The sequence below is a fragment of the Soonwooa sp. genome (assembly GCF_030151385.1).
Lineage (GTDB): Bacteria > Bacteroidota > Bacteroidia > Flavobacteriales > Weeksellaceae > Soonwooa.
Map to the genome: position 1 here is coordinate 1 of NZ_JASLDS010000071.1, position 57,671 is coordinate 57,671.

At 35.7% G+C, this 57,671-nt stretch carries 55 protein-coding genes (1 of these 55 running past the window's edge); 38 read left to right on the forward strand and 17 right to left on the reverse strand.

Features of this window, described 5'->3' with window-relative positions:
- Positions 1–133 precede the first annotated feature (133 nt).
- Positions 134–847, forward strand: coding sequence for a biotin--[acetyl-CoA-carboxylase] ligase (locus Q1V95_RS13275; protein WP_300674882.1), 714 nt, complete (start codon positions 134–136; stop codon positions 845–847).
- Here Q1V95_RS13275 and Q1V95_RS13280 read toward each other — a convergent pair.
- Genes Q1V95_RS13280 through Q1V95_RS13295 form a run of 4 tightly spaced genes read right to left on the reverse strand, consistent with a single transcriptional unit; the run spans position 841 to position 4,178 of the window.
- The gene (locus Q1V95_RS13280) at positions 841–1,935 is read right to left on the reverse strand and encodes an LptF/LptG family permease (RefSeq protein WP_300674884.1); all 1,095 of its coding nucleotides are present in this window, start codon (positions 1,933–1,935) and stop codon (positions 841–843) included. The two genes, Q1V95_RS13275 and Q1V95_RS13280, sit on opposite strands and share 7 nt — an antisense overlap.
- A gap of 15 nt (positions 1,936–1,950) precedes the next feature.
- Positions 1,951–3,084, reverse strand: a complete 1,134-nt coding sequence (tgt, locus tag Q1V95_RS13285; protein ID WP_300674886.1) for a tRNA guanosine(34) transglycosylase Tgt — start codon at positions 3,082–3,084, stop codon at positions 1,951–1,953.
- A gap of 10 nt (positions 3,085–3,094) precedes the next feature.
- Positions 3,095–3,457: a DUF4296 domain-containing protein gene (locus tag Q1V95_RS13290; protein ID WP_300674887.1), complete on the reverse strand. Its 363-nt coding sequence runs from the start codon at positions 3,455–3,457 to the stop codon at positions 3,095–3,097.
- A 4-nt stretch (positions 3,458–3,461) separates the two neighbouring features.
- Positions 3,462–4,178: a polyprenol monophosphomannose synthase gene (locus tag Q1V95_RS13295; protein WP_300674889.1), complete on the reverse strand. Its 717-nt coding sequence runs from the start codon at positions 4,176–4,178 to the stop codon at positions 3,462–3,464.
- A 117-nt stretch (positions 4,179–4,295) separates the two neighbouring features.
- Between Q1V95_RS13295 and Q1V95_RS13300 the strand changes: the two genes are divergently transcribed.
- The 8 genes from Q1V95_RS13300 (at position 4,296) to Q1V95_RS13335 (ending at position 11,345) form a co-directional block, all read left to right on the forward strand.
- Complete coding sequence (locus tag Q1V95_RS13300) at positions 4,296–4,937, forward strand: DUF4271 domain-containing protein (protein WP_300674891.1); 642 nt, start codon at positions 4,296–4,298, stop codon at positions 4,935–4,937.
- Positions 4,938–4,961: 24 nt separating this feature from the next.
- Positions 4,962–5,702 (forward strand): uroporphyrinogen-III synthase, encoded by a 741-nt coding sequence (locus Q1V95_RS13305; RefSeq protein ID WP_300674893.1) that lies wholly within the window; start codon positions 4,962–4,964, stop codon positions 5,700–5,702.
- Positions 5,703–5,786: 84 nt separating this feature from the next.
- The gene (locus Q1V95_RS13310) at positions 5,787–7,820 is read left to right on the forward strand and encodes a S9 family peptidase (protein WP_300674895.1); all 2,034 of its coding nucleotides are present in this window, start codon (positions 5,787–5,789) and stop codon (positions 7,818–7,820) included.
- Positions 7,821–7,840: 20 nt separating this feature from the next.
- Positions 7,841–8,005 carry a hypothetical protein gene (locus Q1V95_RS13315; RefSeq protein WP_300674897.1) on the forward strand — a complete coding sequence of 55 codons (165 nt, stop codon included), beginning with the start codon at positions 7,841–7,843 and terminating at the stop codon, positions 8,003–8,005.
- 50 nt (positions 8,006–8,055) lie between these two features.
- A complete protein-coding gene (locus Q1V95_RS13320) occupies positions 8,056–8,400 on the forward strand; it encodes a hypothetical protein (RefSeq protein WP_079667709.1) in 345 nt (114 codons plus the stop codon).
- Positions 8,401–8,552: 152 nt separating this feature from the next.
- A complete protein-coding gene (locus tag Q1V95_RS13325) occupies positions 8,553–10,091 on the forward strand; it encodes a HAMP domain-containing sensor histidine kinase (protein WP_300674900.1) in 1,539 nt (512 codons plus the stop codon).
- A 64-nt stretch (positions 10,092–10,155) separates the two neighbouring features.
- Positions 10,156–10,842, forward strand: coding sequence for a response regulator transcription factor (locus Q1V95_RS13330; protein ID WP_079667711.1), 687 nt, complete (start codon positions 10,156–10,158; stop codon positions 10,840–10,842).
- Positions 10,843–10,871: 29 nt separating this feature from the next.
- Positions 10,872–11,345, forward strand: a complete 474-nt coding sequence (locus Q1V95_RS13335; protein ID WP_300674905.1) for a hypothetical protein — start codon at positions 10,872–10,874, stop codon at positions 11,343–11,345.
- Positions 11,346–11,394: 49 nt separating this feature from the next.
- Here Q1V95_RS13335 and Q1V95_RS13340 read toward each other — a convergent pair whose 3' ends face one another.
- Positions 11,395–12,186, reverse strand: a complete 792-nt coding sequence (locus Q1V95_RS13340) for a murein L,D-transpeptidase catalytic domain family protein (protein WP_300674907.1) — start codon at positions 12,184–12,186, stop codon at positions 11,395–11,397.
- A 323-nt stretch (positions 12,187–12,509) separates the two neighbouring features.
- Between Q1V95_RS13340 and Q1V95_RS13345 the strand changes: the two genes are divergently transcribed.
- From Q1V95_RS13345 to Q1V95_RS13355, 3 genes are all read left to right on the forward strand, one after another.
- Positions 12,510–12,890: a hypothetical protein gene (locus Q1V95_RS13345; protein ID WP_300674908.1), complete on the forward strand. Its 381-nt coding sequence runs from the start codon at positions 12,510–12,512 to the stop codon at positions 12,888–12,890.
- Between the two features lie 67 nt (positions 12,891–12,957).
- On the forward strand, positions 12,958–13,350 hold the full coding sequence (locus Q1V95_RS13350; protein WP_300674910.1) for a heavy metal-associated domain-containing protein: 393 nt from the start codon (positions 12,958–12,960) through the stop codon (positions 13,348–13,350).
- A gap of 17 nt (positions 13,351–13,367) precedes the next feature.
- A complete protein-coding gene (locus Q1V95_RS13355) occupies positions 13,368–15,776 on the forward strand; it encodes a TonB-dependent receptor (RefSeq protein WP_300674911.1) in 2,409 nt (802 codons plus the stop codon).
- 80 nt (positions 15,777–15,856) lie between these two features.
- Here Q1V95_RS13355 and msrB read toward each other — a convergent pair whose 3' ends face one another.
- Both msrB and Q1V95_RS13365 read right to left on the reverse strand, forming a co-directional pair.
- A complete protein-coding gene (msrB, locus tag Q1V95_RS13360) occupies positions 15,857–16,369 on the reverse strand; it encodes a peptide-methionine (R)-S-oxide reductase MsrB (RefSeq protein WP_300674913.1) in 513 nt (170 codons plus the stop codon).
- A 9-nt stretch (positions 16,370–16,378) separates the two neighbouring features.
- Positions 16,379–17,737, reverse strand: coding sequence for an acyl-CoA dehydrogenase family protein (locus Q1V95_RS13365; protein WP_300674915.1), 1,359 nt, complete (start codon positions 17,735–17,737; stop codon positions 16,379–16,381).
- A 218-nt stretch (positions 17,738–17,955) separates the two neighbouring features.
- Between Q1V95_RS13365 and Q1V95_RS13370 the strand changes: the two genes are divergently transcribed.
- From Q1V95_RS13370 to Q1V95_RS13410, 9 genes are all read left to right on the forward strand, one after another.
- Positions 17,956–18,858 (forward strand): DUF4349 domain-containing protein, encoded by a 903-nt coding sequence (locus tag Q1V95_RS13370; protein WP_300674917.1) that lies wholly within the window; start codon positions 17,956–17,958, stop codon positions 18,856–18,858.
- 109 nt (positions 18,859–18,967) lie between these two features.
- A complete protein-coding gene (gene pgi, locus Q1V95_RS13375) occupies positions 18,968–20,617 on the forward strand; it encodes a glucose-6-phosphate isomerase (protein WP_300674919.1) in 1,650 nt (549 codons plus the stop codon).
- Positions 20,611–21,441, forward strand: coding sequence for a class I SAM-dependent methyltransferase (locus Q1V95_RS13380; RefSeq protein WP_300674921.1), 831 nt, complete (start codon positions 20,611–20,613; stop codon positions 21,439–21,441). The genes pgi and Q1V95_RS13380 overlap by 7 nt, the downstream gene beginning before the upstream one ends.
- Before the next feature lie 35 nt (positions 21,442–21,476).
- On the forward strand, positions 21,477–22,361 hold the full coding sequence (locus tag Q1V95_RS13385) for a bifunctional 5,10-methylenetetrahydrofolate dehydrogenase/5,10-methenyltetrahydrofolate cyclohydrolase (protein ID WP_300674923.1): 885 nt from the start codon (positions 21,477–21,479) through the stop codon (positions 22,359–22,361).
- The gene (locus Q1V95_RS13390) at positions 22,354–22,986 is read left to right on the forward strand and encodes a 7-carboxy-7-deazaguanine synthase QueE (protein ID WP_300674925.1); all 633 of its coding nucleotides are present in this window, start codon (positions 22,354–22,356) and stop codon (positions 22,984–22,986) included. Before Q1V95_RS13385 ends, Q1V95_RS13390 begins: the two co-directional genes overlap by 8 nt.
- Positions 22,987–23,061: 75 nt before the next feature.
- On the forward strand, positions 23,062–24,390 hold the full coding sequence (locus Q1V95_RS13395; protein WP_300674927.1) for an exopolysaccharide biosynthesis polyprenyl glycosylphosphotransferase: 1,329 nt from the start codon (positions 23,062–23,064) through the stop codon (positions 24,388–24,390).
- A gap of 28 nt (positions 24,391–24,418) precedes the next feature.
- Entirely contained in the window at positions 24,419–25,171 is a 753-nt protein-coding gene (locus Q1V95_RS13400) for an ABC transporter permease (RefSeq protein WP_300674929.1), read from the forward strand.
- Positions 25,171–25,950, forward strand: coding sequence for an ATP-binding cassette domain-containing protein (locus Q1V95_RS13405; protein WP_300674931.1), 780 nt, complete (start codon positions 25,171–25,173; stop codon positions 25,948–25,950). Before Q1V95_RS13400 ends, Q1V95_RS13405 begins: the two co-directional genes overlap by 1 nt.
- 12 nt (positions 25,951–25,962) lie before the next feature.
- Positions 25,963–26,601, forward strand: a complete 639-nt coding sequence (locus Q1V95_RS13410; RefSeq protein ID WP_300674933.1) for an outer membrane beta-barrel protein — start codon at positions 25,963–25,965, stop codon at positions 26,599–26,601.
- Positions 26,602–26,633: 32 nt separating this feature from the next.
- Here Q1V95_RS13410 and Q1V95_RS13415 read toward each other — a convergent pair whose 3' ends face one another.
- Positions 26,634–26,963, reverse strand: coding sequence for a hypothetical protein (locus tag Q1V95_RS13415; RefSeq protein WP_300674935.1), 330 nt, complete (start codon positions 26,961–26,963; stop codon positions 26,634–26,636).
- 550 nt (positions 26,964–27,513) lie between these two features.
- On the opposite strand from Q1V95_RS13415, the gene Q1V95_RS13420 reads away from it, so the two are divergent.
- The 7 genes from Q1V95_RS13420 to Q1V95_RS13450 all read left to right on the forward strand — a co-directional run bounded on the left by Q1V95_RS13420 (position 27,514) and on the right by Q1V95_RS13450 (position 36,655).
- On the forward strand, positions 27,514–28,107 hold the full coding sequence (locus Q1V95_RS13420; protein ID WP_300674937.1) for a hypothetical protein: 594 nt from the start codon (positions 27,514–27,516) through the stop codon (positions 28,105–28,107).
- Between the two features lie 102 nt (positions 28,108–28,209).
- Positions 28,210–28,884, forward strand: a complete 675-nt coding sequence (locus tag Q1V95_RS13425; RefSeq protein ID WP_300674939.1) for an NUDIX domain-containing protein — start codon at positions 28,210–28,212, stop codon at positions 28,882–28,884.
- Between the two features lie 105 nt (positions 28,885–28,989).
- On the forward strand, positions 28,990–30,966 hold the full coding sequence (locus Q1V95_RS13430) for a TonB-dependent receptor (RefSeq protein WP_300674941.1): 1,977 nt from the start codon (positions 28,990–28,992) through the stop codon (positions 30,964–30,966).
- Positions 30,967–30,968: 2 nt separating this feature from the next.
- Positions 30,969–31,955 (forward strand): AAA family ATPase, encoded by a 987-nt coding sequence (locus tag Q1V95_RS13435; RefSeq protein ID WP_300674943.1) that lies wholly within the window; start codon positions 30,969–30,971, stop codon positions 31,953–31,955.
- Positions 31,956–32,030: 75 nt separating this feature from the next.
- The gene (locus Q1V95_RS13440; RefSeq protein WP_300674945.1) at positions 32,031–33,746 is read left to right on the forward strand and encodes a hypothetical protein; all 1,716 of its coding nucleotides are present in this window, start codon (positions 32,031–32,033) and stop codon (positions 33,744–33,746) included.
- A 245-nt stretch (positions 33,747–33,991) separates the two neighbouring features.
- On the forward strand, positions 33,992–35,851 hold the full coding sequence (locus Q1V95_RS13445) for a M1 family metallopeptidase (RefSeq protein ID WP_300674947.1): 1,860 nt from the start codon (positions 33,992–33,994) through the stop codon (positions 35,849–35,851).
- A gap of 45 nt (positions 35,852–35,896) precedes the next feature.
- Positions 35,897–36,655, forward strand: a complete 759-nt coding sequence (locus Q1V95_RS13450; RefSeq protein WP_300674948.1) for a type III pantothenate kinase — start codon at positions 35,897–35,899, stop codon at positions 36,653–36,655.
- A 31-nt stretch (positions 36,656–36,686) separates the two neighbouring features.
- Here Q1V95_RS13450 and Q1V95_RS13455 read toward each other — a convergent pair whose 3' ends face one another.
- From Q1V95_RS13455 to Q1V95_RS13465, 3 genes are read right to left on the reverse strand one after another with little or no spacing between them, the layout of a single operon-like run.
- Complete coding sequence (locus Q1V95_RS13455) at positions 36,687–39,326, reverse strand: DEAD/DEAH box helicase family protein (protein ID WP_300674950.1); 2,640 nt, start codon at positions 39,324–39,326, stop codon at positions 36,687–36,689.
- Positions 39,323–39,754 (reverse strand): nucleoside deaminase, encoded by a 432-nt coding sequence (locus Q1V95_RS13460; RefSeq protein WP_300674952.1) that lies wholly within the window; start codon positions 39,752–39,754, stop codon positions 39,323–39,325. The genes Q1V95_RS13455 and Q1V95_RS13460 overlap by 4 nt, the downstream gene beginning before the upstream one ends.
- Positions 39,755–39,790: 36 nt before the next feature.
- Positions 39,791–40,402 (reverse strand): hypothetical protein, encoded by a 612-nt coding sequence (locus Q1V95_RS13465; protein WP_300674954.1) that lies wholly within the window; start codon positions 40,400–40,402, stop codon positions 39,791–39,793.
- 113 nt (positions 40,403–40,515) lie between these two features.
- Between Q1V95_RS13465 and Q1V95_RS13470 the strand changes: the two genes are divergently transcribed.
- Positions 40,516–41,325: a hypothetical protein gene (locus Q1V95_RS13470; RefSeq protein WP_300674956.1), complete on the forward strand. Its 810-nt coding sequence runs from the start codon at positions 40,516–40,518 to the stop codon at positions 41,323–41,325.
- A 48-nt stretch (positions 41,326–41,373) separates the two neighbouring features.
- Here Q1V95_RS13470 and lepA read toward each other — a convergent pair whose 3' ends face one another.
- On the reverse strand, positions 41,374–43,170 hold the full coding sequence (gene lepA / locus Q1V95_RS13475; protein ID WP_300674984.1) for a translation elongation factor 4: 1,797 nt from the start codon (positions 43,168–43,170) through the stop codon (positions 41,374–41,376).
- 572 nt (positions 43,171–43,742) lie between these two features.
- Between lepA and Q1V95_RS13480 the strand changes: the two genes are divergently transcribed.
- A complete protein-coding gene (locus Q1V95_RS13480) occupies positions 43,743–44,339 on the forward strand; it encodes a superoxide dismutase (protein WP_300674986.1) in 597 nt (198 codons plus the stop codon).
- A gap of 433 nt (positions 44,340–44,772) precedes the next feature.
- Here Q1V95_RS13480 and Q1V95_RS13485 read toward each other — a convergent pair whose 3' ends face one another.
- Positions 44,773–45,972: an endonuclease gene (locus Q1V95_RS13485; protein WP_300674987.1), complete on the reverse strand. Its 1,200-nt coding sequence runs from the start codon at positions 45,970–45,972 to the stop codon at positions 44,773–44,775.
- 228 nt (positions 45,973–46,200) lie between these two features.
- On the opposite strand from Q1V95_RS13485, the gene Q1V95_RS13490 reads away from it, so the two are divergent.
- Both Q1V95_RS13490 and Q1V95_RS13495 read left to right on the forward strand, forming a co-directional pair.
- Positions 46,201–49,065, forward strand: coding sequence for a carboxypeptidase-like regulatory domain-containing protein (locus tag Q1V95_RS13490; RefSeq protein ID WP_300674989.1), 2,865 nt, complete (start codon positions 46,201–46,203; stop codon positions 49,063–49,065).
- Between the two features lie 18 nt (positions 49,066–49,083).
- Positions 49,084–50,487 (forward strand): DUF5689 domain-containing protein, encoded by a 1,404-nt coding sequence (locus Q1V95_RS13495; RefSeq protein WP_300674991.1) that lies wholly within the window; start codon positions 49,084–49,086, stop codon positions 50,485–50,487.
- A gap of 68 nt (positions 50,488–50,555) precedes the next feature.
- On the opposite strand, the gene Q1V95_RS13500 is transcribed toward Q1V95_RS13495, so the two are convergent.
- From Q1V95_RS13500 to Q1V95_RS13515, 4 genes are read right to left on the reverse strand one after another with little or no spacing between them, the layout of a single operon-like run.
- Positions 50,556–51,161 carry a DUF4126 domain-containing protein gene (locus tag Q1V95_RS13500; RefSeq protein ID WP_300674993.1) on the reverse strand — a complete coding sequence of 202 codons (606 nt, stop codon included), beginning with the start codon at positions 51,159–51,161 and terminating at the stop codon, positions 50,556–50,558.
- Positions 51,162–51,213: 52 nt separating this feature from the next.
- Complete coding sequence (gene rnpA / locus Q1V95_RS13505) at positions 51,214–51,576, reverse strand: ribonuclease P protein component (RefSeq protein WP_300674995.1); 363 nt, start codon at positions 51,574–51,576, stop codon at positions 51,214–51,216.
- Positions 51,577–51,579: 3 nt separating this feature from the next.
- The gene (locus Q1V95_RS13510; protein WP_300674997.1) at positions 51,580–52,305 is read right to left on the reverse strand and encodes a tRNA threonylcarbamoyladenosine dehydratase; all 726 of its coding nucleotides are present in this window, start codon (positions 52,303–52,305) and stop codon (positions 51,580–51,582) included.
- Positions 52,298–52,924 carry a TatD family hydrolase gene (locus Q1V95_RS13515; RefSeq protein ID WP_300674999.1) on the reverse strand — a complete coding sequence of 209 codons (627 nt, stop codon included), beginning with the start codon at positions 52,922–52,924 and terminating at the stop codon, positions 52,298–52,300. The genes Q1V95_RS13510 and Q1V95_RS13515 overlap by 8 nt, the downstream gene beginning before the upstream one ends.
- Before the next feature lie 151 nt (positions 52,925–53,075).
- Here Q1V95_RS13515 and Q1V95_RS13520 point away from each other — a divergent pair, with 151 nt between their 5' ends.
- The 6 genes from Q1V95_RS13520 to recN all read left to right on the forward strand — a co-directional run.
- Positions 53,076–53,711 carry a TetR family transcriptional regulator gene (locus tag Q1V95_RS13520; RefSeq protein WP_300675001.1) on the forward strand — a complete coding sequence of 212 codons (636 nt, stop codon included), beginning with the start codon at positions 53,076–53,078 and terminating at the stop codon, positions 53,709–53,711.
- Between the two features lie 154 nt (positions 53,712–53,865).
- On the forward strand, positions 53,866–54,855 hold the full coding sequence (gene bamD / locus Q1V95_RS13525; protein WP_300675003.1) for an outer membrane protein assembly factor BamD: 990 nt from the start codon (positions 53,866–53,868) through the stop codon (positions 54,853–54,855).
- Positions 54,856–54,889: 34 nt separating this feature from the next.
- A complete protein-coding gene (locus Q1V95_RS13530; protein WP_300675005.1) occupies positions 54,890–55,213 on the forward strand; it encodes a DNA-directed RNA polymerase subunit omega in 324 nt (107 codons plus the stop codon).
- A 91-nt stretch (positions 55,214–55,304) separates the two neighbouring features.
- Positions 55,305–56,507: a bifunctional phosphopantothenoylcysteine decarboxylase/phosphopantothenate--cysteine ligase CoaBC gene (gene coaBC, locus Q1V95_RS13535; RefSeq protein WP_300675007.1), complete on the forward strand. Its 1,203-nt coding sequence runs from the start codon at positions 55,305–55,307 to the stop codon at positions 56,505–56,507.
- Positions 56,508–56,591: 84 nt separating this feature from the next.
- Positions 56,592–57,494: a DUF4835 family protein gene (locus Q1V95_RS13540; protein WP_300675009.1), complete on the forward strand. Its 903-nt coding sequence runs from the start codon at positions 56,592–56,594 to the stop codon at positions 57,492–57,494.
- A 24-nt stretch (positions 57,495–57,518) separates the two neighbouring features.
- Positions 57,519–57,671: the 5' end (the start) of a DNA repair protein RecN gene (recN, locus tag Q1V95_RS13545; RefSeq protein WP_300675011.1), read on the forward strand. The gene runs 1,500 nt beyond the window's last position; the window shows 153 of its 1,653 coding nt (coding positions 1–153); the start codon lies at positions 57,519–57,521; its stop codon lies beyond the right edge, outside the window.

Consider the following 57,671-nt stretch of genomic DNA (forward strand, 5'->3'; position numbering starts at 1 on the left):
TCTATTATTTTCTCTACTAATAGTTGTTTTTCTGTATTTTTACTCATTCAAAAATTATATATCTGCAAATTTATTGATTTTAATCTATTTAAGCTTTGTCTTCTTAGCTTTGGATGTCTTAAAGTTTTCTTAAATGACCGAACTAATATACAAATCTGAAGTCACTTCTACCAACGAAGAGATTCTTGACTTACTAATTAATACGCCAGAAGACTTGGCATTGTACAGTTTTAACCAGACCCAAGGCCGTGGTCAATACGGAAATGTGTGGAACATCCAAGTAGACAAAAATCTTGCCTACACTTTTGCTATCAAAACAAAGAACATAGATCTTGACGATGTCAGCTTCAATTATCGTACCGCATTAATTGTACGCGATTTTGTAGCCAAAATGACCCAAAGCGAGGTTATGATAAAATGGCCAAATGATTTAATTCTGAATCAAAAAAAATTCTGTGGCATTCTGATCGAAAAGAAAAAAGTCGAGCACGAAAGTTATTTCATTGTTGGGATTGGTCTTAATATTCTGCAAGAAAACTATGATGTATTGCCTAAGGCAGGCTCTATCCTAAGCACAACTGGACAAAGATTTGATTTAAAAAAATTCACTGAAGAATTCCATCAATTCTTTAAAAATGAAATTTTAAAACCAATTTCAGACAAAGATATTTTGGATAGCTTTAACAATCATTTATTTAGAAAAAATGAAATTTCTGTTTTTGTCAAAAATGACACAAGACAAAATGGCATAATAAAATACGCTGATGCAGATGCTTATCTTTGGATTGATTTTGAAAAAGATGGTCTACAACGCGTTTTTCACAAACAAGTCGAATTGCTTTATTGATTGGCGCGTTTCCAATAAAGGTAAAATGCAATCGGTCCAAAAATTAAATTCGGGAGCCACATTGCCAATAATGGTGACATACTTTTGTTCTCCGAAACAACACTCAACGCTTGAAACGAAAATACAAATACGAAAGCAAGTCCAATACCGATTGCTAAGTTAATCCCAAGTCCACCACGTTTCTTTTGTGATGATAAGGACAAAGCCAAAAACGTCAAAATAATAATCGATACAGGCATCGACGTTCTTTGATGAAGCTCATTATAGAACGTATTGACGTTGTTATTTCCTTTTATTTTTTCGCGCTCGATTAATTTTATCAAGTCGGGTGTGATTTTGTTCTGCCCTACCAATCTATCAGGAAAAAGCTCTTCTGGCGGCAATCCAAAACTTTGTTTTTTCTGATCACCATTGGCAATTTTTTCAGTGTCATCTTTTTGCGCCCAACGCTCCATGTAACTTGTTAGCAAAAAGGATTTTGACTTTTCTTCCCAAGTAACATCATTGGAAATCAATTGATAAACCAACTTCTTATTCTTATCAAATTTTTGATATAAAAACCCGAAACCTTTCTTCTGTTCGCGGTTATAATTGTTGATAAAAATATACTCGAACGGATTAAGATTTGTCGCAATCGTCACATTTCCGAGCAACTCATCTTTGTTAACTTGGTTGTAAGTATATGGTTCTAATTTATTCTTTTTGATATTCGCCCACGGCAAAATAAAATGATTGGTCGCCAACGCAAAACCCGCAATAATCAAAGATGCGATTAAATAAGGTTTTGCAAATCTATGAAAACTAGCGCCACTACTAATAATGGCGACAATTTCGGTATTATTTGCCAATCGCGACGTAAAGAAAATCACCGATATAAAAACCAGAATCGACATAAAGGTAACGATGAGATTCAGGATCCAGTAAGGGTAAAAATTCACCAAAAAGTAAGTTACCGAAAAACCATTGTTTTCAATACGCGGCGTTTTACTTTGTACATCGATAACCAATACAATAATCGATAAGAGCGCCAACATAAAAAAGAGGGTGCCCAAATATTTTTTGATAATGTATCGGTCAATAATTTTCATAAAGTCTACGAAAAATTAAAGTCTTTGTTTCAATTGTGGAATAATAGCATCTTTCCATTCGTAAAAATCACCAGCGATAATATGCTCACGAGCAACTTTTACCAAATCTAGATAAAATGCCAAGTTATGAACTGATGCAATTTGTTTTGCCAAATATTCTTTAGCAACAAACAAGTGTCGAACATAAGCTTTACTGTATTCTCTATCAACAAAACTTGTCCCAAACTCGTCCAAAGCCGAAAAATCATTTTTCCACTTTTCGTTTTTCATATTGATAACACCTTGCCAAGTGAACAACATCGCATTACGAGCATTTCTTGTAGGCATTACACAATCCATCATATCAACACCAAGTCCAATGCTTTCCAAGATATTCCAAGGCGTACCAACGCCCATCAAATAACGCGGTTTGTCTTTTGGAAGAATATCAGTCACCTCATTGGTAATTCTGTACATTTCTTCCTCTGGTTCGCCAACAGAAAGTCCGCCAATGGCGTTACCTTCGGCACCTGCTTCCGAAATAACTTCCGCAGAAATTTTTCTTAAATCCGAGTAGGTCGAACCTTGCACAATCGGAAACAATCTTTGCTTATGTCCGTAGAGTTCTTCATTTTCTTTAGTCCAATCCACACATCTTTTTAACCAACGATGCGTCAGCTCCATAGACAATTTCGCTTGATTATACTCACAAGGATAAGGCGTACACTCGTCAAAAGCCATAAAAATATCAGCGCCAATCTGACGTTGAATTTCCATCGATTTTTCAGGAGAGATAAAGTGATAACTACCATCAATATGCGACTTGAATTTAACACCTTCCTCTGTCATTTTGCGACTTTTAGAAAGTGAAAAAACCTGATAACCGCCACTATCCGTCAAGATTGGACGTTCCCAATTCATAAATTTGTGAAGACCACCAGCCTGTTGCATAATATCCATCCCCGGACGCAACATCAAGTGGTAGGTATTTCCTAAAATAATTTGAGCATTGATATCATCTCTCAACTCACGTTGATGCACCGTTTTAACACTTGCAACAGTACCAACGGGCATAAAAATTGGCGTTTGGATATCGCCATGATCAGTATGTAAAACTCCAGCTCTAGCTTTGCTTTGGGAGTTCTTTTCTATTTCAAAAAACTTCGACATTATATTTCTTCTAGTTCTCTTTAGATTGAGGCAACTCGCCTTGTTCTTTCTTCTTAATAAATTCCTCTAGTTTTGGCTCTTTCTTTTTTAAAGCCTCTTGTGCTTTATCAATAATAGATTCCAGTTTTTCGTTGGCAACATAATAAGTATAGCTTTCGGTAAAATCTTTTGAGGAAATTTTATATTTTCTTAAAATAAATTTGGTAGAAGCTTCACGATTTTCGGTCATACTAATAATATAACTCTGGTCATTAACAGCAAAGTCAGCCAATATTTCTGCCATTTGGTCTGCAGGCACCAAGTTTTTAGGCTTCTCCACAACCTCGGAACAAGCCATCAAAACAAATAGTATCAAAAACGACCATCGCTTCATAAGTCTATAACTTACCAAAAATACTTTTTAGTTTTAAATCCAAAACACCAAAAACAGCTTCTTTGATGATGCCACCATTCATTTTACTTTCGCCTTCTGTTCTGTCTGTAAAAATAATTGGAACTTCTTTTATTTTGTATCCTTTTTTAAAAGCACGGAATTTCATTTCAACCTGAAATCCATAACCTTTAAGTTTCACATTGTCCAGTCCAATACCTTCCAAAACTTTTCTTGAAAAGCACACAAAACCAGCAGTTGTATCATGCACAGGAATTCCTAAAACAAAACGAACATATTTAGAAGCAAAATAAGAAAGCAACACACGAGACATTGGCCAGTTAACCACATTAACACCTTTGCTATATCGCGAGCCAATCGTCATATCTGCATCTAAGCAAGCTTCGTAAAGTTTTGGCAAATCGTTAGGATTGTGAGAAAAGTCGGCATCCATTTCGAAAATGTAGTCGTAATCATTATTTAACGCCCAACGAAAACCATGGATATAGGCTTTTCCTAAACCATCTTTAATTTTTCTAATCGTCAAATGTAATTTTTTGGGATATTGTTGTTGTAAAGATTTAACAATTTCCGCAGTGCCATCTGGCGAAGAATCGTCAACCACCAAGACCTCATAATCGCCCTCCAATGCCATAACAGCAGCGATAATTCGTGCTATATTCTCCTTCTCGTTATAAGTTGGTATAATGACCAGTTTCTTCATTAAAAAAAATCAATGTGCAAAGATAGTATTTTCGAAGCATACAATAATCTCACCAATCAAAATTCAAGAATCATTATTTGGCTTTAATTATTTCCGTATTTTTGCAAAAATTTTGGAGTGGTAAGACTATACGAACAACATGACTGGGTGATATTCTGCATCTTGGCTTGTATTTTTATCTTCATTTTTAGTTTTATTTTTCTTCACCGCGATGCTAGTATCAAAGAATTTTTACAACTAAAAATAGATGAAAGTAGCAATGTGGTGTTGTCTTGGTTTTTGACATCCGTTGCATTTTGTGTAATGGCAACGGTGACTTTCTCTCAATTTGTCCCTGTTGTACCCAAAGCCATTGCAGACCTTCAAATTGGAGGTTATACACTCAACAAATTCGGTTTTGTATTTATAAGTATTGTTTTATTTTTTGTTGTTAAAACAATTCTCACCTACTTTTTCTTCACAAGCTTGGGTTACAATAAACTTTTAATTAATCTTTATATACTGGCAAACAAGTACTATTTTTTGACTAGTATTTTGTTAATTATTGCGTCATTTGCTTTTTTCTATTTTCCAATAGACGAGCTGAAATACCTCTACATTGCAATGATTTCGCTTTTATGTTTATTTATTTTAAAAATATTTCTTTATTGGTTTAACAAACCCCAAACAATGCCAAACGAATGGTATTATAAAATTTTGTATATTTGCACCCTCCAAATAGCACCCTTATTCGTGCTTTGGAAATTTCTTTTTAGCTAATTAATAAAAGACACTCAAAAACACATGAAAATTAAGTCTATATTGGTTTCGCAACCAGCTCCCAAAGAGTCTTCTCCATATTTGGAACTTGCGAAAAAAGAGAAAATAAAAATCGATTTTCGACCTTTCATCCACATCGAAGGCGTGGACGCCAAAGATCTTAGAACCCAAAAAATTGACCTTTCTCAATACACTGGAGTAATTTTTACAAGCAAAAACGCCATTGACAATTACTTCCGTCTAGCTCAAGAAATGCGTTTTACAGTGCCTGATACGATGCGTTACATTTGCCAGTCCGAAGCGATTGCCAACTTTATGCAAAAACACATTGTATACAGAAAGCGTAAAATTAGTTTTGGTGAAAAAACTTTCTCAGATCTTACACCACTTCTTAAAAAGCACAACACCGAGAAATATCTATTACCATCATCTGATGTACTTAATGATGACATCCCAAGAACTTTGGACAATGCTAGTGTAGATTGGACGCGTGCTATTATGTACCGCACAGTTTGTAGCGACTTAACAGACATCGACATTAACGAGTATGACATGTTGGTATTCTTCAGTCCACAAGGGATTAAGTCTTTGAAGCAAAATTTCCCTAACTACGAGCAAGGTGACAAAAAAATTGCAGTATTCGGGCCATCAACACAAGCTGCAGCAGAAGAACAAGGCTTAAGAGTTGACGTTATGGCACCAACAAAAGAATCGCCATCTATGACAATGGCAATTGAAAAATACGTTAGAAGTTTGAACAAATAAAATCAAACGCATCTATAAATTTACAACCACTTGACCTATTGGGAAGGTGGTTTTTTTATTAATTTAGAACTTTAGTTTTTCTATATGAAAGCGCCTTTAGCAAAGAAAATTGACCATATCATCGAAAAGCACAAAGATGTGCGAAACGACCCATATTACTGGATGAATCAACGAGAAAATCCAGAAGTTATCGAATATCTGGAAGCAGAAAATCAGTTTGCCGATTTTGTGATGAAAGACACCGAAGCTTTGCAATCGGAATTGTTCGAGGAAATGAAAGCGCGTTACAAAAAAGATGACGCATCACTTCCCTATTTTTTCAATGGATATTGGTATATCGTTCGTTATGAAGATGGAAAAGACTATCCTATTTTCACTAGAAAAAAAGAAACACTAGAAGCAAAAGAAGAAATTCTATTGGACGCTAACGAGCTAGCAGAAGGTCAAAGCTATTTCGAAATCGGAAGTTTAACGGTAAGTCCTGATAATAAAATTTTAGCTTTTTCTTGCGATAAAGTTGGAAGAAGAATTTACGAAATCAGTTTTAAAAATTTAGAAACTAAAGAATTCTATTCGGATAAAATTGAAAACAACACAGGAAAAATTGTTTGGGCAAACGATAACGAACATATTTTCTATATTACTAAAGACGAAAGTCTGCGTGCTGACAAAGTCTATCGTCATCAATTAGGCAACTTAGAAGATGTTTTGGTTTATCATGAAGAAGATGACACGTTTGATGTTGGCTTGTTCAAAACAAAATCTTTAGACTTTATCTTTATTGCAACATCCAGCACTAACGAAGATGAGCAACGCTTTATCCCTGCAGATAATGTTAATGCTGAATGGACGATTATCCAACCGAGAACCGAGGACCTCGAATATTCGGTTGAGCATTATGGCGATTTGTTCTATATTATTACAAACGCTGATGATGCCACGAATTTTAAAATCGTAACAACGCCTGTTACGCAACCAAGCAAAGAAAACTGGGAGGACTACATTCCGCATCGTGAGGAAGTTTTGCTGGAAGGTTTTGAAATCTTTAAAAACTATTTCGTTATTGAGGAAAGAACCGAAGGACTTTTACAAATCAAAATCATCAATAATAATACTGGAAATGCGCATTATTTAGAATTTTCAGACCCGACTTATACGGCTTACATTAGCATTAATTTAGAGTTTGACACCAAAGTTTTGCGTTACGGATACACCTCGTTAACCAAACCAAATTCTACTTTTGAATATGACATGGAAACCGAAACCTCAACATTGCTGAAACAACAAGAAGTTTTGGGAGGAAAATTTGATGCTGACAATTATATTTCTGAAAGAATTTGGGCAACAGCTCGTGATGGCAAAAAAATTCCTATTTCTTTAGTTTATCACAAAAACACGGAGAAAAAATCAGATACACCGTTATTACTTTATGGTTATGGAAGTTATGGTGTGACCATTGACGCTAGTTTTTCAAATGTTAGATTATCACTTTTGGATAGAGGTTTTATTTATGCAATCGCGCACATCCGTGGTGGCGAATATCTTGGTCGCGAATGGTACGAAGACGGAAAAATGCTTCAAAAGAAAAATACTTTTACCGACTTTATCGATGCTGGAAAATATTTAACCGAAATCAATTATACTTCTCCGCAACATCTTTATGCAATGGGTGGAAGTGCTGGCGGACTTTTGATGGGCGCTGTTATAAATATGGAACCAAAACTTTTCGCTGGTGTTGTCGCACAAGTTCCATTTGTGGATGTTGTGACAACGATGCTGGATGATAGTATTCCTTTAACAACGGGAGAATACGACGAATGGGGAAATCCAAATGAGGAAGAATATTATCAGTACATGAAATCTTATTCGCCATATGATAATATTGCGGCGCAAGATTATCCAAATACGCTAATCACGACAGGATTCCACGATTCGCAAGTGCAATATTGGGAACCTGCAAAATGGACCGCAAAACTTAGAGATTTAAAAACCGATGATAATATATTAATCTTCAAAACCGATATGACATCTGGTCATGGCGGCGCAAGTGGAAGATTCGAAAGCTTAAAAGAAATCGCTTTGGAATATGCTTTCCTTTTAAAGATTGAAGGATTATAGTTTTAAAATAAAATAGTTCTATGATACTGCTCTTAGTTTTTGCTATAATTACGATTTGCTATTATTTTCTTCAGCTTGATAAAGTCAGAAGACATAATACGAAAGAGGCATTAAAAAATAAAAAGAAAGAAAAACTGGAACAATTATTAAAACAAGCCAGAGAAGAACACAATTCTAAAGTCTAAAAAAGGCTGAGTAAGTATCTTCTAATTAAAAATTGACAACTTGACTGAATATGAATGAAGCAGAAATCTGGAAAAAGATAGAATCATTTTTCGAAAATAATTTTGACACAGAAAAAAATCCACCAATCGAAAGCATGCTTTTCTTAATTGGCGTGCAAGAGCTAGGAAGTGGACAACAAAAATATACCAAGGACGACAAAGTCAACCTCATCCACATTGCGGTTTGTAGACTTTTGGAACCTTTTGGCTATTACAAATTTTCGCATTATGTCGATGGTTGGCCGCAATACGACGAAACGGACAATCTCCCCGAACTAAAACCAAACGAGCAAAGTATCTTGATGCGAAAAGCAATTGTACAGTACTTTCTGGATGAAGAAATCCCGCTGGACTAGCCTGAATTTCAATTCATTCTAAGCGACAAGCTTAACGATTCACGAAAAAATGTTAAAAAAATAAGATTTAAGAAACAAAATATATTTTTTTAGCACAATATTTGTTATATGCATATAGAATCGTTTAATTTTAACTTTTCAAAAACAATTCAATGAACAACAAATTCATTCCGATTATCTCTGTTTTTATGACGATATCACTAATTGTGTTCGTCTCTTTGCAGTTATATTGGATTAAAGAATTATATGGTGCGCTAGAGCAAGATTTTTCTAACAAGGTATATTCTGCCTTAGAAACTTCCTCAGAAAAAGTGCAAGAGCTTGAAGTCGACAAATATTACAACAAAGATTTTTCTAACCTAAAATCCGAAATTGTAAGTAGCAACCAGCCAACCCAAACTTATATTCAACAGACGAAAGATTCTGCCAACAGAACATCTATTTTGTTCCAAAAAAGCATTATCGAAAAACAACAAATCCCGATTTCTAAACAAGGTGATTCCCTTAATATCACCAAGTTGTACAAGGACGAAGGTTTGTATAAAATTAGAAAACAGTCACCAGAATTGATGACGTCACAAATCAGTAAAGATTTGGATAACAGCACGATGCAACTAAAAGCTTTTGCAAAACTTAATGGAAGCAATCTTCCAATTGAAAAACGTGTTGATAATAAAATCATTGATTCAGTTGTAACAAGAGAATTAAAACTAAAAGGAATTGACACCAAATTTGGTTTTGGCGTGATTGATAAAACGAACAACTTAACGTCAATCAGCAATAACACTTATTTGGACCAAAAAGATAAAACAAACTACACCTATCCACTTTTTACGGATAACAAAGACCACACGTTATATACTTTGGCTTTGGTTTTTCCAAGAAAAGATTACTCGTTGGCACGTCATAACTTGCCGATGTTGGTTGGGACTTTTGTGTCGTTGTTAACGATTTTGGGGATTTACATTATTTCCATCAATTACATGATGCGTCAGAAGAAAATCGCCGATGTCAAAACAGACTTTATTAATAATATGTCGCACGAATTCAAAACGCCTTTGGCAACGATTTCTGTGGCAACCGATTCTTTATCAAATGACAAAATAGCGACTGATCCTGATAAGGTCAAATACTATTCTAGCTTGATAAAACAAGAGAATCTGAGAATGAAAAAGCAAGTCGAAAATGTTCTTAATATGTCAAAGTTAGAACGTAACGAAATGCAACTTTTCTTGAAAGAAACAAATGTTAGAGAGTTGATTAAAAAGATTACCGAATCGTTTAAATTGATTGTGGAAGAGCGAAAAGGAATTTTGACAACCAACTTTACTGCAGAGAAATATAATTTTAAAATTGATGAATTCCATATTTCGAATGCTTTGGTTAACTTATTAGATAACGCCAACAAGTATTCGCCAGACACTCCAGAAATTAATATAACAACCAAAAATGAAGGCAATTGGTATGTTATCGAAATCTCGGACAAAGGCATGGGAATGGATTCTGAAAACAAAGCGAAGATTTTTGAGAAATTTTTCCGTGAAGAGACCGGCAACATCCATAATGTTAAAGGTCAAGGACTTGGACTTTCTTATGTTAAAAAAATTATAGAAATCCACCACGGACAAATACAAGTTGAATCCCAAAAAGGAAAAGGTAGCACATTTATTGTTAAGCTGCCTATGAGTTAGAAACAAATCAAAATATAAAATAATTTAGGAAGCAATTCCGATTAACCTTTAAAATAATAAGGCTATGAGCAACAGAATATTATTAGTAGAAGACGATCAAAGTTTTGGAGCAGTGCTAAAAGATTATCTTAGCATCAACAACTTTGAGGTGACTTTGGCGACAGACGGCGAAATGGGTCTTAAAGAATTCACAGAGAAAGAATTCGACATTTGCATCTTCGACGTAATGATGCCTAAAAAAGACGGTTTTAGCCTTGCCGAAGACGTTAAAAAAATTGATAAAAACACACCAATTATTTTCTTAACCGCTCGTAACATGCGAGAAGATATCCTAAAAGGTTATCAAATTGGTGCTGATGATTATATCACAAAACCGTTTGATACGGAGCTTCTTCTTTATAAGATTAAAGCTATTCTACAAAGAAGTGCGGTTCTAGAAAACGAAGATCAAGAGCAGTTCAAGATTAGTGATATTTTCTTTGACTCTATGCTAAGACAATTGCGTGTTGGTGAAAAAGAATACAAGCTTTCTCCAAAAGAGAACGAACTTCTTAAGTTGCTTTGTCTACACCGTAACGACTTTATGCCGAGAGATCTTGCACTTAGAAAAATCTGGAAAAAAGAAAATTACTTCACTGCAAGAAGTATGGATGTATATATTGCTAAACTTAGAAAACTTCTTAAGGATGACGAAGGTTTAGAAATCATCAATGTTCATGGTGAAGGTTTCCGACTTTTAGTAAAGAATTAATTCTTTGTATATTTGAGAAAATAGAAGTTATGAAATCTCAAATTTTAAGTCTTGCACTACTTGGTCTTGTTGTAATCTCTTGCTCGAAAAATGACAAAATCACGTCAAGCCTCGATGACAATCCTACAGCAAGCAATCAAGCTGCAAAAACAGATAGTACAAACAATGAAGCAGCAACTGTAGCTGAAGTAAAGACGGAAGTCGCTGGACAACCTCAAGTTGTCGAGGTGGCACAAGCAAAAGCTGTAATTCCATCAGGTCAAGGTCTTAATCCAGAACATGGTATGCCAGGTCACCGTTGCGATATTCCTGTTGGACAGCCACTGAATTCTACTCCTGTGCAAGCGCCTCAAGCGCCAACTTTAGGAATGAATCCAGCACCAACCGTGCAACAGGTTACACCTGCAAGTCCACAAGCGATTGGTCCCAAACCAGCAGTCAATCCACCACATGGAGAACCACATCACGATTGTGCGATTCCAGCCGGTGAACCACTTACATAAAAAAGAAGCCATCAAAATTTGATGGCTTCTTTCTTTCAATTATTTAATCTTATTGCTTTGCAAGAACCTCGTTTGATAATATTGGTTCTGCATCCTTCAACCACTCCGAATGGGATAGATAATTCTGGTCTGGATAATAAATAAAAAGACAAGTTTTATCTTTAATACTGTTAATAATCGGCTCCGCCAAAGCACGTGGCACGGCAGGACATCCCCAACTTCTTCCTAATCTTTTTTCGGATCTTATAAAGTCATCACTTACATAATCGGCACCATGCACAACGATTGCACGTTTCATTGCAGCATCATTATAACCTTTATCCATTCCGATTAATCGAAGCGAATAACCATTATCGCCATTGTAAGTTGCTTCCGTCACATAAAATCCCAAACTCGATTGATGCGAGTTTTCTTGATTAGAAAAATTTGTAGCGAATTCCTCGCCTGTTCCTTTTCCATGTGCTACCAAAGAATTGAATAGCACGGTTTTTGATTCTACATCAATAACCCAAAGTCTCTTTTTGTTAGACGAAAGGCTAAAGTCGCAGATACTTAACAGTTTTGCATCTTCATTAAGAGCGCCTGATTTTTTTAAATTTTGAAATCCTAAATAAGCTTTATTAAAAACTTCAAAATTTAAAACATCATTACCTTCAAAAGAAATCGAATTGTAAATCGATTCTGCTGTTGTTGTTTTCGCTTCTTCTTTGTTAGCATCGACGCTTACTAGATTTTTGTTAATTTCTTTAGTTGTTGTCGAAGTTGGTACTTTTTTTGAACTAGGATAAAAAGATGTTCCTAATATAAAAATTGAACAAAGAAAAATTGGAAGTCTCCTCATATATATACTTTACATTTGCGCGGCAAAATTACAATTATAAGAGTATCAATTAATTATATGTTACGAAGTTTAACTAAACTTTAATATTTTTTAACTAAGATCTCTTTTTGTAAATTTTATTCTGAATTGCTTTTAACACTAAGAAAAACTTTAGATTCAAGGTAATCAAATTAAATTTTCCAACCACGCACTGATTGCTCAATCAAAATCTTAGTTTTTTTCTTAAACAATTAAAAATAAGCCTTGTTAAAATTCGGATAAACAAGAAACGAAATTCTATCAATAATATTTTTACTAAATTTGTCCCGCAATTAGAATTCTTAATGTTTAGAAAGTTATTATTTTTCGTTAGTCTATTCTGTTTGGGAAGTATGGTTTTTCCAATGCAGGTTATCGAGCTTTCTATTACCGAAGACGCATGTTGTGAAATGAGCAGCACTGCTGACGACTGTTGTACATCACATTCTGATGATGACAGCGGTTGCCATTCAGAAAACAATTCTGACACTTCCAAAAATTCTTGCCAAGACCATTGCCCGCAATGTCATACTTGTCATGGTTGCTATATGCCTTTGTTTGTGAGTGATTTTGATGCAAAAGATAATCTTTTAGCACAAATCAATTCTAAAAAGGCTTTCGAATACAATTCGATTTTCATCAATAATAATTTCTTTAATATCTGGCAACCGCCCAAAATAGCTTAATTGTTTTAAAATACTTGAGAACAGGTTTTTCAGGTCAAAAATTTTATCAATTAATTCTATTTTAAAAATGAAATCTATTATTAAATCAGGGATTCTATTCCTATCAATATTTTTATTTTCAAACTTTTCGGCACAATCCAAAACCGAGACTTATCGTGTAGAGGGCAATTGCGCCATGTGTAAAGACAACATCGAAACAGCAGCCAAGGCTGACAAAAATGTCGAATCTGCAACTTGGGACAGAAAAACCAAGATGTTAACAGTTAGCTACAATACAGAGAAACCTAATGTAAATGCGGTTCTTAAAAATGTTGCTGAAGCAGGTTACGACAACCAAGTTTATCGCGCTGCGGACAAAGCATATTCCGACCTACACGGATGTTGTCAATACAAGCGTCCTGACAATTCTGCAAAGATGTCTCATGAGTGCGATGCTAGCAAAGTTTGTGAATTAAAATAATCCGAGAAAATCTTCAAATGAAATTTTTAAATAAAAGTGTTCTCACTTTTGTTATGCTACTTTGTTCCATAACAATTTGGGCACAAGAAACACTTAAAACCGAATCTTTTTATGTGAGAGGTAACTGTATCTCTTGCAAAATGCGTATCGAAAGTGCAGCCAAAGAAGCTGGAAGCACAAACGCAAATTGGAAAGCTGATGAGCAAAAAGTCTATTTAACTTTTGATGCTAATAAAACTTCAGCTGACAAAATCCTTAAACATATTGCCGAAGTTGGACACGACAACGAAAAATATACTTCCGAAAACAAAACCTATAACAAACTTCCAAAATGTTGTTTGTATGACCGTAACTTCAAATGGGGCGAGAAAAATCCTTTAGTCCACATGGACGACGAGGAAGAAGAAATGCCAACGGAAACAACGAATGCAAATGTTAAAGACGAACACGCTGGTCACAATCACGCGAAAGAGTCAAACGAAATTGCAGGTGTAACCGTTACTAAAGCCAAAGAAGCAACGGCGCTTAGCAAAAAAGAAGTGGGTTTAACATTTAATATAAGTTCTAAAGAATTGTTAAAAGCCGCTTGTTGTAACCTTTCCGAAAGTTTTGAAACCAATGCAACAGTTGACGTTTCGTTTAGTAATGCTGTTACTGGAACCAAACAACTCAAAATGTTAGGTCTTGACCAAAAATACACAAGTCTGACCAAAGAGCTTTTACCAGAAATTCGTGGTTTGGCGTCTGCGTATGGACTTAATTTTATTCCAGGAAAATGGATTGGAGGCATCCAACTAACAAAAGGCGGAAGCACGGTTGTTAACGGTTACGAAAGTATCACAGGACAAATCAACACCGAACTTCTAAAATCTCACGACGAAAAACCAGCAACAGAAATCAATCTTTTTGCTGATTTCGAGGGAAGAACAGAAGCCAACATCACGCACACTTCTGCACTTTCAGAACATTGGAATCAAAGTATTTTGCTTCATGGTAATGCAACATTAGGAAATACTGACATGAACAAAGATGGTTTTCTGGATCGTCCAAAAGGGACTCAACTTAATGTTTCGTACTTGTTAAATTACAATGATCTTGATCATTCTGGTTTGGGCTCGCACTTTGGCGTTAACTTCTTGCAGGATCAAAGAACAGCTGGACAAATTGGCTATAACAAAAGACTTTCTCAAAAAGAGCAAGAACTTTACGGCGTTGGGATTGACATTTCGAGATTTCAGGTTTGGAATAAAACGGGTTATGTTTTTAAAGGAAAACCTTACCAAAGTTTGGGTTGGATGAATCAGTTTACTTATCATCAACAAGATAGTTTTTTCGGATTTAGAAATTATTTTGGAAAACAATCTACTTTTTACTCCAATTTAATTTTTGAAAGTATTATCGGAAACACCAATCACAAGTACAAAGTTGGTGCAAGTTTCTTATTGGATAATTACAACGAAGACTATTTAACCCAAAATATTGAACGTCAAGAAACGGTACCTGGACTTTTCGCGGAATATACTTTGACAGGGACCAAATATACTTTGGTTGCTGGTGCAAGAGTGGATTTTCATAATTTGGCAGGAACGCAATTCACGCCAAGACTTAATTTTAAGTATGACATCACGCCAAAGACTATTTTGCGTTTGTCAGGAGGTCGCGGATTCCGTACTGCAAATATCTTTGCAGAAAACCAACAATATTTCGCTTCGAATCGTCAAATCGAAATTATTGACAATGGTGGAAAAATCTATGGTCTAAAACCAGAAATCGCTTGGAACTATGGCATTAGCTTACAACAAGAATTTAAGTTATTTAACAGAAAAACTAGCCTTGTTGCTGATATTTTCCGAACAGATTTCCAAGATCAAGTTGTAGTTGACCTTGATCAATCGGCGCACAAAATTTTATTCTATAATCTTGATGGAAAATCTTTTGCAACAAGTTTCCAAACACAGTGGGACATTAATGCAGCGAAAAATCTAGACTTCCGTTTGGCTTACAAATATTACGATGTGGCAACAGACTACATCAGCGGATTAAAGAAAGTGCCTTTCATGGCGAAACACAGAGCTTTCTTTAACGCAGCCTACGCCACCAACAAATCCGAAAAAGGAGGTTTCTGGAATTTTGATGCGACACTTAATTGGATTGGCGAGCAACGACTTCCGAATATGGATGACAACAGCGCTGCAACACACTTAGGAAATTACTCGAAGCCTTATACAACGCTTAATGCACAAGTTTCTAAAAACTTTACGGATAAGATTAGATTGTATGTGGGTGGCGAGAATTTAACAAATTACAAACAACATCATGCAATTCTTGATGCGAAAAACCCTTTCGGCAACAACTTTGACGGCGGAATGGTCTATGCTCCAATTATGGGAATCAATATGTATGTTGGTGTCGATTTTAAGTTTTAATATTTTTAAATACAAAAACTTCTTAAACAAGAAAGGCTGTTTCAATATGAAGCAGCCTTTTGTTTTTTATGGATTAAATTTTAATCTTTTTCAAAATCCAAACTTATGGAATTCATGCAATAACGCGTTCCTGTTGGTGGTGGCCCATCGTTGAAAACATGCCCAAGATGCGAATCGCAACGCTTGCACAAAACTTCGATGCGCTCCATTCCGTGAGAAGAATCTCTTTTATAAATGACACCTTCTTTATCAGCTTCAAAAAAACTTGGCCATCCACAAGAACTTGCAAACTTCGAAGTCGAACGGAAAAGGTGATTTCCGCAAACCGCACAATAATAGTCGCCAATAGCGTCGAAATCATTATACTTCCCTGTGAAAGGTCTCTCGGTTGCAGCTTCTCGCGCTACAGCATATAAATCGGGCGAAAGAATTTTCTTCCATTCGTCATTGCTGACATTTAATTTAGTTCTATCCGTTCTCGAAAAGTAAGGATTATCTTGATGTTCCATTTTTTTGGTAGTTTTAATAGGTTGTTGCGTTTGACTACAATTAATCAAACTTATAAAAATTAGAAATGAAAAAATAAATTTCATTGTACAAATTTAGACAAAAGCACTGAAGCCTGTAATAGCGCGACCAACAATTAACGAGTTAATTTCTTTAGTGCCTTCATAAGAATAAATTGCCTCGGCATCTGCAACAAAGCGCGCCACATTATGCTCCAACAAGATTCCATTGCCGCCCATAACTTCACGAGAGCGACTTACGATATCACGCATTCTCATAGTGCAAAAAACCTTTGCTAAAGAAGCGTGTTCGTCTTTTAAAATTCCCTCATCTTGCATTTCGGAAAGTCGGAAAACCATCGTTTGCATCGCCGTTAGATTGGATAACATTTCCACCAAATGTCCTTGTATCATTTGGAAACTTGCAATTGGTTTTCCAAATTGCTTTCTTTCTCGCGTATATTCGAGGGCATTTTCGTAGGCGCCACGCGACAATCCCACAGCCATCCATGCAACTCCTGCTCTTGTCATTTGCAAAACTTTGGCGGTATCTTTAAAAGAATTGGCATTTTCTAATTTATTTTCGTCTGGAATAAAACAATCCGTCAAGGTTATCAAACCATTTTGAACAATACGAAGTGCCATTTTTCCGCGAATCTTTTCAACCACAAAACCAGCATTATCTTTTTCGACGATAAAACCTTTAACCTCATCACTATCAACATCGCGAGCCCAAATAATTATTACATCCGCAAAGGTTGCATTACCAATCCATTTTTTCTGTCCATTAATAATCCAACCACCTTCAACTTTTTTACAAGTCGTTGTCAATCCTCCAGCAGCACCAGAACCAACTTCGGGTTCCGTCAAACCGAAAGCGCCAATCTTTTCAAATTTTTGCATTGCAGGAAGCCATTTTTCTTTTTGAGCTTCCGAGCCACACATGTAGATGGAACCCATTGACAATCCCGATTGCACACCAAAGAATGTTGCAATGGACGCATCAACACGAGCCATTTCCATAGCGAGAATTCCCTCCATTAAAAATGGTAAATTCGGGCAACCATAACCATCGTAAGTCACGCCACAAATATTGAGCTCTCTAAATTTCTCAATTAACTGAAACGGAAACTCATCATGAAGCCAATAATCATTGACAATTGGTTTCACTTCTTGCTCCATAAAAGCACGAACTTTTAATTGAATCGCTCGATGTTCTGGTAGTAAAGTGTGATTGATGTCATAAAAGTCGCCATCAATTTCTGGAAGAACTTTTTCCTTTTTGTTAGGGTCCATCATCTTCATCATTGCGCCTAGTTGTTTTTCACTTAAATGAGAAACATTATTTACCAATTTTGGAAGGTCAACTTTAGCAGAGATTTCAGAAATTTTTTCGATATCCAAATGACGAAGAAGTTCTATTATATTTTTGATTTTTGAAAATGTAGAAGACATAAGCTGTGATTTTGAAAACCAAAGAACAAATTTTGTTCCTAAAATTTAACAATATTATGTTTTTTATCAATACAATTAAATTGCAAACATTTTACAAAACACAGATTTTCAATTATTTAAAATTGTAAACTAAGCTTTACAACTAAAAAACAAAAAGCTTACAAGAAGAAGATTTCAGTTTGGGTTTAGCTTTATCACAATTCTAAAATCCCAATATTATGAAATCAGTTATTAAAACCTCTATCGCAGCAGCATTTATTAGTTTAAGCTTTATCTCATGTAAAAAACACGAAACCGCAGAAGCTTCCACAATGGAAATGTCTAAAGCAGAAATGGCAACCACGGATAGCGCTTCTGTTGCAGCATCTCAACAAGTTGAAGGTAAGAAATTCATCAAAACGGCTAACATTGATATGGAAGTCAAAAACGTCTATGATGCTTCTGTTGCCATAGAAAAGTCTTTGGTGAAGTTGGGTGGTTTTGTTACGAAAAGTCAAATGCGCGCACAAACAGTTTCAGAACGAACATTTAACACTTCTGATACAGACGCGATTTTAGTTCGAAAATATCAAAATGAAAATAGCATGCAAGTTCGTGTTCCGACCGAATTTTTAGGTGATTTTCTAAATGATATTAACCAAAACAAATTGTTTCTAAATGCAAGAATTATCAATGCCGATGATGTTACCGCAAATATTGCTTTAGCAAAACTAGACGCACAGCGTCAACAAAAGAAAGAAGAAAATATCAATCAACTGAAAGCCACCAAAGACAAAGTTGAACTTGCTGATGACAATTATCGTGAAGCGAACGACCAAAAAGTTGCCAACATCAATATCGCAGACCAACTGAAATATAGTACTGTTGACATTTATCTAAAAGAACCAAATGTTAGTGTCGCGCAAATCCCAATCGCCAACACGCAAAACTATGATAATCAATTCAAAAGCAATTTCGGATTTGAGTTAAAAAATGCTTTGGTAGAAGGATTTTATATGATTCAACAGATTGTGGTTTTCTTGGTTTCTATTTGGCCAATTTTACTAATAATTGCAGGTTTAATATATTTAAACAAAAAGAAATTCTTCTTGAATCGTTTTTCAAAAGAGCATAAATCATAATGAAAGTTCCGTCTACCAAGGCGGAATTTTTTATTTAGAAAAGCATAAAAATCTACAAGCTCATCCGACGAATTTTCAGTAAATTTGTAGATTAAAAACATTTGTGATTATGCTTCCAAAAATTAATCCGTCTCATACCAAAGCTTGGGAAGACCTCGAAAGTCATTTCGCGAACAACGATTTTGAGTTGAGAACCCTTTTCAAATACAATCCACAACGCTTCCAAGAATTCTCTATTGAAACGGAAGATTTGCTTTTCGATTACTCCAAAAACCTTATCGATTCGCGCACTTTGGATTTATTGTTAAAACTGGCAGAAGAGACGCAACTAAAGGAAGCAATTGGACAAATGTTTTCTGGTGAAAAAATCAACGAAACCGAAAACAGAGCCGTTCTACATACTGCTTTGCGCGATTTTTCGGAAACACCAATTTTGGTAGATGGCGAAAACATAAAACCTGCTATCAAAAAGGTTTTGAACCAAATGAAAGCTTTTTCAGAAAAAGTAATTTCTGGCGAACATAAAGGCTTTTCAGGAAAAGAAATCACGGATGTTGTCAACATCGGAATCGGTGGCTCAGACCTTGGTCCAGTAATGGTTTGCTCAGCTTTGAAACATTTTAAAACACGATTGGATGTTCATTTTGTTTCGAATGTTGACGGCAATCACATCGCTGAAGTTGTTAAAAACTTAAATCCAGAAACGACTTTATTTATCATTGCTTCAAAGACTTTCACAACGCAAGAAACCATGACCAACGCGCAGTCTGCAAAAGATTGGTTCTTGAAATCTGGAGCTAGCGACGCTGACGTAGCAAAACATTTTGTTGCGCTTTCTACAAATACAGAAAAAGTTAACGAATTCGGAATTTTAGCCGAAAACACTTTTGAGTTTTGGGATTGGGTTGGTGGACGCTACTCACTTTGGAGTGCAATTGGACTAAGCATTGTTTTGGCAGTTGGTTACGATAATTTCGAACAACTATTAAAAGGCGCTGAGGCAACAGATATTCATTTTAAAACTAAAGATTTTAAAGAAAACATTCCTGTGTTGATGGGACTTTTGGGGATTTGGTACCGAAATTTTTATGCTGCGGGAACTTATGCGATTTTACCCTATTCTCAATATCTAGATCGTTTTGCCGCTTATCTACAACAAGGCGACATGGAAAGCAACGGGAAATCGGTGGACAGAAATGGTGATTTTGTAGAATATGAAACGGGACCTATTATTTGGGGCGAGCCTGGTACCAATGGACAACATGCTTTTTATCAATTGATCCATCAAGGCACAGAATTGATTCCGTCAGATTTTATTGCGTTTTCAAAATCATGCAATAATGTTTCTGATCATCAAGACAAGCTTTTAGCTAACTTTTTTGCTCAAACGGAAGCTTTAGCATTTGGAAAAACTGAAGAAGAAGTCTTATTAGAACTTGAGAATCAAGGACTTTCGGAAGAAGATATTGAGAAGCTCATCAATTATAAAATATTTGTTGGCAACACGCCAACTAACTCAATTTTAATCAAAGAATTAACACCTTACACTTTGGGTCAATTGATTGCTTTTTATGAGCATAAAATCTTTGTACAAGGTGTGATTTGGAATATATTCAGTTTTGATCAATTCGGCGTTGAGCTAGGAAAAGTTTTAGCCAATAAAATTCTACCCGAATTAAAAGACAATCAAGAAGTTACAAGCCACGACTCTTCAACCAATGCTTTGATGAATTATTATATGAAAACTAAACTATGTTAAAAAGAAATCTTTTTTATAAACTGTCTCCCAAGTATCGTTTTTTTGTTAGAAAACTATATTATTCTCCGATTGACTTCTATGAAGGAATTACAGGTAAGAGAGAAAAATACATTCCTAAGAAAGGAGATATTTTTATTGGACCTGGTGATTTCAAACAAAAAGGAGTAGAACAACTATCTTTACTAAAAAAATATGTAGAGCTAAATCCTGACGACAAGGTACTAGATATAGGTAGCGGAATGGGAAGAACAGCGATTCACCTTACTAAATATCTTAGTAAGGACGCCACCTACGACGGTTTTGATGTTGTAAAAAAAGGGGTTGACTGGTGTAAGAAAACAATCAGTAAAGATTTTCCGAATTTCAAATTCCAGTTCGTACCATTAAATAATGATTTATACAATGAGTATGAAGGAAAAGCTGAGAATTTCAGATTTCCATATCAAGACAATTTGTTTGATAAATCGTTTTTATTCTCAGTCTTCACACACATGAGGGTTAGCGAAATTGATAATTATCTTAAAGAAATCCACCGTGTTTTAAAAAAAGATGGTAAATGTTTAGCGACATTTTTTATTTATAAGAAAAATGAAAATCTAAGTACATTCCCAGGCTTTAAATTCCCTTATGAAAAAGAAGGCTATCGTTTACTAGACGAAAAGGTACAAGGCGCGAACATAGCCCTCGAGTATTCGTTCTTGGAAAAAATGGTTAATGACGCAGGTTTGGAAATCGAACAACATATCGTTGGTTTTTGGAGAGATTTCAGTCTCGACAGAAAAGATCGAGATTTCCAAGATGTTTTGATTTTAAAAAAGAAGTGAAAAGAATCTAATATAAAAAGTAAAAAGAAAGAAAAATGGCGCAAATCTTAGACGGACTAAAAGTCTCAAAAGAAATCAAGCAAGAAATCCGCGAGGAAGTCGAAAAAATCTTAGCCAGCAAAAGACGTGCACCACATTTGGTTGCCATCTTGGTTGGTAACAATGGTGCAAGTAAAGCTTACGTCAATAGTAAAGTTAAAGATTGTGAGGAAGTTGGTTTTAGTTCAAGTTTAATCAAATTTCCGAGTACAGTTTCTGAAGCTGAACTTTTAGAAAAGATTGATGAGCTTAACAAGTCAAAAGCAGTGGATGGCTTTATTGTTCAGTTGCCTTTACCAAAGCAGATTGATCAAGAAAAGATTATTATGGCAATTGATCCAAGAAAGGATGTCGATGGTTTTCACCCAGAGAATTTTGGAAAAATGGCTTTAGAAATGGATACCTTTTTGCCAGCAACTCCTTTTGGAATTTTAACCTTGTTGGAGCGCTACAATATTGAAACAAAAGCAAAAAACTGTGTAATTATTGGTCGTAGTCGCATCGTTGGAAAACCAATGAGTATTTTGATGGGAAGAAAAGACTTCCCTGGAAATTCGACAGTAACGTTGACACATTCTTACACACAACATATAGAAGAATATACTAAAAAAGCAGATATTGTGATTACTGCTTTGGGCGATCCTCATTTCCTAAAAGGAGATATGATCAAAGAAGGCGCTGTAATTATTGATGTTGGTATTACACGTGTGGATGATGATTCGGAAAAAGGCTATCATCTAGCCGGCGACGTAGACTTTGATAGTTGCGCTGCAAAGGCAAGTTGGATAACGCCAGTACCAGGTGGTGTTGGCCCAATGACACGAGCGATGTTAATGAAAAACACACTTATCGCTTACAAAACTTCAGTTTATAATGACTAAAGAACAAGAAGATTTATTATTAAAAGAAGGAAAAATGCTCCCAGTGATGGAGCATTTTTACACTATTCAAGGAGAAGGATTTCATGCAGGAAAAGCAGCCTATTTCATAAGATTAGGCGGATGCGACGTTGGTTGCCATTGGTGCGATGTTAAAGAAAGTTGGGACCCGACACTTCATCCACTAATGTCGACAGAAGAAATTGCAGAAACCGCTGCAAAACACTGCAAAACCATTGTACTAACTGGTGGAGAACCATTGATGTGGAATTTAGAAATTTTGACATCGAAATTAAAATCATTAGGTTGCACAATCCACATCGAAACTTCTGGCGCTTATCCAATGTCTGGACATTTGGATTGGATTACGCTTTCTCCAAAGAAAACAGGACTACCCCTTGAAGACATTTACAAAAAAGCAAACGAACTAAAAGTCATTGTGTTTAACAATAATGATATTAAATTTGCTGAAGAGCAAGCTGCAAAAGTAAATACCGATTGTGAGCTTTTCTTACAAAGTGAATGGAGTAAAAAAGATGCTAACTATCCAAAGATAACAGACTTTATTTTGGAACATCCAGAATGGCGTTCTTCAATACAAACTCATAAATATTTAAACATTCCTTAAAAAAAATATTATATTAGCAGATTGATTTTAATGTAGATGCAAAAACTTCGATATTCTCGATATTTCAAAAGTCTCATGATACTATTAGATATGATTCTAGTGGCGTCAGTTTTTGTGATATTTTATTATCGAAATTTCGAATGGAAGTACGATGAAAATCAGATAGAACAAAACCTACTTTCCATAGCCTTACTATGTCTTTTTTGGATCTTACTAAGTGGTAGGACAAAATTGTATCATGTCCCTAGAAGTTTAACTTTTACCAGTTATCTAGAAAGGATTATTGTTCATATTTTCATTTTTTTTCTAGGTGTTATCTTACTTGGTAAGGTAAGCAATAATGATTTCTTAAAAACTGAACGCTTTTATCTCGCAGGCTTCATGCTTTTGGTGATGATTCCTTTTAAGAGTTTGATTTTTTCTTTATTAAAGTATATCCGGACTTTAGGAAAAAACCATCGAAATGTGATGTTTATTGGAGAAAGTTCAGCAACCGAAATTCTTAGAGATATTATTGAAACTAGACCAGATTACGGTTATAAAATATATGAATTTCCAACTGGAAAAATCGATATTGAAAACCTTGTTGATTTTTGGAAAAAAGAAGGAATACATACCATTTTTTTACCATCTGAAAACTGCATCGATCCAATTCTGGAACGGAAAATTTTTTACGAAGCGGAAAACAACAAGGTTAAAATTTCTTTGGTTCCTAACATTATTCAGAATAATTTTTTCGAGTACGACATTAACTATATTGTAACACTCCCTGTCTTATCACCAACAAAGTACCCTTTAGAGTTTTTCACCAACTCATTATTAAAACGTACTTTCGATATTGTTTTTTCATTAATCGTTCTTGCGGGAATTTGCTCTTGGTTATTCCCTATTATTGCTATCCTAATAAAACTAGATAGTAAAGGGCCTGTGTTTTTTAAGCAAAAAAGATACGGCTACCATGAGGAAGTCTTCGAATGTTGGAAATTCCGAACTATGGTTAACAATGCGGATTCCACAAAAAAAACGACAGAAGTTGGTGACAAAAGAATCACTAAACTTGGTAAGTTTTTAAGAAAAACGAGCATTGACGAGCTCCCACAATTTATCAATGTTATCAGAGGAGAAATGTCTGTTATTGGGCCACGTCCACATATGCTTTTGGTTGATGAATTTTATAAACCAAAAATTAGTCGTTATGCCATTAGAAGTCTTGTAAAGCCAGGTATTACTGGTCTTGCACAAGTCAATGGACTTCGTGGCGACGAAGGCGATATGAATATCCAAATGAAAAAAAGAGCACTTGCTGATGCCTTTTATGTTAAAAACTGGAGTTTTAGCCTAGATTTTGTTATACTACTAAAAACCATTTTCTTGGTAATTGTTGGAGATAAAAATGCACGATAATCTCCACAAAAAAGTTTAATTTTACAAAATGTTAAAAAGATTATTTCAGGCAATAGGCGAATATGTTCTCTTATTAGGAAAAGTAATAAGCAAACCGCAAAAAATGCAGGTTTTCATGAAGTTATTCATGCGCGAAATATACGACCTAGGTGTTAATTCGTTTGGATTAGTACTATTTACGTCTTTCTTTGTCGGTGCCGTTGTTGCGATACAGATGTTTAACAACTTCTCGGCATCAAGCTTCCCAATACCACTTTCATTTATTGGATATGCCACAAAAGTTGTTTTAATTCTTGAGTTTTCACCAACCATTATTTCGGTTATTCTTGCAGGGAAAGTAGGTTCTTATATCGCATCTAGTATTGGTACAATGCGTGTTACAGAACAAATTGACGCTCTAGACATTATGGGTGTTAATTCTCCTAATTTTTTGATTTTGCCCAAAATATTTGCAAGTGTAATTTTTAACCCATTATTAATTGCTATAAGTATCGCTGTTGGTATTTGGGGAGGACATATTGCAGGAATTGTTACAAAAAACTGGACAGAAGCCGACTATATCACTGGTATCCAAATGTATATGCCGTCTTTCTTTATTTGGTACGCATTCTTAAAAACAGCTGTATTTGCATTTCTAATAGCAACCATACCAGCATATTTTGGTTATAATGTTAAAGGAGGCTCATTAGAAGTTGGTCGTGCAAGTACTCAAGCGGTAGTATGGACTATTGTTTCCATTATTATTTGCGATTTATTATTAACCCAATTACTTTTAAGCTAATGATTGAAGTTAGAGATTTAAAAAAGAGCTTTGACGGAACAGAAGTTCTTAAAGGTATTTCCGCAACTTTTGAAACAGGAAAAGTCAATCTTATTATTGGGCAAAGTGGTTCTGGTAAAACAGTATTCCTAAAAAGTCTACTTAATGTTTACGAGCCTACAAGTGGTTCAATTTTATTTGATGGACGAAATATTGCTGACATGACTCGTGATGAGAAGCAATTGCTCCGCTCTGAGATCGGAACCGTTTTCCAAGGTAGCGCATTGTTTGACTCGATGACCGTTGAAGAGAATATTCAATTCCCTTTGGACATGTTCACGAACATGACTTTCCGTGAAAAGAAAAGAAAAGTTTTGGAAGTTATTGGTCGTGTTAACTTACAGAATGCCAATAGAAAATTTCCGTCCGAAATCTCTGGTGGAATGCAAAAACGTGTTGCGATTGCGCGGGCAATTGTCAACAATCCAAAATATCTTTTTTGTGATGAACCTAACTCAGGATTAGACCCTTACACCTCTAATGTAATCGATGCTCTTCTGATGGAAATCACAAAAGAATATAATACCACCACGATTATTAACACCCACGATATGAACTCGGTGATGACCATCGGAGAAAAAATTTTGTATCTTCGTCTAGGTGTTAAAGAATGGGAAGGGAATAAGGATCTTTTGGCAACCGCAAAAAATAAAAACCTTATCGACTTCGTTTATTCATCAGAGTTGTTTAAGCAACTTAGACATTTTATGTTGGAAAACGACCAAACAAGTTTAACGTAAATTTATATAAACATGAAAAAGTTAATTACAACGATGGCAATGTTTGCAAGTATTGCAGCATTTTCACAAGTTACATTAGGAGCAAGGGCTAACCTTTTGTTCAACACTTCATCTGCAAGCTGGTCGAACCTAAAAGACACAGCAAGTAACGCTTGGGAAAGCAATGGAAAAAGTAACACTGGTTTCAATTTCGGTTTATCTGCGAAGATTAATCTTCCTGTAACGTCTTTGTTTGTTATGCCAGAAATCTACTACACAAGCATTAAAAACAGTGTAGAAGTTAATGATTCTGTAGCAGGAAAAACGGTTGAACTAGAAGCTAAAAATGACAGAATTGATATCCCTGTTTTGTTAGGTTATAACCTAATGGGTGAAACTTTAAGTGCTTTTGTAGGTCCTGTATTCTCTGTAAACACTTCTAAAGACAATACCTATCAAAACTTCAAAGAATCTGAAGCTAAAGACTTTGGTGTTGGCTATCAGTTGGGTGCAAATGTTACACTTAAGAAGTTTGTTATCAACGCAAGATACGAAGGTGCTTTCTCGAAAGATGAAAGAAAATTCATCAATACAGTAGCTGGTAGCAATACTGAAATTAATTATGATAACAGACCTAGCTTCTTTATCCTAGGTTTGGGTTATAATTTCTAAACGAAAATTTTCTTAAAATAAAACGATCAGAATTAAATATAATTCTGATCGTTGTTTTTTGTATGCGCTTCTTGCTCTCTTTGCAACTGTTCCTGCTTTGCAATTTTTTGTTGCTGCTTCTCGAATTCTATTTTGTCCTTTTGCATTTGCTTGAAGGCTTTCTTTCTTTGTTCTTCTTTTAGCGCAGTGCCTTTACTTACGTATCCTACTATTCCGCCAATAATTAGTCCTATGCCAACACCTGCCATAATTCCCATAAAGTGAGAAAGTTTCATTTCGTTAAGGGAAAAATTTGTGGTGCCGTAAAATAAAAGTGCAGCAATCCCAAAAAGGATAAGGCCGACAATTGTCAAACTTCTCATAGTGTTTCTTTTTTGTGTTTTTAAAAATACAAATTTATGAATGAAATGTATTTCTCAAATTTTTATTGGTAAATAAAATTACAGAAAATGAATCAAATCACCCTAACTGGAAGACAACATTAATTTAATTCTAAAAAACAAGCTTATGCCGCCATGATAAAGAATAAAAAAATCAATAAAAGTTAATTATTTTTACACTATTCACAACACTACACCATATATAACAATTCATCATTACTATTATTTCATTATTTTAATTATTTTTGCATTAAAGACAAGCCAAAATATGAAAAATAAATTACTCAGTCTTCTACTATTCTGTATTATAGTATTTACAAATGCTCAAGTTGGTATCGGAACCGATAAGCCAAAATCGACTTTACATGTTACAGGCAAGCCTACAACCACGACCGCAATGGATGGCATAACACCTCCAAGCATTACAGGAGATCAGCTTTTTGCAAAAACATACACAGTAGAACAAGATGGAACTGTGATCTATGTAACAACAGGAGCTGCAACAGCAAACCAAAAATGGCAAACCATAAACGTGAATACGCCCGGCTTGTACGTTTTTGATAAAGTTACAATGACATGGATCTATCTAAGCTCTTCGCCTATTATGACCACATTTATGTCAACAGCCTATCAAGCACTTGATCTTACTTCAACGGATGATCAGCAGATTACATTTGCGAGTACTGAAGCGTTGGTTAATTCTGCAGTAAACTTCAATCAGACCAATAGTTCCTTTACAATTCTAAATGATGGCTATTACCAGTTAACGGGATTTATTGGATTTAATGCGAATAGACCTGATCTTAATTCAGCTACACAGTTCGTCGCAGTTAACTTGAAGTTAAAGAAAGGAGCAACATTTGCAACATCATCGGATATTACTGGAATTCGATCAACATATGTTGGGATTGCGGCTGGGACTGGGACTGCTATTCAGATTCCTTCTACCATACTTAAACTTAATAAAGGAGATATTATTTATATGGCAATACAAAGACCTGGAATTACAATTGGAGGGGTCGCAAATCAGACTTTTGGTCCATGGGTACCTGCCAATAATGGCCATATTAATTTACCAGGTGGACAGAGTTATACGAAGTCTTTTACCATCTTAAAAGTTAAATAAATTTTTATTTAAATATATATTAAAAACTTAACCATAATTGGTTGAGTTTTTTTGTTAAATTTTTTCCTAAAATTTAATAAATTTGCGTTAAAGCAACACAAAATGCAAAATATCAAAATCGCAGTCGACGCTGTTGTATTTGGCTATTTCGAAAATAAGGAACTCCACATACTTTTAATCAAAAGAAATATTGAACCCTATAAAGATACTTGGGCATTGCCAGGTGGTTTGGTTCAAGATACTGAAACTTTGGAGGAAGCCATTGCGCGGGAGCTTCAAGAAGAATCAGGTGTTAACACTAATTTTGTTGAGCAACTTTACACTTTTGATGGCATTAATCGCGATCCCAGAAACCGTGTAATTTCGGTGGCATATTTGGCTCTTGTCAATCCTGATGCCCACAAACTAAACGCTGCAACGGATGCTTCTGACGCGAGATGGTTTAGTATTAATCACTTGCCTGATTTGGCTTTTGATCATGCCAACATTATTGATCTGGCAGTCGCTCGTCTTCGTACCAAAATACAATACGCCCCAATTGGATTTAATTTACTAAAAAACGAATTTGCTTTCTCAGATTTGGAAAGTCTCTACCAAAGTATTTTGGGTAGAGATATCGACCGCAGAAATTTTAGAAAAAAAATAATGGGCTACCAACTTTTGACCGAAACTGAGAATTACCGCAAGGAAGGAAGTGGTCGACCTGCAAAATTATTTAAGTTCAATCCAGAAAAGTATAAAAATCTAGAACAACATGGAATGTACTTCGAAATATAATTTAACATCTAATAATCAAACATTTATTATTTTGCGTCAAAATAACACTAAATAAATTTTGTTAACCTAAAATAGAATTTTACATTTGTGTAAAATTAACGCAATATGAAAAATTTAACACTTCTACTTTTATTGTTTTCTTTTGCAAATCTAAAAGCACAAGAACAAGATAGTATCCAAAACATCGATAAAGTGCTTATCATTAGCCAAGCCAAAAAGCTTGATGCTGTCAACTACCTAAACTATCATCCGCAAAAAGACATACAAAACAACGGCAAGGAGCTTCCTTTTTTAATTAACAAACTTCCCGCAATCACAGCCTACTCCGACGCCGGAAGCAACAACGGATATTCCTACTACCGAATTAGAGGGATTGACCAAACCCGTGTTAATGTCAACTTTGATGGTGCTCCAATGAACGAACCCGAAGATCAAGGCGCTTACTTTTCTAACTTTCCAGACTTCTTTAATTCCATTGACTTTTTGCAACTACAAAAAGGTGTTGGTCTTAGCAAAAACGGAACGGCAAGTTATGCCGGAAGTTTACAAATTAGCACACCCAATCTTACTGAGAGAAATCTAGAATTTGGCGCTGATTATGGTTCTTATAATGCCTTTCGAACCTATGCAAAATATACATCAGGTATTGTTAATGACAAAGCCATCCACGTTAGAATGAGTGAAATATACAATGGAGGTTACAAGTATAACTCCAGCAATCATGGACAATCGGCAATGATTAGCGCTGGAATTTTCAAACCAAAATCCACCTGGAAATTCAACTCAGTTATTGGTGATCAAAATAACGAATTGGCGTGGCTAGGCGTTACCAAAGAGCAGATCGATGCGGATCCTCGAAGCAATGCCAACAGAAATGAAAAAGACCACTTTTTCCAAAGCTTTTTCCAAGTTTCAAATCAAAGCAAATTAGGACAAAATACAACTTGGCAAAATGGCGCCCACTATACTTTTCTAAAAGGAAATTACGACTTTAACCTCAATAACTTTCTTGGCTTACCCGAAGATGGAGAAATGTACAATTATGCTTTTAAATCTAACTTCGGAGGCTTGTACTCTAATTTAGAAACAAGCTGGAAAGCTTTAAAAATCCAAACAGGACTTAGTGCCAATTGGTACAACCGTGATCACAACTTTACAGAAAAAGAACTTGGAGGTATCTACAATAACACAGGTTATAAGGATGATTTCAGCGCGTTCGCAAAAGCAGATTACCAAATTAATAATCTTAAAATTTCGGGAAGTCTCCAATACCGCCATGCTAAGTTCTCATACACAGGCGACGAAAATCTAAAAGCATTACAATGGGATTTTATCAATCCGAAATTAGGTCTTACCTACATTTTAAAAAGCAATCAAGAACTATTTTTTAGCTTGGGGAAAGTCGGACGCGAACCAACCAGAAATGACATTTTCGCAGGAAACGACAATCTATCAGTTGACGATAACAACCAATTAATTCTTGGCACAACAACTCCAGAATACGTTACCGATTACGAATTGGGTTACCGATATTTTAGCAATAATCTAAAAATATCTGCGAACCTTTTCTCTATGGATTTTAAGGATGAAATTGTCTTAAATGGGCAGTTCGGACCAAACGGAATTGCACTAACCAACAAAGTCGATCGAAGCTATAGAACAGGTGTTGAATTTTCAATAAATTATCAAATTAACGAGCATTGGTCATTGGAAAATAACACATCATGGATGACTTCAAAAATCAAACAACAGACTGAAAGCTTTACTCCAGTACTAACACCTAAATTAATTGTTAATCAAAATCTTAACTACAATTTTAACAACTTAACATTACAATTGAGTTATCGTTATCAAGCGACCTCTTTTATTAACTTTTCGAATGATCAAAAAATTCCGTCTTATCAACTTTTAAACTTGGCGGGATTCTACAAACTAGGAAAATGGGAAGCAGGAATCTTTTTAAATAACATCTTTAACAAAATCTACTACAATCATGCTTATGTAGAAGCAGATGGAACGCCAAAATATTTCGTGCAAATGACACGTAATCTGATGTTTAGTTTAAAATTTAAAGCCTTTTAATTATGAAAGCTTTCGTGTTTGGCAAGTTCTATCCTTTCCATAAAGGACATCAAGCTTTAATCGAATTCGCGTTACAAAACTTTGATTATGTAGAAGTTATGGTTTGCGCAGAAGAAAAGGAGCGACTTTCGGGTGAACTTAGGAAAACTTGGATTGAGGAAACTTTCTCGCATAACAAACACATAAAAGTTATTGTCTTCGAATACAAGGAACAAGATTATGCCAATACTTCGGAAGCTTCATGGGAAGTTTCAAAACAATGGAGCGAAGTTTTTAAAACTTATTTCCCTGATTTCGAATATCTTGTAAGCTCCGAAGCTTATGGTGATATGGTTGCAAAATACATGAATATCAATCATCAATTATTTGATATTAAACGATTGGCGCATCAAATTTCAGCAACAAAAATTAGAAATAATATTTTTGCAAATTGGGATTATTTGCCAAAAGCTGTTCAAAAGTATTTTTCATTAAAAGTGGTTATTCTCGGAACCGAAAGCACTGGCAAAACGACATTAACCGAAAAGCTTGCTAAGCATTATCAATGCAATTTTGTTTTAGAAGCTGGACGCAATATTGTGGATGATTCTAAAGATTTCGACTTTAGCGATCTTTCAAAAATATATCTTGAACATTATAAGCGAATTAAATCCATTAATCTAAACAATTACTTAAATATCATTGACACAGACTTTCACATTACCGAATCTTACTCAGAATTCATTTTTAAACGAGAATTAAATATTCCTAATGAGATAAAATCTGAACAAAAAGCTGACATATATTTATATCTTTCAGCAGATGTCCCTTACTTCCAAGATGGAACGAGGCTTGAAGAACACGACCGAAATCGTCTTGATATTCATCATCGAAAACATCTTTTAAAATCAAATATTGCCTTCATCGAAATTTCTGGTGATTGGCAAGAGCGCTTCGAAAAAAGTATTCAACTAATAGACCAACTTATTTTAGAAAAGTCAAAAATTTAGTTTTAAATAAAATATCGGACTGCTTTACAAATAAGATTACTTCTTAAATTTGACTTTGAAATCAGATTTCTACCTATGAAAGTAATTTTAGCAGCAAGTCTTTTTGTCTCAACAATTGTGTTTGGACAATCTTACAAAACGCCTTTCGAGCAAGGCAATGGCAACCAGACAACAACTTTTGCCGCGATGCGCTCCTACTATCAACAATTGGCAAAAGATTTTAAGACTATCGAATATCTTAAAATGGGCGAAGATGACAACGGCGAACCTATTGAAGTTGTGGTATTCAATCCATATAAACAAGACGTAGAAAGTCTTGCAAAAACCAAGTCTGTTTTGCTTATCAACAACGGGATTCATCCGGGAGAGCCAGATGGCATCGATGCGACAATGGCGATGATGCGCGACTTTGCTACCAAGAAATTAAAAGCACCACAAAATGTATTGATTGTCGCAATTGCTGCTTACAATGTTAGCGGCATGATGAATCGCGGGCAATTTTCGCGCGCCAATCAAAATGGTCCCGAACAATATGGTTTTCGTGGAAATGCTCGAAACTACGACCTTAACAGAGATTTCATAAAAACGGATACTAAGAACTCGTGGAGTTTTCAGAAGATTTATCAATATTTTCAGCCAGATGTTTTTATTGATAATCACGTTAGCAATGGTGCGGATTACCAATATACTTTCACTTACATCTCGACGAATAAAGAGCGCTTGGGAAAACCGCTGGGAAATTATTTTCACCAAAATATGCAACCCGAAATCCTAAAAAGTTTCACAGAGCGCAATATCCTTTCGGTGCCTTATGTCAACATTCACGGTGATGTTCCAGACAAAGGATTTCCAGCTTTTGTAGATTCGCCGCGTTATGCAACTGGCTACACGACTTTGTTTAACTCAATTGGGACGGTTGTGGAAACGCACATGTTAAAACCTTACAAAGATCGCGTTGCCGTGACTTACGATTATATGCTGGAAACGATTAACTACGTGGAAAAGCATTTTCAGGACATTAAGCAAAAGCGTCTAGATGCTCGCAACGAGTACAAAGTTGGACAAGATTATCCTTTGCAATGGAAACTGGATTCTACCAAATATAGCAAACTCGATTTTAAAGGTTTTGAAGCTGGATATAAGCCAAGCGCGATTTCGGGGAAGCCAAGACTTTATTATGATAGAAGCAAAAAATTCTCGAAACCCATTTTGTATTACGATACTTACAAGCCAACAAGTTTTGTGAAAATTCCGAAATATTATGTGATTCCTCAATCCGAATATCATGTTATTGATCTTTTAAAATTAAATAACATCGAGATGAAAACAATTAAGAAAGACAGCCTTATCAATGTTGAGCAATATCGAATTCGGGATTTTAAAACGGCAACTAATCCGTACGAAGGTCATTATCTTCATAATGAAACCATTGTTGGTAGAGAAAACGCACAAAAGATGTTCCGTGCTGGTGATATGCTTGTCAACCTCAACCAAAACGGAATGAAATTCTTGCTCGAAACCTTAGAGCCAGAAGCCGTGGATTCTTATTTTAACTGGAATTTCTTTGATGCGATTCTTGGTCAAAAGGAATATTATTCGGCTTATGTTTTTGAGGACACCGCCGAACAATTGCTTAAAAACGACAAAGCGCTAAAAACGGCTTTCGAACTAGAAAAAGCGAAAGATCCAAAATTTGCTCAAGATGGCGCAGCGCAATTGGATTGGGTTTACAAAAACTCGCCTTATTACGAGAAAACACATCGATTGTATCCTATTTTCAGGATTAATTAAGTATTTTTGAGAAAATTTGAAATAAAATAATTTTCGCGTGAGCGATGGAAGCGGAAATCCTTTGGGGTGGCGTGAGGCGCACTTCGGTTATACTCAGTGACCGAATCGACCGAGCGACACACGAAAGATTGAAGCGGACGTAGCGACCCGCTTGTTTTTTGGCAGGGAGAAACCTCATAGGTTTTTAAAAACCTATGAGGTTTAGCTTTGGCGAAAACAAAGGGACACGCCCAAAACTTTAAGTTATGACAAAACTGAATTTATCATTTTTCTTTATCCTTTGTTCTCTTTTGCTTTCTGCACAGAAAGACGCTTACACACAGCAATATGCGAAGTACAAAATGGACATCGACGTGGATGCGAGCAACTTTACCTACCAAGGAAAGCAGACTTTGCAATACACCAACAACTCGCCAGACGATTTGGATGTTGTCTATTTTCATTTGTATTGGAATGCTTTCAAATCTGGATCGATGATGGACCAACGCGTTCAGAACCAAGGTGTAAATGCCGATGGTAGATTATCTGCCAGAACAGCAAATGGCGTTGTGAGTAGATTGGCTAGTATTCCGCAAAATGAGGAAGGTCGCCAAAATATCCACTGGATCAAAATGAATGGCAAAGAGTTGAAATTCGAGATTCAGGAAACGATTATGAAAGTCTATCTGACGGATAAAATAAAATCTAAGTCTAGCGCAACTTTCACGATGGAATGGGACGCGAATATCCCAATGCAAATTCGTCGTGCTGGTCGTAACAACCGCGAAGGTGTCGATATGACGATGACGCAATGGTATCCAAAAATTGCTGAATACGACTATGATGGTTGGGCAACTTTTGACTACATCGGACGAGAATTCCATGCACCTTTTGCTGATTTTGACATCAATATTAAAATCGATAAAAACTACATTATTGGCGCAGGAGGAACATTGGAAAATCCAAATGATGTTGCGGGTTATGTTGCTAATCCTAGCATTAAAGCAGATGCCAACAACAAAGTGAATTGGAGATGGACAGCAAAAAACATGTTGGACTTTGCTTGGGCAGCAGACCGCGATTACACGGTGGACAGCTTTTCTATCTTAGACGGACCAAAAGTCTATTTCGTGTATCAAAAATCTGAAAAGACAAAATATTGGGAAGAATCGAAACCTTATGTGACGAAGTTTTTCCAAATTATGAACAATAAATTTGGGCGTTACAAATGGCCATCTTATTCCTTTATCCAAGGTGGAGACGGCGGTATGGAATACGGAATGTGTACCATGATTTTGGGCGAATCAAAATCTGTGGAAGATCTTTGTGGACTGATGTTCCACGAAGGTGCACACTCTTGGTTTCAGCAAATGTTGGCGACCAACGAAAGCGAAAAACCTTGGATGGACGAAGGTTTCACAAGTTATGCAGAACATTTTGTGATGAACCAATTATTCCCACCAAAATCGCCACAACCCAATCCTTTCACGGAAAGTCTTGCGCGTTATGCTGAGTTTGCGAAAACAGGAAAAGAAGAACCTGCGGTTTGGTTTGCTGATCACCACGATAACGGTACAGCCTATTCTTACGCTTCTTATGTTAAAGGAGAATTATTTTTGGTGGAGCTGGGCTACATTATGGGCGAAGATAATCTAAGTAAAGTGATGCTTCGTTACTACGACGAATGGGCGATGAAACATCCAACAGAACGCGACTTTATGCACATTGCTCAACAAGTTTCTGGAATGGATCTAAAATGGTTTTACAACTATTGGATTAACACAACCAAAACAATTAATTACGGCATTAAAAACGTGAAATACGATGCTAACTCGACCACGATTACATTGGTAAATAAAGGAACGATGCCAATGCCTATTGATTTTAGTATTTTGACAAAGGATAAAAAAGTTGTGAATTACAATATTCCTTTGAATATGACACACACTTGGAAAAAATCTGACATCTATGGACCAATCCAAAACTTGCCGTATTGGCCTTGGACGCAACAAGAATACAGCTTTACGATTCCTTACAGAAAAGAACAAATTTCGGCGATAGGGATTGACTTTAGCCAAAGGTTAGCGGATGTTAATCCTGAGGATAATTATTTGGAGGTTAAATAAAATTTAGTTTAAAATCAATAATAAAACTTTGATAACTGGCTACTAATGAATTCAATTGTAATAAATATAGGCAATACCAACATTCGTTTTGGATTGTTTGACGAAGACAACTGTGATATTTCGTGGGTAATTAATACCAAACCTTATCGCACAAGAGACGAAATGTATGCGCAGTTTTTGATGTTGTATCAAACCTACAAAATCGATCCTTTAACGATTGACAAAATAATTATCGGCTCGGTAGTACCTCAACTAACAAGAGATATATCGAGTGCGGTTGAAAAGATTCATGGTAAAAAGCCCATTTTGGTGGACCGCACAACGCCATCAGGTGTACAAGCAAAATCCAAACAAATGGGAACGGACATCTACGCCAACTTGGTTGCTGCTCACAATCTTTATCCTGCTAAGAAGAAAATCGTCTTGGATTTCGGAACAGCTTTAACAGCAAGTTGCGTAACCGAAACAGGAGAAACACTAGGTGTTATCATTGCGCCCGGCATTATCACCTCTCTTAATTCGTTGATTAACCAAACAGCGCAACTTCCCGAGATTGAACTTAAAAAACCAAAATCAGTACTTGGACTCGACACCGTGACCTGTATGCAAAGCGGTATGGTGTACGGATTTCTAGGAATGGTAGAAGGTTTTATTGACAGAATAAATAATGAAGTTAATGATGATTGTTTTGTAGTTGCGACAGGCGGCGTTAGCCATGTCTACAAACCACTTACTGACAAAATACATTTAGCAGATCGTCTTCACACATTAAAGGGACTTTATTATCTCGGAAAAGATTTATAAAATAGAACCACTTCTAAACAGGAGTGGTTTTTTATTTCCATTCGGTGATTATTTGGGATTGGTTTTCGAATTGGTTAAAGTAAGCGTTGAATCGTGCTTTTACCAATTCTTTTCGGCCTTCAAGATTCCAAGAAAGATATAAGACATTGACACCAATTTGTGTTTCCCAAAGTGAAGAAAATCTTTGCGCTTGATTTTTAGTTTTACTAAAAATTTGTGGAACATTAAAATAATTGTGCACTGTACGACCTTTCCAAAGTTTGTCTTCGGTTTTAATAAAATATTTCGGCGAATCGATGGCAGAAAAAACTTCATTAATTGCGCTAAAAAACACCGAATTTTCGTTGCTATTGGCGTTTTCTAGATAACAGCTAACTTGTCCGTTTTTCATTTCAGTTATAAGATCTGCTCCTTTGGAAGTTACCAGTTTTTCCTCTTTTAAAAGTTCAAAAACGACCTCACAGATTTTTGAAAAAAAGCTGATTGGTTCTTTATAAAGATACCAAAGCTTAAAAGATTTGTAAAGCGGTTTAGCAAACATTAAAGCGCCAATCGCTGTGAAAATCCAACCCAAATGGAAGACACTCCAGATGTTTTGAGTTCCCAAAAAATTCTTGAGCATCACCAAAATACCTTGCCAACTAAAGCTCGCGATTCCCAAAGTCAACATTGCAAAAACATTACGAACGGATTTGTCAAAATAAAACCGTTTGGTCTTTTTGGCTTTAAAAACCTCTTCTGGAATCGCAAATTCGTCAAGCATTTGATGGCCGTTCGATATTGCTTTTTCCCACTTTTCCAAAAGCGAATAACGTTGTGTCGCTAGTGCTTTGCTTGCTTGATTTGTCATTTCAATTTTATCAAGCGCAAAACTGTTTACTGGAAGATGTAATCTAGAAAAATTATTAGAAATCAAATCATTATTATAATCTACTCCAACAAAAGCTTTAAAACGTCTCTGCATCATCGTCATATCATTTCCGCCATTTTCGCCAAGTGGATTAACGCTCACCAAATGCCAAACATTACTGGTTTTTGTCAAGTTGCTGGCAGGAAGTCGTAACGCCCGACCGCGCATCTGATTGGACAAAACAAAAGATCCGACAAAGCTTGCAAGAATAATCGAATTAATGCAAGGCGCATCCCAACCTTCTCCCAGCAAAGCTTTGGTGCCGATAATCGTTTGAAAATATCCTTCTTCAAATAGCTCAGTGATAATGCCGACCAATTTATTCTGAAAGCTGTCCGAAACATTGATTAACACGAAATTTTCATCATAAGTGAGTTTTTCGAGTTTTAAATTAACAATATTTTGGTCCGCACATTTTTTGAGAAAAGCCTCTTCCACAGATTTTGGTAAAACCACCAAACTTCCTGTGAGAACAGCCATTTTGAAACCTGCTAAATCTTTGCGACGCAAACTTTCGAAAATTGAAAACACGCCAATCCTATTAAGGACGATATTGTTTTGCGAAGATGTACTGATAAATTCTTTTCTGATGTAATCTGTCAAAATCACCAAACGCAGATTTTCCTTTAACGAAGAAAATTCCAATTCCGTAATAGCGATAATACTTTCCAACTTATTAATGCTTTGCGCAAGTAGACTGTCGACTTCATTATTAAGTCTAAAATTTATCGTTTGTTCGCCCAAAACACCAGCGCTTCTAAGATTCTGAATCCATTGCTTTTTTTGCTTTTCGTTGACATAATTTTCGTAGTCAGAAGTCAGAAGTAATTTCGTCAAGAGAAGACTCAACCAACCAGGTGTCAAATCCGGAATACTATCGGCATTGGCGCCAATCACTTCAAAATGCTCAAGTGGAAACTGGAAATTTTTGAACTTTAAAAAAATAATAACCGCCGAATAAAAACTAAAATCCTGAAATATTTTTTGTTCATTTTCTTGAGGCGATTTAACAATACTTAAATTCGTTAGAAGCTCATACAGCTCATTATCATTGATAAAATCGTTAAAAACTTGGTTGGATTTTTCTTTTATTTTTTCAATGCTTTCATATTCTGTTCGGCTCGGAAAGTTGTAATAGACAAAATCCTGATGCGCGCACAAGCTTTTTTCCTTAACCAATTCTGGAACACTAATCTCCGCATCCACAGTGCCGTTAAGTGTTATATAATTCAGCCATTCGGCGTAGGCGCTGTCATAAGGCGGCGTTGCTGTCAACGAAATATTAACGATTTCGAAATGGCTTTGCAATTGTGCTAAACTCCGATACCATTCTTTTTTAAGATGGTGGGCTTCGTCCAAAACCAAACAAGAAAACTTAACCTCTTTCATGGATTTTATTAAAGCATTAAAACGCTTTGGATCTTTCTCTACAGCATTTAGCGCTTGATAAGTATCGATTGTAAGAAAACTAGGTTTATTGACATCCAAAGAAATCCAATCTGGCTTTTCTTTTAAATCTAAAAACAAGGTCAGAAAACGATCAAGCCATTGATTTTTAATGGTATTGGTCGGCGCCAGAATTAGTGTTGGCTTGTTAATTCGAAGTAACATTTCGAGTCCCAGCACAGTTTTGCCAGAGCCTGGCGGCGCAATAATATATACCTGATTATCTTGCAAATAGCTTTCAAAATTTTCTAAAAGCCTTTGCTGATAATCGCGCCATGGATATCTAAAACTGATGTTTTCTGGGAAACCGGTCATCTTTTGGATTTAAAAAAATCTTTGACAATCTGTGAGCATTGCTGCTCCAAAACGCCTATTTCGACTTCTGTTTTGGGATGTAGCGACAATCCTTTAGTGATGTAACCACGATGTTCGTCTCGAGCGCCAATAACAACTTTGGAAATTTGTGACCACGTCAGCGCACCAGCACACATCACGCAAGGCTCCAAAGTCACGTAAAGCGTACAATTTTGCAAATATTTACCACCCAAATAATTGGCAGCAGAAGTAATCGCTTGCATTTCGGCATGTGCCGTAACATCGTTAAGTGCTTCCGTCAAATTATGCGATTTTGCAATCACACGATTATTGGAAACAATGATGCAACCAATTGGCACTTCGTCTCTTTCGTAAGCTGCTTCTGCCTCTTGATAGGCCATCTTCATAAAATATTCGTCGGTAAACATATTTTTAAACTAGCTAAATTTTGGTTAAATAAAGTTTTAATTTTTAGCGATTGTAATCGGAATCGAATAATAAGAACGAACAGGAAAACCGTTAATGTAAGCTGGCGAAAACTTGTCAGGAAGTAGATACAAAACGATTTCGCCTTGACGGTTAAAACTTGGACTGCTACCATCTGCTTTCACTTGGCTAATACTGCCATCGCGCTCTACCACAAATTGCACTTTGGTTGTTAGCTTTTCGTTATCTTCAAAATTGACATTTTCGGTATAGATATTTTCCGAAACAAAACTTCGCACGGCATCAATACCACCTGGATATACGGCTTGCGCATCTTTTTGGTAAGCGACTTTTTGAGAATCGTTATTAACTTGTTTAGAAATTTTTGAAAGATCTTCAAGGTTTTTAACTTTTACCAAAGTCCCTACGAAGGCAGAATTTTCGACGCTATCAAGTTTTTTGAAAAATGAAATTCGTTGCGAGTTAAGCAGCTCAGCCATGTGAGCATCTGTTAATTGGTTTTGACGTTTGCTAAATTCCATATCCAACAAAACACGGTGTTGTTGAAACTTTTCTTTAACTTGTCTAAACTCTGGATTGACTTGACTTTTCACCAATAAAAAACTGAACGAAAAGAAAACTAACATCATAATTTTGTACATCCTCAATATTCTAATCTTGTAAAAATACAGAATCAAAATCTGAAAACTCTAATTTTATTTTCATAATATTACAAAACAAGGATTCCAAAACTGCAACAAGTATGACTACTAAATCAACATTTTTTATTTGTTCTGCAATGATGCTTGCAGCCATAAGTCTTACGAGTTGTAAAAAAGAAAGTTCTTTTGCCGACGACATCGAGTTGACTTTTCCAAAAAACGATACTTTGACTTATCAAAAATTCAATGAAGGTATCGATGAATCTGGAACCTCGATTCTGTATATTGGTGCAGAACAAAAATCAATTCCTATCCGATATTATCAGACTACAATTGAACCGCCTCCCGCTCCGCCAGACTACAAATTTTCCAAAGAAGAGTTGGAATTAAATGAAAAAAGAGGAAAACAGATGGCAAATATTTTTTATCCAAAGAATGATTTTGTAAAATATAGTGATCGATCAGTTGGCTGGGATTCTTTAAGTTCCAAAAACATAGAAATTGTCGTAAAACCCAATGATACCATTCCTAAATACGCCTATAACTTCGAAACCGAAACAGTAAAAAAATATAAAGCCTTTCCTGTTTTCATTAAAAATATTTCTAATAAAACGCTAAAACTATCTATCAACAAATCTTTGGGTTTAGTGGTTAGAAATCTAAACAAAAAATGGCAATTACTCTGGAATGATAATGCTCCGCTAGGTTGTTTTGAGCCATTCGAAAATCATTGGTACATGGAATTAAAGCCAAGTGAAATAATGATATACAGTATCAATTTTTTAGAGGGAAAAGACAAAGCTGATTGTAAAATATTGCTACCATTTAAATTGAAATCAAAAACTTTCCAAATGAATTACGACAAAAGCATCCTAAAAAAACAACGAAAAACTTACGAAATCGAAGATTAAAAAAAAGCCGCTCCAACTGGAACGGCTTTCATATTATGTATAAAAAAATTAATCATTCAGTTTCAAAACTGCCATAAATGCAGATTGAGGAACTTCTACACGACCAATTTGTTTCATTTTCTTTTTACCTTCTTTTTGTTTTTCAAGAAGTTTACGCTTTCTGGAAATATCTCCACCATAACATTTTGCGGTAACGTCTTTTCTTAAAGCTTTAATGGTTTCTCTCGCAATAATTTTTGCTCCCAAAGCTGCTTGAACTGCAATGTCGAATTGCTGTCTTGGAATCAACTCACGCAACTTTTCACACATTCTTTTACCAATATAATAGGCATTAGAATCGTGAATCAATGACGATAATGCATCTACCATATCACCATTAATAAGGATATCCATTTTCACCAACTTTGACGCACGGAAACCAATTGGATGATAATCGAAAGAGGCATAACCTTTAGAAATTGATTTTAATCTATCATAAAAATCGAAAACAACTTCTGCCAACGGCATATTGAAAATTAATTCAACTCTATCTGCTGTCAAATAACTTTGGTTAACGATTTCGCCACGTTTTTCAATACAAAGTGTCATTACTGAGCCAACGAAATCGGATTTTGTAATGATAGAAGCTTTAATATAAGGCTCTTCCACTCTGTCCATTGTCATTGGGTCCATCATTTCGGATGGGTTGTTAATCAAAATAGGAACTTCTGGTTCTTTTTTTGTGTAACCGTGGTAAGATACGTTAGGAACAGTTGTGATAACGTTCATGTTGAACTCTCTATCCAAACGCTCTTGTACAATTTCCATGTGCAACATTCCCAAGAATCCGCAGCGGAAACCAAATCCTAAAGCTGCAGAACTTTCTGGCTCGAAAACCAAAGAAGCATCATTCAAACGAAGTTTTTCTAATGAAAATCTTAATTCTTCAAAATCCTCAGACTCGATTGGATAAATACCTGCAAAAACCATTGGTTTTACTTCTTCGAAACCGTCAATTGCAGCTGCAGCAGGGTTTTCAGTAGCCGTAATTGTATCACCTACTTTTACTTCGCGAGCATCTTTAATCCCTGAAATAATATAACCAACATCGCCCGTTTTGATTTCTTGTTTAGGCGCTTGTTTAAGTTTCAAAGTTCCTACTTCATCGGCATCATAGGTTTTTCCAGTTGCCATGAATTTTACTTTTTGACCTTTTTTAATGCTTCCGTTAACCACTTTGAAGTAAGCTTCAATTCCACGGAAAGGATTATAAACAGAGTCAAAAATCAAAGCTTGAAGCGGCGCATCTGGCTCTCCAACTGGTGCTGGAATTCTTGCAACGATTTGCTCCAAAAGATTGTGAACACCTTCTCCTGTTTTACCAGAAACTCTAAGAACGTCTTCATATTCGCAACCAATTAAATTCATGATTTCATCGGTAACTTCCTCTGGATTTGCAGATGGCAAATCGATTTTATTAAGAATCGGAATAATCGTTAAATCGTTTTCTAAAGCCAAATAAAGGTTAGAAATGGTTTGCGCTTGAATGCTTTGTGCTGCATCAACAATTAGCAAAGCACCTTCACAAGCCGCGATAGAACGAGAAACTTCGTAAGAAAAATCTACGTGTCCAGGTGTGTCGATAAGATTCAGAACATATTTTTCACCATTCAATTCGTAATCCATTTGGATAGCGTGAGACTTAATAGTGATTCCACGTTCTTTTTCCAAATCCATATCATCCAAAGTCTGAGATTGCAGCTCTCTCTGGGTAACAGTATTGGTATATTCTAAAAGTCTGTCTGCCAATGTACTTTTACCGTGGTCGATATGTGCAATGATACAGAAGTTTCTTATGTTTTTCATTTATAATTCTTGTAATTTGCAAAAATACATTTTTTTTAGTTTTATTACTATTACCCATCATGCATTTAGGCTTTGAATTTCATAAACTAAGTGTTAACGCCTTTGTTTGCCTTAAATATTTACATAATTATACTATTAAACTTTGTTTAGCATTGCGATAATTTCAAACGCAAAGCTAGACAAGGAATAACATTTAGCTAATATGTTTTTAAGATTGGCAAAGGCACTTCGTTTATCAAATGAAACACAAACAATTGTTTATCTATCATTTGTATTTAGCTACCTAGATATCCAATAGCTAACTTATTGTATAACCTAGATTATTAAATTATCCGAAATCGCGGCCGGGATAGAAGCGGCATCCTTTTTCCGGAGTGAGGCGGCGGAGCGCAGCGGAGCCGTCCGAGCGAAGGGAAAAGATATAGCGAATAGCCCGAATTGTCCGCCCAAATAAAAGTAATACATATAAACAATGTTAAAGATTTATAAAATTGACGGCTTTATTCGAGGCTTCGCATATTATTTGATTAAATTTGGAGAACAATTGAACATTAACATAAAAAACAATTATTATGGCTTTTGAATTACCAAAATTAGGTTACGCATATGATGCTCTAGAACCAAACATCGATGCAAAAACAATGGAGATCCACTATACTAAACACCACCAAGCTTATGTTGATAATCTTAACAAAGCGATTGAAGGTACGGATCTAGAAGGTAAAACGATTGAGGAAATCTGCAAAATTGGCACCGACAAACCTGCAGTTAGAAATAATGGTGGTGGTCACTATAACCACTCGCTTTTTTGGGTAATTTTAACACCTGGAGGTAGCAAAGAGCCTGTTGGAAATGTAAAAGCTGCTATCGAAAATTATGGTGGTTTTGAAAAATTCAAAAATGATTTTTCTGAGGCTGCAAAAACAAGATTCGGGTCTGGATGGGCTTGGTTATGCAAAAAAGAAGATGGTAGCGTTGCTGTATGCTCAACACCAAACCAAGATAATCCACTAATGCCTGTTGCTGATTGCAAAGGTACGCCAGTGCTTGGTCTTGATGTTTGGGAGCACGCTTATTACCTACATTATCAAAACAGAAGACCTGACTATGTTGGTTCTTTCTTTGATGTTATCAACTGGGATAAAGTTGAGGAGCTTTTCAATAAATAAGCTACAAACAATCTCTATTATATGACGGCGGGCGACCATTAATGGTCGCCCGCCGTTGTTTTTAATATTAACAATTGTTAATCTGAAATCGTTTGTAATTTTAAATTGACATAAGAGATTGTTAATGTATTTTTTGAAAGCTGGGTTCAAATTTTGGGTTTCTAGTTAGAAGTTAGATGTTTTAATTACGCATTAAGATTAGTCGCTCTCAGCTTGGATTTTAAACTGGATTCAGATCATACTAGCATTGATACAAAAGCCATTTGTCAAAGTATAACATTTTGTATTGTCCTAAATATTCCGTTTTGTACAGAGATGTTTTTAAAGAGGAGCAATTTGTTTTTGAAACAATTTCTTCTTTAAATCTAAAATAAAAAAAGGGCGCCCAATCTCCGATTGGGCGCCGCTATATTAAGTGTAATTTTTCTAACCTCTAAGGTTCTTTTTGTAAAACCACAAATGCAGGGAAGTGATCACTATAACCTCCCGTAAATTTGTCTCCATCCCAAGATCTAAACGGATAACCTTTGTAATTCCCTTGTTTATTTATTAAATAATCAGGAGCATAGATTTCGGTTCTTAGGACTGTATAATCTTTTTTAAGAACATCTGCTGGTGCATATAAGTTAGCAGAAACAATGATTTGGTCAAACAAGTTAGGTGCATCTTGATAAGCTAGAGATGCCACACCTTTCTTATATAAAGGATACATCAAATTAAGATACGGCATAGACTCTGACAAATCTTTTGGCGAAGCCGCTGCTTTAAGAATGTTTTTAAGACTCGAACTAATTGGATCATCATTGAAGTCACCCATTGCAAGCATCTTTGTATTTGGGTTCATTACACGGATACTATCCATTTGTTGTTTTAGCACTGCTGCAGCTGCATTTCTTTTTGGTAAAGAAATCGCTTCTCCACCTCTTCTTGATGGCCAGTGGTTAAGGAATAAAGCAATTGGCTCATTATCCAACATACCTGTTACTACCAAAATATCTCTTGTATATTCTCTTTTGCCATTTTCACCATAGATTTTAATTTCTTTCTTTAAAGAATTGGTTGGTGTAAATCTTCTTTTCTGATAAATAAAAGCAACATCAATACCTCTATAATCGTAAGAGTTGTAATGGATAATACCATAATCGTATTTTGCTAAAGCTGGCTGCTTAACGATATCTTGAACAACTTGTCTGTTTTCTACTTCAATAAGCCCAACAATAACTGGCGCAGTACCAGTGTATTTTTGTCCAAGTTCGGAGATAACTTTAGATTCGTTTTCAAGCTTTTTGTTATAGATTTTGTGATCGTAATTTTTAGCACTTTTGGGTGTAAACTCATCCGAACCACTTTGGTATCTTACAACACGTTTCCCTTTTAGAGCATCATCACTCCATTCGCCTTTGTAGTTTTCGTCAACTGTAAGGTATTTGATCGAGTCAATTGGAATACTTCTGTGGAATGAAGGATTGCTTTTATCCTTTGTACCATCAATATAATCAGCAGATTGGATAGTATCCCAAAGGTTTTCAACATTAAGAAAGCCTATTGTTGCAACCTTTCTTAATTGGCCTTTTTGTTGGGCGAAAACTAAACATCCAAGAGCTAAAGTCAAAATACTTAGATATTTTTTCATTGTATAAGATTTTATTAAAATTTTGAGGACGACAAATGTACTATATTATTCTATAGTTTCTTAGCAAATCTAAAAAAATTAACAGACGCTTTAAGAGGTGTTAACTAAATTTAATCATAAATTAAGGATAATGATTATTAAATATATTTTTTTTAAGTACATTTGTGCCCCCGCAGCATAATGCATTGAAAGTTAAGTATAAAAAAGAGATTATAAATAGTTCAAAGTATGATTAAAAAGTTATCATTAGTCTCCTTATTTACGTTGCTTCCAGCATCTTTTTACTTTGCGCAAACGACTGCTTTTGCGTATCTTAAAGATTCTGAAGGAAAACCTGTTGAAAGAGCAAACGTAAGTCTAAAAGGAGAAGGAAATGATGTAACGGCTGACAAGATTGGTTACTTCCAATTTGTTGATTTAAAGCCCGGTCATTATCAGATTATTGTAGCGAAACCAAATTTCGAAACGAAGGTTTTAGAATTTGATGTTAACGCAGAAAAGAAAAAAGATCTAGGCGTTATTACGCTTTACTCGACACTTTCCGGAGCAGACCAAGGCCTTGCAATAATTGACACATCTGGAGGTGACGAAGGATCTAACCAAGGATCCACTGTTGGTCTTCTACAATCTTCGCAAGACGTCTTCAACAGAACTGCAAGTTACGACTTAGGATTCTATTGGTTCCGTCCAAGAGGTATTGATGGCAGAACTGGAGAAAATCTGCTAAATGGTGTATCTATGGCAGGTGCTGATGATGGTAATGTAGACTTTGGTACATGGGGAGGACTTAACGAAATCACGCGTTATCCAGAAATCGCAAGCAACCATGCTCCATCAGAATATGCATTCGGTGGTGCAAGTTCGGTTATTTACAAAAATACTTTGGCTGGCGACTACAGAAAAGGCAGTCAATTAACTTACTCTTTAGCTAACAGAAACTACAGAAATAGATTATCTTATAGATTCTCTTCTGGAATGTCAAAAAGTGGATGGGCTTTCACAGGGATGATTGCTAGACGTTGGGCACAAGAAGGAATCCAGGAAGGAACTTTCTATGATGCATACAGCGGCTATTTAGGAATTGAAAAAAAATTAGGAAACCATACACTAGCATTCAACGCTATTGGTTCTAAATATGATAGAAGTACTTCTAGTCCAAATACGCAAGAAGTTTACGATTATCGTGGCATCCATTACAACTCATATTGGGGCTGGCAAGGTGGCGAAAAGCGTAGCGAAAGAGTAAAAAGAGGTTTCCAACCAGTTTTACAACTTTCAGACTATTGGAAAATCAGCAATCGTGCTAACCTTTGGACGACAGTTTCCTACCAATTCGGAAAAGAAAAATCTTCTAGATTAGATTGGTACAAAGCGGATAACCCGTCGCCAACATATTACAGAAACTTACCAAGCTATTGGATCAATTACACTAACCCATCTCCGGATCAATTTGCAAATATTGCAGAAAGAGAAAATTGGTGGACTAGTAACGACCAATCACACACACAAATTAACTGGGATAACTTATATGCTAAAAACCGTGACGGTGCTTTATACATGCCATCACTTGGTGGTAGAAGAGCGGCTTACTTTCTAGTTAACGATGTTAAAGATGATAAAATTTGGAATGCATCGACTCACTTTACTTATGACTTTACAGACAAGACTAGATTTATCTTAAACGTTGCCTATCAAAACTACAAATCAGAACAATACAGAGAAGTAAATGATCTTCTAGGTGCTGATTTTGCTTTGAACATGGATGCATTTGCTAACAACACAACTGGTAGCACAATCTATGGTCAATTCAACACTAAAGAATCTAATCAAGATGTTGCAAAAAAAGTTGGTGATAAAATTGGTTACGATTACATCTTTACAAGACAAGAAGTAAAAGTTAATCCAGCTGTAAAATTCTCAACAGGAAACTTTGATGTTTTAGTTTCTGGTCTATTCGGATATACTACTAACAACAGAGAAGGTCTTTTTGAGCATTATCTTTACCCATCTTCTTATGGAAAAGGCGGTGACAAAAACTTCTGGAATGCTGGTCTTAAAGGTCAAGTTAGCTACAGAATCAATGGGAGAAACTTCTTAGTATATAACGGAGCATACTTCTCACAAGCACCTTATCTTAATGATATCTACTTCAATGCAAGAGTTAGTGCTGTTGCGACACCAGACATTAAGAATGTTATTATTGACGCTAATGACTTAAGCTATGTATTAAATACACCAGTTGTTAAGTTAAGGTTAACAGGTTATATCGTTAACACTCAAAATGATACTAGCGTACAAAGATATTTTGCACAAGGTATTAAATTAACAACACTAACTGAAGCAGGCGATCAAGCGCCTGTACAAGACGGTGCATTCATTACGCAAGTTCTTGCAAATGCTAACAAAAGAAATATGGGTATAGAACTTGGTACTCAGGTTAAAATTACACCTAGTTTAACAGCTTCTGGTTTGGTAAGTTTAGGACAATATACCTATACTAACAATCCTACGGTATATTTTGCATCAGATGCAATCGGAACCTTTAGAGAAGTAAACGCTCAAGGTAACATCGTATCAAGATCTTATACTAACATGGGAACTGCAACGATTAAGAATTATAGACAAGGTGGTACACCACAAGAAGCATACTCTGTAGGCCTTCGTTACAGCAGTCCAAAATATTGGTGGATTGGTGCTAACTGGAATTACTTCGGGCATTCTTTCTTAGATCCATCACCAATAACAAGAACGGCGAGATTCTATACAAATCCAGCATCCGGAGTTCCTTTTGATAATGCTACACCTGAAGAGTTAGCTAGAGTACTTGCTCCAACACAATTACCAACAGCATATTTCTTTAATGCTAACATTGGTAAATCATGGATGATTGGTAAATATTATGTTTTGGTATCTGGGTCGGTTAACAACATCTTAGGTAACAAAAATTATATCACAGGAGGATTTGAACAAACTAGAAACGTTAACTATCCAGATTTTGCAAAAGATTATGATAGCGGTAGTACTGTTTTTGCTCCTAAGTATTTCTACTCACAAGGAAGATCATATTTCGTAAACGTACAATTCAGATTCTAACAAACAAAAATTAAAACAATGAAAAATATATATTTAAAATCAGTCCTATTTGGCGCTCTGTCGACATTAGCACTAACATCTTGTGTGAAAACGGATGATTATGATGTGCCAACAATAGTATGTAACAATAAATTTGACGCGGCTAACCATACTTTAGCAGACTTAGTTACTATCGCTAAACCTAAACCAACACAAGCTGATATCATTAAAGATAACTATATCGTTGAAGCTTATGTATCTTCAAACGACGAGTCAGGTAACATCTACAAAATGATGTTTCTTCAGGACAAACCTGAAAACCCAACACAAGGTATCGAAATCGATATCAATGGTGCTAACCAATATTTAGACTTTCCTCAAGGTTCATTAGTTAGAATTAACCTAAAAGGTCTTATTGTTCAAGTTTCTAATAAAAACATTAAAATCGGAACATACGACCCAAGCTACGCTGTAGGAAGAATTGAGCCAACTAGACTTGCAAACAATATGGCAAGAGTATGTGATGGTAGCAAAGCTGTATTAGCTACAATGGTGCCTTTAGAATTTAATTCAATTGGGGATGCATTAAAAGATAACGCACATATTAATCAGTTAATCAAGATTAAAAATGTTCAGTTCGAAGAAGGCGAATTAGCAAAGAACTTTGCTGATGATGCTGGAACAGGAGACCGTTATATCGCTGATAAAACAGGTGGTAGATTAGATCTTCGTTTTAGTAATTATGCAACTTATGCTAAAACACCTATCTCTCCTAAGTTTGCAGGAAGTGGTGATATTACTTTAATCTTGACAAAATACACTAATGCTAGTGGTACTGGTTCAGGAACTGACCAAGCTTATACAAGAGGACTAGATGACATCAACTTCGATAAGCCACGTCAAGCGATTGGTATCATTGGAGGAACAGATATAAAATATTTAGGTTCTTTCACAGAAGATTTTGAAAGCTATCCAGTTGATAATGCATTGTTCCCTAAATATCTTAACTATGCGTATAAAGGTAACAGATATTGGCAAATTAAATCATTTAGCAGCAACAAGTATATCCAAATGTCTGCTAATGCTGGTGGTACAGCTGATTACCATACATTCTTCATCGTTCCTGTAGATTTTTCAACAGCTAAATCATTCTCGTTCAGAGTTACCACAGGTTTTTATAATGGAGATGGTTTAAAAGTATATACAACCAACAACTACTCTCCAGGAGCTGATATCTCTACAGCAACATTAACTGAGATTACTTCAAACTTTACAATTCCTAAAACACCAACAACAGGTTACGGAACTTTAGCTCCAGCAGGGTCTTATAGCTTCCCTTCAACTTTAAAAGGAAATGGATTTATAGTTTTCAAATATGAAGGTACTAGTCCTAGTGTTACAACAACATATCAAATCGATGATATTGTAGTTAAAAACAACTAAAATAATTAAAAAGGATAACTTCCTTTTGTCAAAAATAAAACCGCTCCTAACAAGAGCGGTTTTTATTTTTAAGTGACTTTCTCAATATTCGGTTTTGGTTTTGGCTTGAATTTATTCCAAAGTTTTCGTCCGAATACAAATACTAAAATCACAAGACCAATTGCAAAAATAAAAGCTAAAACTGGTAAAGCTAAAGCAAATATAGACATTACACTAGCGCCAGCCGTTTCGGTTGTGGCAACAACATGATTTCCGATTCCGCCTGTTGTGGCTGTTGAGGCGACACGAGTGCCAGCAAATCCTGAAGCAATTGTTGCCGCAGTTCCTCCACCAGCAATTAAAGCCAACGCCCACTCAGATACACCATCAAGACCGATATATTGACTTGCAAAAAGCACAGAGCCTGCAACAGTAGCCAAAGGAATTGAAATACTATCGAGAATGTTATCAATATAAGGAATGTAATAGGCTAAAATCTCCACCAAAGTTGCAACACCTGTTGTTATCAAAGCAGGCAAAGAAGCCAACCATTGGAAACTTTCGTTGGCAGGAATCCAATGAAAATACGAAGCTAAACTCACAATAAACATTGGCAAAAACACGCGAAAGCCTGTTGCAGCAGCGAGACCAATACCTACGAAAATGCTAAATAAATAAGGAAGAAAATCGGACATAGTTTTTTGTTTAAAATTTCAAACATCAAAAACTATGCAAAGTACTGATTGACTACTTCTTAGAATTGAAGAGGTTGTTAAATTCTTTTGTAACGCATTCTAGATTGTCGGGCATTGTTTTAGAAACCCAAAACAACATCACTGATGCAGCATTCCCGAACTGTTCTTCAAGAACTGATTTGTTCAATCGATAGTATTCTCTCAATAATCTTTTGATACGGTTGCGATCGACCGCTTTTTTAAAAAACTTTTTCGAAACCGAAACACCGACACGACTACGCTGTTGCTCGGGAATATTTTTAAGAACAATTAATCGTGCGTTGCCATACGACATCCACTTCCCTTTTTTGAAAAGCAAATCAATATCAGATTTTTTCTTTAATTTTTCGGATTTTGGATATCGGAAGTCTGTCATATTTTATTTTCTTCCCGTTAAACTATTAATGACTTCCGCCGCAGCATAAAGACCAAACAACGCAGGGATAAAGCTAATTGTCCCATAAAACGACTTTTTGAAATTGCTACCATCTGTCAATTTCAAGCTGTTTTCATCTTGGATTTCGGTTGAGAAAACACATCTAAAGCCTTTGGTAACACCTTCTTTTTTCAAGCGTTTTCTAACTTGTTTTGCGAGCAGGCAATTGTTGGTTTTGCTAATATCACGAACCATCACTTTACTAGGATCTGTTTTTCCACCAGCGCCCATTGCAGACACTAATTTAATTTTATTTCGGCGACAAGTTTTTATCAAACTTAACTTCGGCGTCAATGAGTCTATACAATCTAAAACATAATTGAATTTCTCCGACACAACCAATTCTTCCATACGCTCTGGACTAAGAAATTCGTTGATCTTTATTAAATCTAATTTTGGATTAATATCCATCAATCGATCTGCAACAACATCTACTTTGTGCTGTCCAACTGTCGAAGTCAAAGCTGGCAATTGGCGATTAATATTAGTAATGTCCACTGTATCGCCATCCGCAATATACAGATGTCCTACGCCTGCACGCACCAAAAATTCGGCAGCAAAAGAACCAACGCCTCCAAGACCTACAACCAATATTTTTGCATCATTCAGAACTTTAAGACCTTCCTCTTTTAATAAAAGTTCTGTACGTTCTAGCCAAATTTCACTCATTGTTTAAAATTAAATTCAGGTTCTGTTTTATAAGAGATTGCATTTCTGACAAAGACATTGACTTCAGGATCGAAGCTTTTTCATAAATTTCAGAAATACGGATATCCGAAGCATCGGTTTCGAGAAAAAAACGATTGTTGGGACATTCTCTAAAAACAGACTGCAAAGATAGGTTTTCCAACAAAGATTTACCAAAACTTAGAAAAAAACCAGCATTTAATAATGATAAAGCCAAACTTTCTTTTTTGTTAAATCCATGGACAATCATTGGGACTTTTGCAATTTTCTTAAACTTCAACAAATCCGAATGCCTTCGAACACAATGTATGATCACAGGTTTTTGCAAAGAATTCGCTAATAAAATTTGTTGCGTAAAAATTTCTTCTTGCATGCTCGCTTCTGCTTCCACCAAAGCATCGAGACCGCACTCTCCTATCGCAAGACAATTGGATTCTTGTGCACGGCTTTTGACCCAATCCAAATCCCTTTCGAAATCGGCATCGATATCTTTCGGATGAAGTCCAACAGAAAAAAATTCAGGATTATCTACCGAAAACAAATCAAGGTTATAAATCCCGAGATGTCCTAAATGATGATGGTGAAAGTCAAAAAAATCCATTCTTCAAATATAAGAACCTGTCCAAAGAATTCGGCAAAGAAGATTTAATACTTTGAAAAAATATTTCAACCGAATTTCAAACTGACTCTAATTTAACGAAATTAAAATCAACTTCTTACAATTAAAAAATTTACTTAAATTTACCACCAATATGGTCAAGAAGAAATTTACTGATAAGCAGAAAAAAATCTTGGATGTTGCAGAGGAACTTATTGCTACAAAAGGCTTTGACGCTACTTCTGTTCGAGATATTTGTAGTAAAGCGGGCATCAATGTTGCGATGATTTCTTACTATTTTGGTTCCAAAGAAAAAATGATGACTTTCTTGTACCAATATCGTGTACAACGATCCAAAGAGAGTTTTTCGGAGTTTGCAGAGACCATCAAAGAGGGCAAAGCCGAGATGCAAATGAAAGAAATAATCAATTACATTGTTAGTTTGCTTTTCAAATACAATTATTTTCACGGTTTTGTAACGCAGGAGATTCGTGTTAATGATTTTATTAAAGATGATCTTTTAGACTTTTACAAAATTTGTGTCACCCGTTTTGAAGAAATCGTCAAGAAAGGTATTATTAGTGGCGTTTTCACCAATGCTCCAAAATCCGAAGACATCTTGACCAACATTATTGGTTCTACTTTATTTGTCATCAGAAACAAAAATTTCTACGAACTCTATCTTCCAAGTGCCAACGAAGCCAATTATCTTTCGGAAGCCGAGAAGAAAGTAAAATCTAATTTACTACAAACGACATTCGCTTTGTTAGGTTTTGAACTTTATGTTTAAGCAGTATCATCGCATTATTTAACAAAATACTGTTTGCAAAAGACTAAATATCTTTGTCAAACGTTAATATTATCATAATACTAAAGCCTTTTATCAAAAAAGTTTTATTTTTGCAAATCGTAACGTTGGACCTTGTCAACATTACATTATCCTTATGAAGAAATTAATTATTGTTGCTCTGGCATCAAGCCTTATTATATCTTGTAATAGAGAAATGGATCGCGCGCTAAAAAGTGCTGATAAAGATCTTATCCTAAAAACAGCAAACGAAAAATTTGCTAAGAAAAAGTGGAGCGATGCTATTGCTTTGTACGAGAGAGTTTCTAACCTTGTTGCAGGTACTGACGAATTCCCAAATGTAGGATTCAATACAGCGTATGCTAACTATTATGACAAAAACTATAAGTTAGCTGGGCACCAATTCAAAAATTTTGCGGTGAGTTTTCCACAAGATCCACGTCGCGAAGAGGCTGCCTATATGTCAGCACTTTGTTACTACCAAGGATCTTATGATTATGACTTGGATCAAACCAACACGCAATCTGCGATTAACGAGCTACAAGATTTCTTAAATACATATCCAGAAACTGACCGAGCAAAAAATATCCAACAAATGTTGGATGAGCTTAACTACAAAGTAGAATTCAAAGCTTACGAAAATGCGCGTCAGTATTACAAAATGGGAGAATATCTTGCTGCTGATGTAGCTTTTGACAACGTGTTAGAAGATTTCCCAGCAACAAAGCTTAGATCAAAAATTTTAGATTATAAAATGAAATCTAAATATGAGCTAGCGATGTACTCTATGCCAGAAAAGAAGAAAGATCGTATTCTTAATGCGCTTGCTTATACGAGAACAATTGAAAAGGAACTTCCAAATTCAGAGTTTTCTAAAACAGCACTTGCCTTTCGTCCAAAGCTAGAGGAGGAAAAAGTAAGATTCGACAAAATTGTTGCTGAAGCAGAAAAAAGACAAGCCGAATATACAGCGAAACAAAAAGCTGAAGAAGCTAAAAAAGCTGCTAAAGACGGGCTACAAAAGGAAGAATCTAACCAAGATGCCATCGAAAACGAGCTTGGAAAAGCTAAAAAAGATAGCGCAACGGCGACAGATCCTAACTCAACTTTCAGAATAAGAAGATAATTTGTATATTTGCAATTCTAAATAATTTCGCACAATGAGTGTAAAAGATACTAAAGCACAGGTTAATACCATTACCTATGACAAGAACAAAATCGAGAACAAAGTAGGAAGCATCTACGAAGCTATCGTAATTATGGGTAAAAGAGCGGAGCAAATCAACGCTGAAATCCGTACAGAATTACATAACAAATTGGATGAATTTGCTGTGCATAACTCTACTTTGGAAGAAGTTTTTGAAAACAGAGAACAAATCGAAATCTCTAAACATTACGAAAAACTTCCAAAACCGACCTCTATCGCTATCCAAGAATGGTTAGACGACGAAATCTACTTCAGAGAAACTGGAGAGAAAAACTAGAAGATTAAAACTTCCAATAGATAAACCACAGATTATTCTGTGGTTTTTTTGTTTTAATTTTGATATTTTTGTTAAGTTAAAAATCCACATTATGACGCTTTCTGGAAAGAAAATTTTACTTGGAATAACTGGCGGAATCGCCGCTTACAAAATGAATCATCTTGTAAGAGACCTTATAAAAGCTGGTGCCGAAGTGCAGGTTATTCTGACAAAATCTGCCGCAGACTTCGTGAGTCCTTTGACGCTTTCTACACTTTCCAAAAAGCCAGTCTATATCGATTTTTACAACCAAGACAAATCTTGGAATAACCATGTGGAATTGGCCCTTTGGGCAGATCTTATGTTGATTGCACCTTGCACAGCAAACACGATGGCAAAAATGACAACTGGACTTTGCGACAATCTTTTGATGGCAATTTACATGTCTGCAAAATGTCCTGTAATGGTGGCACCTGCGATGGATTTGGATATGTATCAACATCCATCAACACACAAAAATTTAGAAAGCCTAGCACAATTTGGACATACAATAATTCCTGCCGAATATGGCGAGTTGGCGAGTGGACTAATTGGACAAGGTCGTTTAGCAGAGAATGAAACGATTTTAAAACACATCAAACAGCATTTTGCATCTCAGAATAATCAAGCATTAAAAGGAAAAACAGTTTTGATAACCGCCGGACCAACCTACGAAAATATTGATCCTGTGAGATTTATTGGAAATCATTCTTCTGGCAAAATGGGATTTGCACTCGCTGAAGAAGCTTCAGCGCGTGGTGCAAAAGTTATTTTGGTTTCGGGACCATCACAGTTAAAGCCCGAAAACCCAAACATCGAAATCCATCGCGTAACCTCTGCATCGCAAATGTTTGACGAAGTGTTTAAATATTATCAAAATGTAGATATTGCGATTGCAAGTGCTGCGGTTGCCGATTATGCTCCGAAAGTTGTTGCAGCAGAAAAAATAAAGAAAAACGACTCCGAATTCAGTATTGAGTTGGTAAAAAATAAAGACATCCTTTTGCAAATGGGCAAAGAAAAGCAAAATCAGTTTTTAGTGGGTTTTGCTTTAGAAACTCAAAATGAAGAAGAAAATGCCAAAGGAAAACTAGAAAAAAAGAATTTGGATATGATTGTTCTTAATTCACTTCGTGACGAAGGTGCTGGTTTTCAAAACGATACTAACAAAATTAAAATCTTCACCAAAGATGAAAAGCGTGTTTTTGACTTAAAATCCAAAGACGAGGTTGCCATCGACATTCTTAACTTGGTGGAAGAAAAAATGAAGCTTTAGACTTATTAAATAAGAAAGCCTCGTTTTTCCCGTTTTTTATTCAATCGAAAAGTGTATTTTTACGTTTCAAAGTTTAATTTTAGAATGAAAAAGTTATTCAGCATATTTATTTTATTGGTTTTTACAGGATTTGGTCAGTCGCAAGAGCTTTTGGCTAACGTACAAATCAACTATCAACAATTGGGAGGAAGTAATGTACAGACATACAAAACCTTAGAAAAATCCTTAAAAGATTTCATCAACAATACTTCTTGGACAGGCAAAAGACTTCAAAATTTTGAAAAAATAAAATCAAATTTTGCAATCGTTATTTCTGAGAAAGCTGGTAATACCTACAAAGCAAGTATCGTAGTGCAAGCGACGAGACCTGTTTTTAATTCTCAATACGAGACACCCTTACTTAACTTTAATGACACCAATTTTGGGTTTGAATATACCGAAAACGAAAATTTAGTCTTCAATGAAAGACAATTTTCTGGAAAAAACCTTATTGATGTTATCAGCTTTTATGTTTATATGATTTTGGGTTACGATGGCGACAGTTTCAAGCTAAAAGGAGGACAGCCTTGGTTTGATAAAGCGCTAAAAATTTCGCAAAACTCAATGAACAACAACTATGCAGGTTGGTCACAAGCTGAAGGACTTAAATCTCGTGGTTTGGTTATTGACGCGATCCAGAAAGAAACCAACAGCACTTTGAGAAGTGTGTATTACAACTATCACCGTATTGGTCTTGATAATTTGGCAAAGACGGATCAAACCCAAGCCAAAAAAAGTATTGCAGATGCTTTGATGCAGCTTAAAGTCTATGAAAACGACTTCCAAATGAATCCTGCTTTCACGATATTTATCGATACTAAGAAAACAGAAATTTTCAACATTTTTGACAGCAATAATAATGGCGCTGTTAATATGAATGACCTAAAACAATTGATGTCCATGTTCGCACCTAACGACATTGACTCAAAATGGAATAAGTGGAAATAAGCCTCCACAGAGGAAAACTATCTTATGCTTTCAAGAATTGTTATTCAGAATTTTGCGCTGATTGACCACCTCGACATCCAACTTCACAAAGGTATGGAAGTGATAACTGGTGAGACGGGCGCAGGAAAATCTATTATACTTGGTGCTTTGCGCCTCATTATGGGCGAACGCGCGGAC

What these genes read in the sequence shown, in the direction of transcription:
- Q1V95_RS13415 (WP_300674935.1), bottom strand. Translation starts at nt 26,963, where the DNA reads ATGAGAAGTTTGACAATTGTCGGCCTTATCCTTTTTGGGATTGCTGCA.
- Q1V95_RS13295 (WP_300674889.1), bottom strand. Translation starts at nt 4,178, where the DNA reads ATGAAGAAACTGGTCATTATACCAACTTATAACGAGAAGGAGAATATA.
- Q1V95_RS13305 (WP_300674893.1), top strand. Translation starts at nt 4,962, where the DNA reads ATGAAAATTAAGTCTATATTGGTTTCGCAACCAGCTCCCAAAGAGTCT.
- Q1V95_RS13430 (WP_300674941.1), top strand. Translation starts at nt 28,990, where the DNA reads ATGAAAAATTTAACACTTCTACTTTTATTGTTTTCTTTTGCAAATCTA.
- Q1V95_RS13330 (WP_079667711.1), top strand. Translation starts at nt 10,156, where the DNA reads ATGAGCAACAGAATATTATTAGTAGAAGACGATCAAAGTTTTGGAGCA.
- coaBC (WP_300675007.1), top strand. Translation starts at nt 55,305, where the DNA reads ATGACGCTTTCTGGAAAGAAAATTTTACTTGGAATAACTGGCGGAATC.
- Q1V95_RS13410 (WP_300674933.1), top strand. Translation starts at nt 25,963, where the DNA reads ATGAAAAAGTTAATTACAACGATGGCAATGTTTGCAAGTATTGCAGCA.
- Q1V95_RS13275 (WP_300674882.1), top strand. Translation starts at nt 134, where the DNA reads ATGACCGAACTAATATACAAATCTGAAGTCACTTCTACCAACGAAGAG.
- lepA (WP_300674984.1), bottom strand. Translation starts at nt 43,170, where the DNA reads ATGAAAAACATAAGAAACTTCTGTATCATTGCACATATCGACCACGGT.
- Q1V95_RS13460 (WP_300674952.1), bottom strand. Translation starts at nt 39,754, where the DNA reads ATGTTTACCGACGAATATTTTATGAAGATGGCCTATCAAGAGGCAGAA.
- Q1V95_RS13350 (WP_300674910.1), top strand. Translation starts at nt 12,958, where the DNA reads ATGAAATCTATTATTAAATCAGGGATTCTATTCCTATCAATATTTTTA.
- Q1V95_RS13370 (WP_300674917.1), top strand. Translation starts at nt 17,956, where the DNA reads ATGAAATCAGTTATTAAAACCTCTATCGCAGCAGCATTTATTAGTTTA.
- Q1V95_RS13485 (WP_300674987.1), bottom strand. Translation starts at nt 45,972, where the DNA reads ATGAAAAAATATCTAAGTATTTTGACTTTAGCTCTTGGATGTTTAGTT.
- msrB (WP_300674913.1), bottom strand. Translation starts at nt 16,369, where the DNA reads ATGAAATTTATTTTTTCATTTCTAATTTTTATAAGTTTGATTAATTGT.
- Q1V95_RS13510 (WP_300674997.1), bottom strand. Translation starts at nt 52,305, where the DNA reads ATGAGTGAAATTTGGCTAGAACGTACAGAACTTTTATTAAAAGAGGAA.
- Q1V95_RS13520 (WP_300675001.1), top strand. Translation starts at nt 53,076, where the DNA reads ATGGTCAAGAAGAAATTTACTGATAAGCAGAAAAAAATCTTGGATGTT.
- Q1V95_RS13405 (WP_300674931.1), top strand. Translation starts at nt 25,171, where the DNA reads ATGATTGAAGTTAGAGATTTAAAAAAGAGCTTTGACGGAACAGAAGTT.
- Q1V95_RS13400 (WP_300674929.1), top strand. Translation starts at nt 24,419, where the DNA reads ATGTTAAAAAGATTATTTCAGGCAATAGGCGAATATGTTCTCTTATTA.
- Q1V95_RS13495 (WP_300674991.1), top strand. Translation starts at nt 49,084, where the DNA reads ATGAAAAATATATATTTAAAATCAGTCCTATTTGGCGCTCTGTCGACA.
- Q1V95_RS13450 (WP_300674948.1), top strand. Translation starts at nt 35,897, where the DNA reads ATGAATTCAATTGTAATAAATATAGGCAATACCAACATTCGTTTTGGA.
- Q1V95_RS13280 (WP_300674884.1), bottom strand. Translation starts at nt 1,935, where the DNA reads ATGAAAATTATTGACCGATACATTATCAAAAAATATTTGGGCACCCTC.
- bamD (WP_300675003.1), top strand. Translation starts at nt 53,866, where the DNA reads ATGAAGAAATTAATTATTGTTGCTCTGGCATCAAGCCTTATTATATCT.
- Q1V95_RS13470 (WP_300674956.1), top strand. Translation starts at nt 40,516, where the DNA reads ATGACTACTAAATCAACATTTTTTATTTGTTCTGCAATGATGCTTGCA.
- Q1V95_RS13530 (WP_300675005.1), top strand. Translation starts at nt 54,890, where the DNA reads ATGAGTGTAAAAGATACTAAAGCACAGGTTAATACCATTACCTATGAC.
- Q1V95_RS13315 (WP_300674897.1), top strand. Translation starts at nt 7,841, where the DNA reads ATGATACTGCTCTTAGTTTTTGCTATAATTACGATTTGCTATTATTTT.
- Q1V95_RS13465 (WP_300674954.1), bottom strand. Translation starts at nt 40,402, where the DNA reads ATGATGTTAGTTTTCTTTTCGTTCAGTTTTTTATTGGTGAAAAGTCAA.
- Q1V95_RS13540 (WP_300675009.1), top strand. Translation starts at nt 56,592, where the DNA reads ATGAAAAAGTTATTCAGCATATTTATTTTATTGGTTTTTACAGGATTT.
- Q1V95_RS13440 (WP_300674945.1), top strand. Translation starts at nt 32,031, where the DNA reads ATGAAAGTAATTTTAGCAGCAAGTCTTTTTGTCTCAACAATTGTGTTT.
- Q1V95_RS13480 (WP_300674986.1), top strand. Translation starts at nt 43,743, where the DNA reads ATGGCTTTTGAATTACCAAAATTAGGTTACGCATATGATGCTCTAGAA.
- Q1V95_RS13310 (WP_300674895.1), top strand. Translation starts at nt 5,787, where the DNA reads ATGAAAGCGCCTTTAGCAAAGAAAATTGACCATATCATCGAAAAGCAC.
- Q1V95_RS13340 (WP_300674907.1), bottom strand. Translation starts at nt 12,186, where the DNA reads ATGAGGAGACTTCCAATTTTTCTTTGTTCAATTTTTATATTAGGAACA.
- tgt (WP_300674886.1), bottom strand. Translation starts at nt 3,084, where the DNA reads ATGTCGAAGTTTTTTGAAATAGAAAAGAACTCCCAAAGCAAAGCTAGA.
- Q1V95_RS13290 (WP_300674887.1), bottom strand. Translation starts at nt 3,457, where the DNA reads ATGAAGCGATGGTCGTTTTTGATACTATTTGTTTTGATGGCTTGTTCC.
- pgi (WP_300674919.1), top strand. Translation starts at nt 18,968, where the DNA reads ATGCTTCCAAAAATTAATCCGTCTCATACCAAAGCTTGGGAAGACCTC.
- rnpA (WP_300674995.1), bottom strand. Translation starts at nt 51,576, where the DNA reads ATGACAGACTTCCGATATCCAAAATCCGAAAAATTAAAGAAAAAATCT.
- Q1V95_RS13320 (WP_079667709.1), top strand. Translation starts at nt 8,056, where the DNA reads ATGAATGAAGCAGAAATCTGGAAAAAGATAGAATCATTTTTCGAAAAT.
- Q1V95_RS13335 (WP_300674905.1), top strand. Translation starts at nt 10,872, where the DNA reads ATGAAATCTCAAATTTTAAGTCTTGCACTACTTGGTCTTGTTGTAATC.
- Q1V95_RS13500 (WP_300674993.1), bottom strand. Translation starts at nt 51,161, where the DNA reads ATGTCCGATTTTCTTCCTTATTTATTTAGCATTTTCGTAGGTATTGGT.
- Q1V95_RS13390 (WP_300674925.1), top strand. Translation starts at nt 22,354, where the DNA reads ATGACTAAAGAACAAGAAGATTTATTATTAAAAGAAGGAAAAATGCTC.
- Q1V95_RS13345 (WP_300674908.1), top strand. Translation starts at nt 12,510, where the DNA reads ATGTTTAGAAAGTTATTATTTTTCGTTAGTCTATTCTGTTTGGGAAGT.
- Q1V95_RS13395 (WP_300674927.1), top strand. Translation starts at nt 23,062, where the DNA reads ATGATACTATTAGATATGATTCTAGTGGCGTCAGTTTTTGTGATATTT.
- Q1V95_RS13490 (WP_300674989.1), top strand. Translation starts at nt 46,201, where the DNA reads ATGATTAAAAAGTTATCATTAGTCTCCTTATTTACGTTGCTTCCAGCA.
- Q1V95_RS13355 (WP_300674911.1), top strand. Translation starts at nt 13,368, where the DNA reads ATGAAATTTTTAAATAAAAGTGTTCTCACTTTTGTTATGCTACTTTGT.
- Q1V95_RS13385 (WP_300674923.1), top strand. Translation starts at nt 21,477, where the DNA reads ATGGCGCAAATCTTAGACGGACTAAAAGTCTCAAAAGAAATCAAGCAA.
- Q1V95_RS13425 (WP_300674939.1), top strand. Translation starts at nt 28,210, where the DNA reads ATGCAAAATATCAAAATCGCAGTCGACGCTGTTGTATTTGGCTATTTC.
- Q1V95_RS13325 (WP_300674900.1), top strand. Translation starts at nt 8,553, where the DNA reads ATGAACAACAAATTCATTCCGATTATCTCTGTTTTTATGACGATATCA.
- Q1V95_RS13365 (WP_300674915.1), bottom strand. Translation starts at nt 17,737, where the DNA reads ATGTCTTCTACATTTTCAAAAATCAAAAATATAATAGAACTTCTTCGT.
- Q1V95_RS13445 (WP_300674947.1), top strand. Translation starts at nt 33,992, where the DNA reads ATGACAAAACTGAATTTATCATTTTTCTTTATCCTTTGTTCTCTTTTG.
- Q1V95_RS13455 (WP_300674950.1), bottom strand. Translation starts at nt 39,326, where the DNA reads ATGACCGGTTTCCCAGAAAACATCAGTTTTAGATATCCATGGCGCGAT.
- Q1V95_RS13380 (WP_300674921.1), top strand. Translation starts at nt 20,611, where the DNA reads ATGTTAAAAAGAAATCTTTTTTATAAACTGTCTCCCAAGTATCGTTTT.
- Q1V95_RS13515 (WP_300674999.1), bottom strand. Translation starts at nt 52,924, where the DNA reads ATGGATTTTTTTGACTTTCACCATCATCATTTAGGACATCTCGGGATT.
- Q1V95_RS13435 (WP_300674943.1), top strand. Translation starts at nt 30,969, where the DNA reads ATGAAAGCTTTCGTGTTTGGCAAGTTCTATCCTTTCCATAAAGGACAT.